The sequence below is a fragment of the Arthrobacter sp. TB 26 genome, from assembly GCF_000427315.1.
Taxonomy (GTDB): Bacteria; Actinomycetota; Actinomycetes; order Actinomycetales; family Micrococcaceae; genus Arthrobacter.
In genome coordinates this window covers 1-57671 of sequence record NZ_AUPJ01000446.1, presented here as the reverse complement: position 1 = coordinate 57671, position 57671 = coordinate 1, and the positions used below count along the sequence as shown (strand labels likewise).

The window sequence follows — 57671 nt, the reverse complement described above, 5'->3', positions numbered from 1 at the left end:
TGGCATCCTGCTCGTCCTGGCCTCCGTCGTGGGCGTCATCTCCCTGGTCGGAGCGGCCGACCAAACCGCTGAGGCCTACACCGCGCGGGAATCGATCGCCGTGGGTGAAAAGCTGACCGTGGACAAACTGAACCGCGTCAAGGTCCGTCTGGGCGACGTCGAGCAGTACTACCTGACTCCCGCGACCGGCGTGCCTGACGGGCTCGTTGCCGTCCAGAGAATCGGCAGGGACCAGCTGGTGCCGCGCGGGAGTTTCGGCGACCCCGATGACCTGGACCGGAAACCGGTCGCCGTCACTGTTGATGAGGCCTTGCCGGCACAGGCAGTGGCCGGCTCCCGGGTGGATGTCTGGGTGGCATTGCCCGATACCCGGAACGGATTCAGTCAGCCGACCCTGCTGTTGCCGGGCGCAGAAATCGCCCAGATCACTCCGGGCAGCACCGCGCTGGGGTCTGCCCGGTCCACGGTCGTGATGGTGCTGGTGACGGACGCGCAGATGCCGAACCTGTTGGGCGCGCAGGCCAACAAGGCGAAGATTTCCGTGGTCTGGAACCCGGGGGGTGCAGGCCAGTGAGCATTCCGGTAGTCACCGTCGGGGACTCGCGCGAGGACCTGGTTGGCCGGCTGGAGCGCCTTCACGGGCCGGTGTCGGTTGTCCGGCGGTGCAACGAACTGGCGGAACTGCTGGCGGCATGCCAGGGCGGCCTGGCCCGTGCCGCGGTCGTGGCCCAGGGCAGCGAGGAGCTGACGGCGTCGCTGGTCGACCGGCTGTCGGCCGTCGGCGTCGCCGTTGTCGCCCTGACCGACAGCCCGGAGGAGAAGGCCCGGCTGCGGGGGATCGGTGTGGCCGCCGAACTCACCGGGGTCGACGCAGCCTCCCTTGCCGGCCGCATCACGGGGGCTGTCGCGCAACTGGCCGGCGCGGACCCGAGGCTCCGGCCGGAGGGCAACTCAGGATTTGCGGACCCCGGCCAGGTTCCCGGTACCTCCGGCGGCACGCCCGCGGAGAGGCCCGATCGGGCCGGTGCGGGGCAGATCATCGCGGTCTGGGGGCCCACCGGTTCGCCGGGCCGGACCATGCTCGCCGCCAACATGGCGGCCGAACTCGCCGCCGAGGGAAAGTCCGTGCTGCTGGTTGACGCCGACAGCTACGGTGCCAGTGTCGCAGCCATGCTTGGCCTGCTGGACGAGGCCGCCGGGCTCGCGCAGGCCTGCCGCCTGGCGGACCAGGGCCTCCTTGACCCGGAGGCGCTGCTCAGAATCGCGGCCCCGGTGGTGACAAGGGCCGGCACTTTCCGTGTGCTGACCGGAATCACCCGGGCGGACCGCTGGACGGAACTCCGTGCTGCAGCACTGTCCCTGGTGCTGGCCAGGGCCCGGCAGGTGGTCGAGGTCATCGTCATTGATACAGGGTTCTGTCTGGAGTCCGACGAAGAACTGAGTTTCGACACGATGGCTCCGCGCCGGAACGCCGCGACGCTGCGGAGCCTTGAACTGGCGGACACGGTGTTCGCTGTGGGGGCGGCTGACTCGATCGGTGTTCCGAGGCTGGTCCGTGGCCTGGCTGAACTTGACGCGGCTGTTCCGCAGGTGACCCCGCGGGTGGTGCTGAACAAGGTCCGTCAGTCCGCCGTGGGACGGTCCCCGGAGCGGCAACTGCGCGACGCATGGGAGCGGTACGGCCCCACAGTACCGCTCTGTGCGTTCCTCCCGGCTGATCCGGTGTCGAGTGATGCGGCACTGCTCTCCGGGTCACTCCTGCTGGAGGCTGCACCTGATTCCCCTCTTCGGAAGGGCATCGCCGCACTGGTATGTGCACCCGTCCAACGAAATAGTCGATCCTCTGTATTTTGTTCCACAGCGAGGCCCCGGGTAAAGGGTTAGGCTCGCTGTGAGGGCCGCAACGAAGCGGCCATGAACTTTTTTTGATGGAGGCGTTTGTCGATGTCGTCTGGGTCCAGCGTGGAGGATCAACCCGTTTCGATCGGTGCCGGAGAAGGCTACCTGAGGGACTACTACGAGCACCTCGCCGAAGAAGACGCCCGGGCGTATCCCGAGGAGTTACTCGCCGCACGGGCAGCGATGCACCGCCACACGGCGGCGAACCGGTTCCCGGGCAGCGCCAGCATCACCATCTCCGACGAAGCCGACCGCAGCGTCGTCTACATCGTCACCGACGACATGCCCTTCCTCGTTGACTCGGTCAACGCGGAACTGGTCCGGCAGAATGCCCCCATCCACCTTGTGATGCACCCGCTGTTCGTCGTGACCCGCAACCGTGAGAGCGGTGAGCTCGTCAAGGTCTCGCGGGTCCCCTCGCACCTGGGCATCTCCAGCGGCGACACCGCGGCCATGCCCAACCTGTCGCACCTGATCGCCCAGGGTGACAACGCCTCCCACATGGAATCGTGGATCGCGGTCGAAATCGACCGTGTCGACGACGCGAAGCGCGCGGCGCTGACCGAGGGAATCGGACGGGTGCTCGCCGATGTGCGGGCCGCCGTCGAGGACTGGCCCAAGATGCGGAACAGGGCTCTCCAGATCGCCGAGGGCCTGGACAAGCTTGCCGATGCCGCGCAGATCGCCGAACTCCGCCAAGCCCAGGAGCTGCTGCGCTGGCTGGATGACGGGAACTTCACGTTCCTCGGGTACCGCGAATACGACCTCAAGAACGAATCCGGCGAGGACGTCCTGGAACCCCGCGAGGAAAGCGGCCTCGGGCTGCTGCGCGGCGGCGCCGACACCCCGCACCAGATCCAGCACCTCACCGAGACCGGCCGGAAGAAGGCACGTGAAAAGCGCGCCCTCGTCATCACCAAGGCCAACTCGCGCTCCACCGTCCACCGCTCCGCCTACCTGGACTACATCGGCGTCAAGAGCTTCGACGCGGCCGGCAACGTCAACGGCGAACGCCGCTTCATCGGGCTCTTCGCCACCACGGCCTACGCCGGATCCGTGCGCGACATCCCGGTGGTCCGCGAAAAGGTAGCAGCGGTGCTCAACGATGCCGGCTTCCCGCCGGACTCGCACTCGGGCAAGGACCTCCTGGGCATCCTCGAAACCTACCCCCGCGACGAGCTCTTCCAGATCGAAATCCCCGATCTGGCCGCCATTGCCACGGGCATCCAGCGGCTTCAGGAACGACGCCGGACCCGGTTGTTCCTCCGCCCGGACATTTACGGCCGCTTTATGTCCGCCCTCGTGTACCTTCCGCGTGACCGGTACACCACCAACGTGCGCCTGCGCATCGAGCAGGAACTCCGTGAAACCTTCGACGCCGTGTCCATCGACTACGAGGCGCGGATGACCGAATCCGCACTGGCGCGGCTCTTCTTCCGGATCAGGCTCCCGAAGAACGCCGATGTCAGCAACGTCAACAGCGACGACCTCGAAAAGCGGCTGGTCCGGGCGGCCCGCTCGTGGAGTGAAGGCATCGCCGAAGTCCTGCGCGCCCGCGCCGACGGAGCCGGCGGCCTCAGGGACGACGGCGCCAAGGAGCTTGCCTCGGTGTGGGCCGAGGCCTTCCCGGCGAGCTACCGCGTTGATTACGAGGTCGAAGATGCCCTGGAGGACATCGCCCGCTTCGAAAAGTACGGCGCCGTGGCCGAGCGCGCCGGGGAAGCCATCAAGGAACAGCCCGGCGTCCATGTCTACCTCCCCGATGGCGCCGGCGCGACGCTTGAAGAGGACGCCCGGGTCAAGCTCTACATGCTCGAGCCCAAGAGCTTGAGCCAGATCCTGCCGTATTTCCACAATTTGGGTCTGGAGGTCCTGGATGAGCGCCCGTTCGAGATCGAAACAGCGGACCACCGCGACTTCTTCCTCTACGACCTGGGCCTGAAGTACCCCGCCGGGGTGGACCCCCTTAAAACGGGGCAGCTGCTCGCCGACTCCTTCGGCGCCGCGGTCTCCGGCGCGGTGGAATCCGACAGCTTCGACCGGCTGGTACTGCGCGAGGGGATGCACTGGCGCCAAGTCGTCGTGCTGCGCGCCTACGCCAAATACATGCGGCAAATGGGCAACACCAACTCCTACGGTTTCCTGGCAGACACCCTCCTGGCCAACCCCGATGTCAACCGAGGGCTCAGTGCCCTGTTCGAAGCCCGCTTCGATCCGGCACTGGGCGAGGACGCGCGCCGCATCAGGCAGGACGAGGTCCTGGCCGGACTGGATGCAGCGATCGAACAGGTCGCAACCCTCGACGCCGACCGGGTGCTGCGGACCTTCAAGAACCTGATCCAGGCGACCCTGCGGACCAACTACTACCAGAACAAGGCGCACCTTAGTTTCAAGCTGGACCCGTCGGCCATTGAGGGCCTGCCGTTCCCGACTCCGATGTTCGAGATCTGGGTCTATTCGCCCCGGGTCGAGGGTGTGCACCTGCGTTTCGGAAAGGTGGCACGCGGCGGGCTCCGCTGGTCGGACCGCCGCGAGGATTTCCGCACCGAGATCCTGGGCCTGGTCAAGGCCCAGACGGTCAAGAACGCCGTGATCGTGCCCACCGGCGCCAAGGGCGGTTTCTACGCCAAGCAGCTCCCGGACCCGGCCTCGGACCGCACTGCGTGGATGGCGGAGGGCATCGAAAGCTACAAGACGTTCATCCGCGGTCTCCTGGACGTGACCGACAACCTCGTGACGACGCCGGAGGGCGAGCAGCTGGTGCCGCCGGCCGCCGTCGTACGGCATGACGACGACGACTCCTACCTCGTGGTCGCCGCCGACAAGGGAACGGCGTCGTTTTCCGACATCGCCAACGGCCTTGCCGCGGAATACGGATTCTGGCTCGGCGACGCTTTCGCCTCCGGCGGCTCCGTCGGCTACGACCACAAAGCCATGGGGATCACGGCCCGGGGTGCGTGGGAATCCGTCAAGCGGCACTTCAGCGAGCTTGACCTGGACACCCAGTCCGAGCCCTTCACCGTTGTCGGTGTCGGCGACATGTCAGGCGACGTGTTCGGCAACGGGATGTTGCTGTCGAAGCACATCCGGTTGCTCGCGGCCTTTGACCACCGGCACATCTTCCTCGACCCCACCCCGGACGAGGCTGTCTCCTTCGCCGAGCGCCAGCGGCTCTTCGAGCTGCCCCGTTCCTCCTGGGACGACTACAACAAAGCACTGATCAGCGAAGGCGGGGGCGTCTTTGCCCGCCAGTCGAAGTCCATCCCGGTCTCGGACCAGGTCAGGTCCGCGCTGGGACTTCCCGACGGGACCACGAAGCTCAGCCCGCCCGAACTGTTGCGCGCGATCCTGCTGGCCCCGGCCGACCTGCTCTACAACGGCGGCATCGGCACCTACGTCAAGGCCAGTACGGAAACCCATTCCGAGGTCGGGGACAAGGCCAACGACTCCATCCGTGTCGACGGCCGGGACCTGCGCGTGAAGGTGGTCGGCGAGGGCGGCAACCTGGGCATGACACAGCGTGGCCGCATCGAAGCGGCCCTCCAGGGCGTCATCCTGAACACCGACGCGATCGACAACTCCGCCGGCGTGGACTGCTCCGACCACGAGGTCAACATCAAGATCTTCGTGGACCGGATGGTGGCCGCGGGGAAACTCGACCCTGCCGAGCGGTCGGAGTTCCTGGCCTCGATGACCGACGAAGTCGGCCGGCTGGTGCTGGAGGACAACATCGACCAGAACATCCTGCTGCTCAACGACCGGATGCGGGTCTCCGAATGGAGCCCCAGCTACGAACGCCTCATGGACTGGCTGGAGAAGTCCGCCGACCTCAAACGCGACCTGGAAGCGCTGCCGACAACGGCGACGCTGCGGGAGAGGCTGGAGCAGGGCCAGGGCCTGACCTCGCCCGAGCTCTCCGTGCTGGCGGCCTACGCCAAAATCGAACTCGCGTCGGCGCTCCGGGACAGCGACTTGTCCGAGGACCCGTGGTTCCGGGCGACCCTGCGGAACTACTTCCCGCAGCAGCTGCGGGACAGGTTCGATGCGGACCTCGACACCCATCCGCTGCGCCGCGAAATCATCGCGACGGTGGTGGCGAACGACATGATCAACATGGGCGGCATCACCTTCGCGTTCCGCGCCATGGAGGAAACCTCGGCCTCCGAGGCCGCTGTCGCCAAAGCGTTCGTGGCGCTCCGTGACGTCTACGAACTGGACATCATGGTCGGGGAACTCAACGAGCTGCCCGCGTCCTTCCCGACCGAGCACTGGAGCACGGTCCACCTGGATATCCGCCGGCTTCTTGACCGGGCCGTCCGGTGGGTCCTGAGCCAGAGCAACGCCTCCCGGCCCATTGCCGAGACCGTTGCCGAGTTCAAGCCGCTGATGGATCCGATGCGGGCACGCCTGCTGGACTACCTGCGCGGCGACGACCGTGCCCGGGTGGCCGAATGGCTTGAGAAGGCGCGCGGCTGGGACCTGCCCGAGGATCTGGCGCACCGTTGGGCCGAACTGTTCGAAAGCTTCGTGCTGCTCGACATCGCCAAGATTGTCCATGCCAGCCCCGAACCCGTCGAGAACATCGCCCATGTGTACTACGCGGTGTTCAACCGCTTCCACGCCGACTCCCTGCTCGAACGCATCACCAAGCTGCCCAGGAAGGACCGCTGGCAGGCCCTGGCCAGGGCGGCCCTCCGAGACGACCTCTACTCGACCGTTTCGGATATGACGACGGCGGTGCTGGAGACAACGCCTCCGGAGATGCCGGCGGAGGAACGGCTTGCGGCCTGGGAAAGCCAGAATGTTGAGCAGCTGGACCGGGCGAAGAGCATGTTTGAAGAGGTGAACGCACTCGAGGCCGATGACATGGCCTCGCTGTCGGTAGCATTGAGGCTCTTGAGGTCAATCGTTCGACGCTAGGCAGCTGCCGCTCCCGGCGTCGCAAATGGAGGTGCTGTGGCAATCTTTACGGACCCTATCAGGGAGCATGCTGATTTCGGGCCGGGGGATGCCGAGTGGCTGCACCTCCTCGTCGGCGACTGGCAGATGGTCGCGGACCTGGCGTTCGCCGACCTGGCGCTGTGGTTTCCGCACCCTGAGTTCGGCTACGTGGCTCTTGCCCACGTCCGCCCCTCCACCACGCATACGGTGTTCCACGCCGACTTCGTGGGGGAGGGGATCAGGTCGGACCTGTTGCCGCTCGTAGACAAGGCGTGGGAGAGCCGGACGATCGAGCGCTCCAATGAGACCAACTGGAGCAGCGACATGGCCCTCCGGGTGGAGGCCGTGCCGATGGTCCGGAACGGCCGGACGCTGGCCATCGTCACGACCCACATGGACCTCTCCAGCTCCCGGATGCCGTCGCGGCTGGAGCTGACCTACCGGCAGTGCGCCTACGACCTGCTGCGGATGGGGACGCTGGGGCTGTGGCCGGACTTCGCCTCGCCCACCGGTTCGCGCCGCGGCGCGCCCCGCGTCGGTGACGGCCTGATCAGGCTCGACGCCGAGGGAATTGTCCAGTACGCGAGTCCCAACGGCGTCTCGGCCTTCCGGCGGCTCGGCGNCGAGTCGCTCGAGGGCCGGAGCCTGGCCGAAGTCACCGCGGGCCTGCTGAAGGACCGCCGCCTGGTGGACGAGACCCTGCCGCTCGTTGTCACGGGACGCATGCCGTGGCGCAGTGAAATCGAGTCCCGCGGGGTCAGCCTGTCCCTGCGTGCCATTCCCCTGCGTGATGAACAGCAACGCTTTGGTGCCCTGGTTCTCTGCCGCGATGTCAGCGAGTTGCGGCGCCGGGAGATGGAACTCGTCACGAAGGACGCCACGATCCGGGAGATCCACCACCGGGTGAAGAACAACCTGCAGACCGTTGCTGCGCTGCTTCGGATGCAGTCGCGGCGCATGGTCAGCGATGAGGCCAAACAGGGACTCGAGCAGGCCATGCGGCGGGTGGCCACGATCGCCCTCGTGCATGAGACGCTGTCGCAGGGCCTGACCCAGAGCGTCGACTTCGATGAGCTCATCGGCCGCCAGTTCCGGCTCTCGGCCGAGGTTGCGTCCCCGTCGCAGCAGGTTAAGACCGCGCGCTCCGGTCTTTTCGGTGAGCTGCCGAGCGACTTCGCCACCCCGCTGGCCCTGGTGATCAACGAGTTGGTGACGAACGCCGTCGAACATGGCCTGGAGGGCCGGACCGGAACCGTCTGGCTGATCGCGGACCGCTCCGAAAGCGAGGACGGCGAGGAGCTGCTCACGGTGACGGTGGCGGATGACGGCGTCGGCATCCCCGCTACCCCCTATGTGGAGGGTCTCGGCCTGCAGATCGTGCGCACCCTGGTGACGAGCGAGTTGGGCGGCAGCATTCAGTGGAAGGCCAGGGAGGGCGGCGGAACGGCTGTCCAGATTGTTTTGAGCCTGGCCAAAGGGTAGTCGGCGGTTAACGGTCAATGGCCGCAGACGGAGGTCTGCGGCCATTGCTGTCCTGCCGGTGAATACGGGTCGCCGGTTTCACCGGCGCCAGGAACCTTGGGTCAGGAACCTTGTGTCAGGAACCTTGTGTCAGGAGGCGCGGCGGGCGCGGGCTGCACGGCGCTTCAGGGCGCGGCGCTCGTCTTCGCTCATGCCGCCCCACACGCCGGCGTCCTGTCCGGACTCAAGGGCCCACTGAAGGCAGGTGTCGACGACGGGGCATCGACGGCAAACACTCTTGGCTTCCTCGATCTGCAGGAGGGCAGGACCGGTGTTTCCTACGGGGAAGAAAAGCTCCGGGTCCTTGTCAAGGCACGCTGCGCGGTTACGCCAATCCATGCTGATCAGTCACTCCATTCCTGGGAACTCGTTAAATGCCTTGTGAAATTATTCACTAGAGGCTTCATAAGAAAGGGGCCCTCTGGGGCCCCCTCGGTCATCTGGATTAAGCGTGTCATGTTAACGCTGCGTAAACAAGGGGTACTTGGCTGCAAAATACCGTGGGATCGTGAGCGATGCATCACATTGGCTGGCGGCGCCCTCACATCTAGACGACTATGTCCGGTATTGTGCCAGTGTGTCAAGAGCCTCTGAAAACCCCTCCGAGCCCGACCGCGACAGCGCTAATGCGGGTACCCCAGCGGGCGGGGCCAGCGCCGGCGTTCCTGCCCGGCCGGCAGGAATCCTGGTGATTGCGGTCATCGTGGCACTGGAAGCGACGGCGCTGCTGGTGGCAGCCATCTGGTACGGAAGCCAGCTGCTGACCGGGGCCCCGGTGCTCTCCTTCTGGGGCGCGGTATTCACGCTGGGGCTCCTCCTGGCCTTCTCCACGTGGCTTTTCGCGGTGTCGACCTTCCTGTTCCGCGGATACCGGTGGCCGCGCGCCGGCGCGCTGGTGGCGCAGCTCTTCACACTCACTATCGGCTTTCCCACGATGTCGGGCGGATACCCCGTGGCGGGCCTGGCCATGCTGGTGCCCGCAGTTCTCGCCATCATTTTGCTCTTCGACAAGCGTGTCATCGCGTTCGCGTCACGCGCCGGCGGCGCACCGCCCGCCCTTTAGGCCGTACCAATCCGGAGCGTCATGGACTGCAGCTGCCGTCTGCGGCGGGCTCAAGCGCCAGCTGCACCGCCCGTGCCCGCCCGTCTGAAATCAGCACTGCGCGGCCCGGGGGAGGGTTCTGCTCGAGTTCGAACCTGACCCCGAACAGGTCTCCGTCCATCAGCGTCCTCGGGGCGACCAGGACACCCCGCCCCTGGCCAACCGCAATCTGCGTCAGCGCTACCCGCTGCCGAACAGTCGGGTTGAAGCCGGCAGTCAGGACCACGCGCCAGCCGAGGCTGTTGAGCAGGAGCAGCCGGCTGTTCGTTTCGGGCGACTGCAGATCGAGGTCGTCCACCAGGAGAATCGCCTTGGGATCCAGTGCCCCGGCGAGGGCGGCGTCATGGATACCTGACCAGTAGCGATCCGGATCTGACGCCACCGGGGGCCGGAGACAGCACGCCGCCGGATTGAGGACAGGCAGGGCCGACAGCAGCGAGCTCTTCCCTGAAGCATGGCCACCGAGGACGGCAAGGACGGCGCCGGGAGGCAAATGGAGGCCGGCCGGGAGGAGTTCGTCGCCTCCGACTCCGAGCAACAGATGGTCGGGCGGAGGAGGAGGTTTCAAAGCTTCCTGGATGCCGGCGCGGAATATCGGGGTGCCGCTGCCCGCATCGCCCGGGCCGGCACAGGAGCGGACGTCGGCGACCGTCACCCGCTGGGGAAGGCGCTCGATGCGGAACGGCCGGGTCCGCGTAACCCGGGTGCCCGCAGCCCGGACGGCCGGTAGGACAGGCTCGAAGAGCTGTCCCACATGACCGGACGGCGAAGGCGCGATGGAGATCGGCCCAAAAGCGACAACCCGGCCGGCATCCGCCTTGATTGCAGGCAGCCGGGGCCAGGCGAGCCGCCCCTCCTCCGTCGAGCCGGCGGGCAGGAAGATCCGGTTCGGAATGGCCGCGAAGAACCGTGACGTCACGAGCTCGCGTTCACCCGCCACAAGGACCGTGATCCCGGCCCGTGCGCCGTCGCGAACGATGTCCAGGACCAGATCTTCGGCCCAGGCCAGCGGGCCGGATCTGAACGCCGACACCCAGGACCCCCAGCCGCACAGTGCGAGAACGAGGGAAGACCGGGCAACCGGGTGATCGGCGCTCAGCCGTCGGGCCATTTCTTCCGCAATGCGTTCCAGCACCCGCACGGCCCGGCGAAGTTCTTGCAGCCCCACAACAGCCCCGACCCTGGGGGCGCTGACTGCTGCGCCGAGTGATCCGGCAGCGTCAAGGAGGTACACGTGCGATTCGTCATCGCAGGTGAGGAGCTGATCCACGATGAGCCCCAGGACGGCATCGGCACCTCCATTGAGCCCCGGGATCAGTCCCAGGTGGCCGTCTGTGCCCGGATGCCAGCCGAACTCGGCGACGCGTTGCTCCCCGGGAAGGTCCAGCAGCCCCAGCCTGATCCGGGTGCGGCTGCCGTCCGCGGGAAACGGCACGTTCCCGGGGAGTGGGTCCGCGACGGGGCGGCAGGGTTTCCCACTGCCGGTTGCCACCCACGCCACGGCCACTGCTTCCGTCAGTTGAGTCACCGCCACCCGCGACAGTGGCGCGGTGGGGCCGTCCTCCCTGCGGGTGGACGGACCAGCCGGCGCGCGGTTGACGAACTCCATCGCCTCCATCACCGTTGGGCTGCCAGTCATCTCTTCCATCGGCGGCGTGATCGTGGCGGTCTGGAACTCCTCCGGCGCTTCGTTCCCCCGGACCAGGTAGGCACGGCCCGGACTCGTGATCGGGATCGCTGCCGCCAGCCGGGAATTGATGATGTCGATGGATTCCAGCTCGGACTGGACCCTCAAGGCGATGCAGCTGGTCACGTTCGCACGGATGTCCGCGGAAACGGCACCCTGGGGCCGCTGGGTTGCCATGATGAGGTGTATCCCCAGGGAGCGGCCGATGGCAGCAATCCGCATGAGCTCGGCAAGCGCTCCGGGCGCCTCATCGACCAGCATCCTGAATTCGTCGATGAAGATCACCAGATGGGGCAGCGGCGGCCCGGTCGGATCCAGTGCCTCGTACGCCGGGAGATCGGCGGCCCCGTAAGCGGCGAGGAGCTCTTCCCGGCGGCGTACTTCAGCTCTCAGGGACACCAGGGCGCGCGCCACCTCATCAGGGTCGAGATCCGTGAGGAGCCCTACGCAGTGGATGAGGCCGGCCAGCGGGCGCAGGCCTGAGCCGCCCTTGAAATCAATGAACAGCAGATTGACGCGGACGGGTGGATGGGCCGCCGCCAAGCCCGCCGCCAGGGTCCGCAGCAACTCCGATTTGCCGGAGCCGGTGGTGCCCGCCACCAGGAAGTGGGGACCGTCCGTCTGGAGATCCAGCCCCAGTGGGCCGGAACGCCCGGTGCCGAGCACGACGGGTAGACCATGCGCGATGGCGGACACGGCCCAGCGCGCGGATATTTCCGCCGCCGAGACCGGCAGCAGTGCGCCAAGGGAGCAGGCGTCGGGGAGACCCTCCGGGGGAGTTGACTCAGGAGCTCGTGCCCCCAGCCGGCGGCAGTTGCGGTCGAAGACGCCGGCTGGAACAAGATCGGGAACGAACTCCAGCGAGGAGACGGCCGATGAAAGCCGGGCGGTGCGCTCATTGAGCACGAGGGCAGTACCGACTGTCGGAGCCACCGCCGGATTGCCGGCGCAGTCGAGCACCTGCCAGCCGCGACCGAGCGCTGCGGCGCATAGTCCGGCGGTTCCACGAGCCGTGACGATGAGCAGCACGCCGCGTTCATGGCCCGGCCCTGGGCCTGCTGCAAGGGTCTCCAGCGTGGAACCCTCCTGGGCGGAGAGAATAACGGCCGGCAGGAAGCGCGCGGCAAGCAGCTGCGGGGTTGGTCCGTGGATGAGGATCCGGGTCCGCCGGGCCGCGGGGTAGCCGGCGAGCTGCAGCACGATGGATCTGACCATTCCCGCCACAGCCGGTTGAGGGCCACGAAGAGTCGTCACTGTTGTTGCGGGGTCAAGGGTTACAGGCATGAGTCCAAGCAGCGGCGGACGAAAACCGGAATCTGGCGGCTCCAACCTGATATTCGCCCTTTGTTGTGCCTGTCCCAGCCGCAACCAGACGGGGCCCGTTGTGGTGGCAGATACCTTCGGCGCGCTCGGTTCCGCGAAAGAACCTGCAAGGGAAAGTTCGCCGGCGGATGGCGCGGCCCGTCGTCGTCGGTTCTTGTCTTCACGCGCTGCCGCAGCGACTGCCGCCCTCAGTTCCCGGCGCTGTCTTCGGCCCGAAACGACGGGCACCAGAACGGAGACCGCGGACACGGCGGTGAAGGCCAGGAAGATCCACATGCCCGTCAGGATGGCCAGGCCGACACCGATGGCGAGGGGCAGAACCGCAGCCAGCAGGAGGGCCGCCTTGTTGTTGTGCGCAGTGGGATTGCCGACCGCCAACGGTGCCGAGACGTCGGACCCGGCGGCAGCCGGGATGTCTGGGGCACCGCCGAAAAAGAGGGACATCGACGAGCCGCCGCAGTGGATCACGGAGTCTGTGGAGACGGCCGCCGCCCCTACTTTCTTTCCGTCGACACGGATCCCGTTGGCACTCCCGAGATCGCGGAGAGTGACGGCGGAATCAGTGACGTCAAGCTGCGCATGTTCCCGGGACAGCTCGGCATCCGGGATGACAATCTCCGTGCCGCTGCGTCCGATCCGGGACCGCCCGCGCTGGAACGGAAAGATCAAGCCGGCACCCGGCCCGCTATGCACGGCAAGTACGAGTGGTGCTACGTCCAGGACGGAGGACGGCGCAACGCCGACCGCCGGCACGGCGCCATCCACCAGAACGGCACCGTGAACGAGGGGGCGCTCGCCGACTCTTAGCGCAGCCGCCGGGACCCGGCCCACTGTCAGCTCCCCGGTCCCGTAACGCGCGGAGATTGCCGCCTGGAGTTCAATGCCGGGGCACCCGGCGGGCACTTCGATGGCCAGCTCAAGGGGACCGGAGGTGAGCGCGGACCCCGGGGCCGGAACCAGGGTGCAGTGCAGCATCATCAGGGAAGAATCCTTTCCCGCGGCGTCGTTTGAATCCCACGTTAGGGACGTTCGCGACGGCGGGGCGCGGGGGATTCGGGCTATGTGGAAAGCGGTGCCGCCATCGGATAAATATCCGATGACACGGCCGAACGGGGGCCCTGGCGCCAGCCTCGATTCGCCGGTTCACACCCCGCCTCGGGTAGGCTAGAGCAGCAGACAATGCACAACGTTGGGCTGCCCACATTCGAACCAGGAGATTTTGTGACCGCTGACCTCGTCATCGTAGGGTCAGGCTTCTTTGGCCTGACAATCGCAGAACAGGCCGCCACAGAGCTGGGCTTGAAGGTCGTCGTCATCGACCGCCGCCACCACATCGGCGGCAATGCTTACAGCGAAAAGGAAGAGCAGACCGGGATCGAGGTGCACCGTTACGGCGCCCATCTCTTCCACACCTCGAATGAGCGGGTCTGGGAGTACGTGAACCGTTTTACGACGTTCACCAACTACGTTCACAAGGTGTACGGCGTCCACAAGGGCGAGGTCTACTCCCTGCCGATCAACCTGGCGACCATCAACCAGTTCTTCCGCGCCAACCTGACCCCGGGCCAGGCCCAGGAACTGATCAAGGAACAGGCCGGGGAACTTGCCGGGACCGATCCGCAGAACCTGAACGACAAGGGCATCCAGCTCATCGGCCGTCCGCTGTACGAGGCCTTCATCAAGCACTACACCGGCAAGCAGTGGCAGACGGATCCCAAGGACCTGCCCGCAGGCATCATTTCCCGCCTCCCGGTGCGCTACAACTACGACAACCGCTACTTCAACGACAAGTACGAGGGCCTCCCGACCAACGGCTACACCGCGTGGATCGAGAAGATGGCGGAGCACCCGAACATAGAGGTCCGGCTTAACACGGACTTCTTCGACGAGTCGCACGAGTACAGCAAGAACAAGGTTGTCGGCAACATCCCGGTCATCTACACGGGCCCCGTGGACCGCTACTTCGACTTCGCCGAGGGCGACCTCTCCTGGCGCACCATCGACTTCGAGGAAGAAGTGCTCGACGTCGGAGATTTCCAGGGAACGTCGGTGGTCAACTACAACGACGCCGATGTGCCCTACACCCGCATCATCGAGCCGCGCCATTTCCACCCGGAGCGCGACTACCAGACGGAAAAAACCGTCATCATGCGCGAGTTCTCCCGTGCCGCGGAGAAGGGCGATGAGCCCTACTACCCGATCAACACCTCCGCAGACCGGGACCGCCTGCTCAAGTACCGCGATCTGGCGGCGGCCGAGAAGGACGTCCTGTTCGGCGGACGCCTCGGCACGTACAAGTACCTGGACATGCACATGGCGATCGGCTCCGCACTGACCATGTTTGACAACAAGATCCGCCCGCATTTTGAGGGCGGCGCCAAGATTGAGAGCGGGGGAGTGGACGCGTGATGACCTCTGAAGAGTCATCCTCATGGAGCGCTCTTCAGAGGGTGATCCTCCCGTCCGCCGACCAGACGGACACCATCCCGCTGTACGTCGACGCGGGTCCCGCCAGCGGCATCCGGCTGCGGGAGAACGACGAACTGGCGCGCTCCCCGAAGCTGCCCGAAGACAAACTGCAAATGTTCAGCTCGGGAAGCCGCCAGGCGCACTTCGAGGACTTGCTCTCGCGGACGTCCATGCGTGTGCGGTCCGGCGAGCAGATCTCCTTTGGCACCTACTTCAACGCGTTCCCCGCCAGCTACTGGCGACGCTGGACCTCGGTCCGGGACGTCAGGCTCGTCGTCCGGACCACCGGCACCGGTTCAGTGACCGTCTACAAGTCCAACGCCCGGGGTTCCGTGCAGCGGGTCGACGGAAGACACGTTGATGGGGAAACGACGTCGGAATTCGAGCTGTCCCTCAAGCCGTTTGGCGACGGCGGCTGGTACTGGTTCGATCTTGCGGCCAGCTCCACGGAACTGGTACTTCAGAGCGGGCAATGGGAGACCAACGAAGCCGCGCGTGATAGCGGCCAGGTGACCCTGGAAATCACGACGATGAACAAGCCCGACTTCTGCCTGAACAACGCTCGGATCCTCGCGGATAACCTGGACGCCCTCACCAACGTCAAGGAAATCCTGATCGTGGACCAGGGCACGCAAAAGGTCCAAGACCAAGAGGGTTTCGCCGAGGTTGAAGCGTTGCTCGGGGGCAAGTTGCGGGTTATCAATCAGGCAAACTTGGGCGGTTCCGGCGGGTTTGCCCGCGGAATGTACGAGGCAGTGGAAAACGGCAGCGATTACGTCCTGCTGCTCGACGACGATATCGTCGTTGAACCCGAGAGTATTGTTCGGCTGCTCACGTTCGCCGACCGGTGCCGCAAGCCGACGATCGTCGGCGGACACATGTTCGACCTGTACAACCGAAGTGTCCTGCACACCTTCGGTGAAGTGGTCGATCCGTTCCGAATCGTGCCGGCACAGCCTCATGCCGACATGGAGCTTCGCCACGACTTCGGCGTCGCCAACCTCCGGCAGACCGCCTGGCTGCACCGCCGGGTTGACGTCGACTACAACGGCTGGTGGATGTGCCTGATCCCAACGCGCGTGATCAAGGAAATCGGGCTCTCGCTGCCGCTGTTCATCAAATGGGACGACGCCGAATACGGTCTCCGCGCCAGGGAAGCCGGGTACTCCACAGTGTCCCTTCCCGGAGCTGCCGTCTGGCACGTCTCGTGGATGGACAAGGACGACATGGTCGGCTGGCAAGCCTATTTCCACGAACGCAACCGGCTGGTCACGACCTTGATCCACAGCCCGTATCCCAAGGGCGGCCGCGTCCTGCGGGAGTCGGCCCAGGCCGATGTGAAGCATCTTGTGTCCATGCAGTACTTCACCGAACACGGACGCCTTGAGGCGCTGAAAGATATCTTCAAGGGGCCCTCCGAGCTACACCAGGTCCTGGCCTCGAAGCTTCCGGAAATCAATGCGCTGAAATCCGAGTACACGGACGCCCAGCTCAAGGAAAACGTGGACGACTTCCCGGCACCCAAGTTGGGTCGCGGCCCCATGGGAGGTGCCCTCATCGGCATGCCGCGCAAAAAGGACCTGGTTTCCTGGGGCATCAAGACCGTGTCGCGCCAGTTGGTCAAGAATCCTGCGCCGGAGAGCGCGGAACGTCCTCAGGGATTCCTGGCCCACCGCGACAACCGCTGGTTCAGGCTTGCCCACTACGACAGCGTCGTGGTGTCCAATGCTGAGGGCACGGGTGCATCCTGGTACAGGCGTGACCCCAAGAAGCTCAAGTCAATGCTGGCCGAAGCAACACGTCTGCACCTTCGGCTTTACCGCGAGTGGGACAACTTGGCCGAGCAGTACCGCGCAGCCCTTCCCGACATCACGTCCATCGCGGCCTGGAAAAGGACCTTCGACGCCGACTCAAAGGACGGCAGCTAAATGGCCAACCCGGTAGACACGCTTGTAAAACCCGGAAGCGGCCGCGGACTGCTCGACGTCTACGGTGACCGCTTCCTGCTGAAACTGCTCGTACGCAAGGAAATCAAAATCCGCTACCGCGGGTCAGTGCTGGGACTGATGTGGTCCTACGTGAAACCGCTGATGCAGTTTCTGATCTACTTCATCGCGCTGGGCATCTTCCTGAATCTTGAGCACGGCACCCCTAACTACGCGATTTACCTCTTTTCCGGGATCGTGCTGGTCAACTTTTTCACGGAATCCTTGTCCAACGCCACCCGGTCCATCGTTGACAACCGCGACCTCATCCGAAAAATCTACTTGCCGCGCGAGCTATTTCCGGTGGCAACGGTATGGGTTTCGGCCGCCCACTTCCTGCCGCAATTGCTGGTGCTGATCGCTGCCTGCCTGTTCGTGGGGTGGACTCCGTCTGTCCTGCAAATTGCCGCCGCAGTTCTAATCTTCGTGATGGTGGCAGTGCTGGCTACCGGCCTTGGCCTGATGTTCGGCGCGGTCAACGTCTACTTCCGCGACTCCGAGAACATCGTGGACATGATCGTTATGGTTGTCACCTGGGCCTCCCCGGTGCTCTACGTCTGGACCATGGTCGAACGTGTTATGGGGCAGTGGTTCTGGGTCTACATGCTGAACCCGATGACAGTCGCCGTCGAAGTTTTCCATTGGACCTTTTGGGAACCGACGCTGAAGGCGAATCAGCTGGTGAGCGATACGATGCCACCGGACTTGCTGACTTTCTGGCTTCCTGTCTCGCTGCTCATCTCTGTCGCCATCCTCTTCATCGGCCAGTTGATGTTCCGCCGGCTTTCCGTCCACTTCGCACAGGAGCTCTGAGATGTCTTTGCACGGCCATGTAGCCATTAGCTGTATTGGCGTCCGCAAGCAGTTCGTGCTGCGGCATACCCGTTCCCTTAAGGAGGCCTTGGTCTGGCTTGTGCGCGGCCGTAAGGGCGATCTCTCCAAGAAGTTCCTGGCGCTGAATCATGTGTCGCTTGAAGTCAAGCAAGGCGAAACGGTGGCACTGCTGGGCCTAAATGGTTCCGGGAAGTCGACTCTGCTGAAGCTGATCTCCGGGGTTCTGCAGCCCGACGGCGGCACGGTGCGGACGAGGGGTCGAGTCGCCGGGCTCATCGAGGTTGGTGCGGGCTTCCACCACGATCTGAGTGGGCGCGACAACGTCTATCTCAACGGGGCCATCCTCGGGATGTCGGAAAAACAAATTGATGAAATGTTTGATTCCATCGTGGAATTCTCCGAGATCGGTGAATTCATTGACACCGAAGTGAAGTTCTACTCATCGGGCATGTATCTGCGATTGGCTTTTTCGATCGCCGTGCACACTGATCCTGAGGTCTTTCTGATCGATGAGATCCTGGCGGTGGGTGACGAGCCCTTCCAGCGCAAGTGCATCGCGAAAATCAAGGAGCTGGCGGAGAAGGGCAAGACTCTCTTTGTGGTCAGCCACGACCTGGACCTCGTTGCGACGGTCTGTGAGCGCGGTGTCCTGCTTGAACACGGTGAAGTGGTCATGGACGGCAATGTTCACGACGTCGTCGGAGAACTTCGACGCCGATCAGCGTCCGTGTAATTTCCCTAGCGCCGCACAACGTACTGCCACAGGCACGACATTTGTTTAGTCTTCACTTTGACGAAAGGTGCTGCACACGCGATCCAGGCGTTTCCCTGCGCACGGGCACAGGGACGGGTTGAGCCTCTACAATCCCTCAGCAGGGCAACCGATGAGTCGATAACCGGATGATCGTGGACCGCGTCCGCTCCCTGGCGAGTCGACTGCGGGGAACACTCCGGACCCGTGAGTCCGGGTTCACGGCGCAGCCCTGATATGACTTGAGGTGCAGTTCCCCTGAAGGTTGTGAACAGCATGGCGTTATGTAAAGGGCGGCGAGGGCATCCGGTACCGATTTGGATTACCACACTCGTCTCGACGCTGGGAGGCCCTCGTGTCCTACGTTACCTAGTGCACAAATCCTCAACGAAGAGACGAAGAAGCCGGCGCCCCTTCTGGCTGCGCGGCGCCGCGTCCTTAGCCGGCCACGGGTTCGCCATCTACGCTTCAGAAACCGGGCCCCCATCCTCCGCGTCCACAACGTCCGGGGAATCTACAGCCAAGACGGTGGTGCTGCTCCGGCAAGGAGCCGATGCAATCAGCGGGAACCTGTGGTGGGTTGTGATTCAACGAGCACCGGGGCGTCGGATCGGCCGGCCGCAGTACGAACAGCGCCTCCTCGGGAGTGGCCTCGCCGGAGTACCGCTGGGCCACCGACCAGCAAACGGTAGAGCAAATAGCAGCCGGCCGCCAGGACGGCCATGTAGGCCACGGTAAGGCCCTGCCAAGTGAGTGGCGGCTGCCAGATCGGATCAAACATCTCAGTCCAGTTAGTGCGTACGATGATGCCGACCGTGTAGCGCCGGAATCCGAAGAGCATCAGGTAAACGTGGGCCAGTCCCATCAGAACCAGTGACCAGCGCACGGCAGACTTTTTCCAGGGCGTGATCCTGAACGGCATGAAGCGGGCCGCCACTCCCGCGGCCAGTAAGAGAACAACCACAAGTGCCATTAGATAGCGGCCTTGCCATATCCACCCGAGGCTCTGAATCGTGGACGCCTGCAGCGCCGCTGGAAGAACGATGACCAGAGGAACCAGGATGGCAAGGCCCCAACGGCCCCTGACGGGGCGGGAGGTCATTCCGACCAGGAGCAAAAGCCCGAAGGCCATCACCCACGTCATCTGCACCGCGGCGGGGGCAGGGGTGTCGAGCCAGCCAAGAACGCCGACGTATTCGATTACATAATTGAAGGTCCGGTCCAGCATCGTGGCGAAAGCCTGGTCTGGCGCGATCTCAGTTGGGCTGGCCAACAGGCTGTCGAAACTCTTTGCGGTCATGAGCCAAAAAAGGGCAAACGCGCAGGAAAGCGCGGTGGCGCCGGCGGCAAGCCACACAAATTTGTCCTTCATGATCAGGACAAACCGACGGATCCCGAAAGCTGCCGTCGCCGCACCGACGGCAAGAAATAGCCAGAGTAGGGAAAGCGGACGGGTGTTGGCAAGAAGCGAGGCCGCGATTGCCAGAGCCACGATATTCCAGCGGACGCTCCTCAGCCGTTCCGCATTCTCCAGGACAACGCAGAGATGCATAAATACAGCGGCCGCTGTGGTGATCTCCAGGGCGTTGGGGTTTATGCCCCCGCTGAGGAACAGAACGCCGGGGGTGACGGTCACTGCGACGGCTATGAGGGGAAGTCGGGGACGGCGCAGCGCCGAGGCGGCTGCAAAGACCGAGGCCAGGACAGCGGCGTTGAGGAGACCGCTGATGATGCGCATCGTGTAGATGGCCGCCTCGCCTCCCATGACGCGGGAGGGCAGGCCTACGAGGACGTAATACACGGGGTTGTAATTGCCGGCGCTGGTTTCACCGGTACCCAAGCTGCGGTCCAAGCTAACCTTGGGGGCGCAGGCGGGGGTCACGTCGGGCTTAAAGGCGCTGCACTGCTGCGCTCGAATTTCGGCGATATAACGGGGCACCTGTACCTGGAGCTGGGCACCCTGGACTCCTGTTGATTCCCCGCTGAACTGGCCCCGAGCAACGGCGGCCGCTTTGATGGTATGCGCCGGTTCGTCGGGCAGGGACATGATTGGAGATGCCAGGCACCAGATCGTCGTCAGCAGACCAATTATTACGAACGCGGCAACAAAGACCGGCAGCTGGCCGAGGCGGGGATTGCGTTCACGGCGGGGGGGAGTCATAAGGGAAGGCACAGGTATCATGGTAGCTTCAGGTTACTAGGTGACTGCCGTCGAATGGCCTCAAGCTTGCCCGCGGCGACGCCCGGAACGGTAAACTGACTGCGACGGGACGGACAGAGTTTCCCCGCTTGCCCATGACTTCCATGACTAGAAGCGAAGAGAGACCCGCAAACGCTATGGCACTCCGCCCCGAAAAGATGACCTCCCAAACGCCGGCGCGCCAACGGATCATGGAGTTCCTGCATCGCAGCCCGTTTCTGAAGTTCCTGATCGTCGGGGTGTTGTCCTTTGCGCTTGATCTGGGGCTTCTGGTGGCCCTGCATGAAGGCCTCAATGTTGACCTGGTGATCGCTACGCCCATCGCTTTTCTCACCAGCCTCGTCTTCAATTTTGCCCTTCAGCGATCGTTTACTTTCCGGGCCATGAACAGCCGGACGGTAAGTGCTGCAAAGTATATAGCTTTGGTCATCGTGAATGTAGTGGTCACGGATCTCATCGTCACCGGTTTCGACAATCTGGACTGGGCATACGGAATCGGCAAGGTTGTGGCCACCGTATTAACGACGGGGTGGAACTTCCTCCTCTATCGTCACTGGATCTTCCGGCACGAACCTGCCCGGGACGGCGAACCTTCCCCTGATACTGAACCAGCGCCCTAGCCAGTTCATCTGCGCCCGACCTTTCGTGCCGTTCCCTGAAGCGGATGAATCGGCTGGTGCCCAACGGCGCCGGCCGGCCCGGGGAGCACTGGTTGTGTCTGGTTCTTAGGGCCCCTGCGGGCCGATCACGGCTTCGCATTTCCCCATTAGGGGGTGCGGCGATCCACGCCCTTCCCGCCCTGCTCGCAGATCGTCCCGCCCGAAGCGGCGACTAGTGCGACCCCACCTGCGAGCGCCCAATAGCCGTGAGCAATCCTGCCTGCGTCCTGCGCCCCGCACTCACTCGCCGAAGTGAAGAGACGTATCCACATTGGATTCTTCTTGAGTGGACACGTCACTTGGATGGCGCTGCCAAGGGCTATGAGTCGCGGCGGCGGCTCCGTGCCCGGGGCAGCTGGACCAGTACGGCCCCCGGAAACAGGAACCGGAAAAGCCCGGAGGCCGCGGTCACCATGACGGCAAGGTACATCAGTGTGAGCAGGAACCAGCTCAGAGGTGGCTGCCATTGCACGCCGTTGATCATGGCATGCCAGTTCCCGCCGCCGAACGTTCCCACAACATAGCGTCGGAGGACAAAGGCGAAGGCAAGAAGATGGCAAAATACGGCGGACCAGAGGAAAACACGGGCAACACTTTGCGCGCCGGCCGATTGGGGGAAATGCAGCCTGCGGGCGGTCATTCCAACCGCGATTAGCAAGACGACGACAAGAGGCAGGTTGTACCTTCCCTGCCAAACAAATCCCATGGACTTCCAGATGGACGCCTGAAGGATCGCTGGAACGAAGATAAGCATCGCCAAGGCGGCCCAGGCGCCAAGCGTGGTTTTGAAGGGTCGGATCAGCATCGGCAGAAGGACTGCAACGCCGAAGACCATGCTCCACAACATGACCACGGCCGTCGGAACGGGCGTGTCCAGCCAGCCCATGACGCCGACGTACTGCTGGAGGAACTCGGGGGCTTTCTCGACCATGGTCAGGAACGCGCGAGAGATCGAAACGCCCGGTTGGGGGTTGGCTATACCCTCCGGGGCCACACCGGAGTTGGCTGGGGCGTGAAGCATCAAGTAGATCCAGTAGATCCCCAGTAAGACCCCTGGCACGGTGAGGGCCGCTCCGGTGAGAACAAGCCGGTTTCGGAAGGCGGCCTTGATCTCGGCGCCCCGGAACAGGAGAACTCCCGAAATCAGGGCGCACAGCAGCCAGACCAGCGACACTTGCCGGGTATTGGCGAGGACCACGGTCGACGCAATGACAGTGACGACTGCGGGCAAAACGTGCCTCACCCGGTGGGCGTTATCGAGCGTTACGACGAAGCCGCAGAACGCCGCCATGGTGGCCGCAACCTCCAGAGAATTCGGGTTGATGCCCGCGGCGAGGAAGAGAACCATGGGAGTCACCGCGAGGCTGGCCATGAGCACGGGGACCCGGGGTTGCCGCAGTTGTGCAAGGGCCGTGAAGCCGGCCGCGTAGAAAGCGGCGGAAAGCAGAGCGCTAAGGATTCGCATGGCGAACAACGCGGGCTGTCCGGTGAGCAACAAACTGGGCAGCCCGACAATCCAGTAATACATCGGATTATAGGATCCCGCTGAAGTGACGCCAATGGCTTCATCGTTGGCGTCTGAGGGGATCGCGGGGGCGCAGTTTGCTGCGGTGTCCTGCCGGAACTTGAAGCAGTCCTGGGCGTGAAGATTGGCGATGTAGGCGGGCACCCGCACGTGAACGCCGTGTCCGAAGGACGTCCCTTCTTCAATGGTGATCTGGCCGCGGACCACAGCGGCGGCCTTGATTGTGTGTGCGGGCTCGTCGGGAAACGCCATAAGCGGAGTTGCGAGCGACCAGAGTGAAACTGCTGAAAATATCAGCAGGAATAACTTGCCGAACAACGTCCACGGCGAAGAGGCCGTGGCTTTTTTCGCGGGCACAGGAGTTTCTCCCTTGGGTGCGGGAGTCTTGTCCTGGTTGTGTATTTGAACCGTCGCCATTACCTCTACCCTTTGTCCGTCGTGATGGCCCGGACCTGCTTCAGGGCCGCGGCGGTCGTCTGTTCGCTAGGCGGCAATGAGCTGGAGTAGACGATGGCATCCCTCTGACCTTGCCTGCTCAGAACAGACTCGCCCCAAGAACGGACAAGGCTGGCCGTGGCCTCATTGCGGTACCGGGTGCAGAAGTACTGGTTCTCGAGTACGGCCAGGGCATACCCCTTACTGCCGTCGAGCCGTTGCTCCACGACGCGTGGGACGGATTCCACGGTTTCGCCCGCGGCAATCGCCGCCAACGTGGATTCATTTCCGAAATCTTGGTAGACGTCGCCGAACTTAAGGCGGGCCACGGAAAATCGTGAACCGATGATCGCTGTATCAAGGACCGCTATTGCTCCTGTAGTTTCCTCGACCTTCTGGGCTACATCGCTGACTTTTTCCCCGATGGCTCTGACCGTGCCGCTGGGCCATTCACTGCCGCTGGAGTCGGGCCACAAACCGGGGGCCTCGGCGGCCAGATATTTATTCACAGCGTGGGTCACGTCCGACGGTGACTTCTCAAGGACGGGGACCACGTCAATGGAAGGAAGAGAGACGCCCGGGTTGGCCGCCTCAATCTGCGGATCGTCCCACTTAGTGATCTTTCCCCGCAGGATGCCTGAGAGGAGAGGCGCATCAAGCTGCAGGTTTTGGATCTCGTCGAGATTGAATGCAACGCCGACGGGGACAACGGCGACAGGCACGGAAATCAGTCCGTCGCGGCCGCAGACCGACTGCCCGTTGGATGCCGTGCCGGACTCCAACGCCGCGTCGCCGGCCGCGAAGTAGGAGAGCCCGTTGGTCAGGGCGGTCTTGCCGACCTCCGCACCGTCAGGGGAATAAGCGATTGACACGCCCGCGTGATCCTTCTTCCAGTTCTTCGCCCAGGCGGCGACCGCGCCCTGCTGCGACACCGTACCGATGCCGATCAAGGCGCCTTCAACAGTTCCGGCTGGAGTTTGCGCTGCACACGCGGACAGGAAGGTGGCCAGTACGCTCACCGCGGATAGAGCCCGGAGACGCGAAGCTCGTGAAGGTCGGGAACGGGAGCTACGGGAATTTCGCACGGTTATAGCCTACTTGGCTGAATGCCGCTCGCCTGACTCCACACGCGCTCCGCCTCGGGTTTGGGTGGTCCGGACGGGCACCCGGCCTGGCTGCCGCATGGGAACGGCCGGCTGTCGCGTAGAATATGCAAGGCCGGAACTCGCAAGGCGAATGGCATACCGATGCCTTGATCGGATGAAGGTGGAGCTGCTGGCCGCTCCCGGAAGGTTCGAATGTCCTGGTGGTCTGTGGTTCCGGAATTCATCATGGCAGTCGTTATTTTGTTTGGCCCCGGCCTGTTGATCGGAGTTTCGGCAGGTCTTCGGCGATTCGCTTTGGTGGCCCTGGCGCCCGGTTTTTCCGTCACTGTCATAGCCGGGACGGCCGTTCTGGCTGATTTCGTCGGAATCCCGTGGTCACTGGGGCCCGTAGTGCTGGGCACGTTTGTCTGTGTGGTGGGCGTCTTCTTGACCTGCCGCGGATGGCGCGGAATTCGGCCGCTGGGTTTCCGGCGGCGTGCCGCAGAGGTGCGTCTGCGGCCGGTCGGGTGGAGGGGCACACTCCTGGTGACCGCGGCCGTCGTTCTGGCGGCTGTGACTGTCGGTTCACGGCTGATCGGAGCCTTCGGCGAGCCGGAGGCGTTCTCGCAGACGTTTGACAATGTCTTCCATCTCAACGCCATCCGCTACATTCTGGAGACCGGCTCCGGCTCGGCGCTGACCGTTGGCGCCATGACTGGCGGGGGGTTCTACCCAACGGCCTGGCACGATCTGGTGTCCCTCGCGGTTCAACTGACGGACGTTCCAATCCCAGTTGCCGTCAACTTGGTGAACGTCTGCATCGGTGCGCTCGTTTGGCCGCTGTCGTGCATCTTTCTCGCACGTGTCGTCGTGGGACCGACACTGGCCGCCACGTGGGTTGCAGCGGTGCTTTCGGCGGCGTTCGGCGCATTCCCGCTCCTGATGGTCGATTTTGGCGTGCTGTATCCGAATTTCCTCGGTATCAGCATCCTGCCAGCTGCGTTGGCGTTAGGTCTGCAGGCCATGGGCCTCGGTACCGCGCAGGGGGAGGGTCGCGCACTTTCCCTGATCTCACTCGTGCTGACGCTTCCCGGCCTCGCGCTGGCCCACCCGAGTTCCATCATGGCTCTTCTCGTGTTTCTGGCCCCGGCAGCATTGTGCCGGTGGTGGCTGTCCTTACGTGAGACCGTCCGCCGCCGCGGCGTCTGCCTCGGTTCCGTGGGTATCCATGCCCTGGTCCTCTCGGGCTCCGCGTTCGCCGCCGTCGTGCTTTGGATGACGGTCCGACCGCCCAAGGAGGCCGCGTTCTGGCCTGCAGTCGAGAGCCCCTACCGTGCCGTTTTCGAAGTGATCACGAGTTCGGCCATTGACCGTCCGGTCTCGTGGGCGGTTATGATCCTGGCTCTGGCGGGGCTGGTGCACCTCGTCCGCAAACCGGGCATGTGGTGGCTGCTGGGAGTCTACGGTGTGGCGGGGCTGCTTTTCGTTGTGGCGGCGTCGTTCCGGTCCGGACGGATCCGGGACTTCGTCACCGGCATCTGGTATAACGATCCGCCACGGCTTGCCGCGCTGCTCCCTGTGGCGATCCTGCCGGTGGCCGTTGTAGGTGCCGTGGAACTCTGGAAGTGGGGAAAGAGGCGCGCCTTGCGGACTGCTCGGCAGTGGCCGTCCGGCCGGCGCCGTCTTGTCCTTCAGGCCGGGGGAGCCGGACTCCTAGCGTTGCTTCTGGTCACCACCCAGCAAGGCAATGTCGACGCCGCGCAAACCGCTGCCGCCCGAATGTACCGTGTGGAAGCGTCGTCGCCCCTCGTCAGTTCCGATGAGCTGGCGCTGCTGGGGCGACTGGATAGTCACGTGCCGCCCGGGGCTGTCATCGTTGGGAACCCGTGGAACGGCAGCTCGCTGGCCTACGCCCTGGCCGATCGGAAGGCCCTCCAGCTCCACATCCTCGGTGCAATCCCGCCCGGCACCCAGCTGCTCTACGACCGGCTGAGGGATGCGACGACCGATCCCGCTGTGTGCGAGGCCGTCAGGGAGCTAAACGTTGGCTACGTTCTTGATTTTGGCCACCATGAGGTCAACTTCGGGGATGAACGCCGGGACGTCTTTACCGGTCTGGACGATCTGGTCGGCAGTGGCGCAGCCGAGCTGATCGATTCCCAAGGAACCGCCCGGCTGTTACGGATCACGGCCTGCGGCTAGAGGTCGGCTTCAGATATTGCGGATTCATCACTGACCGGTGAGGCTGGGCTCCGCCGGATCCTGGAGGCCGAATACAGCAGTGCGACACCTTGAACGGCGCAAACAACAAACTCCCCGATGGCCAAGCCAAGCGCGCCGCCTGCTCCCTGCATGAACGTGCTGAGGACAAGCATCGCTGGCAGGCCGACCGCCGCGCCGGCCACGGTGCTCCAGAACACGGCCCTGATGCGTCCTGCCGGCACCAACCAGTGCGACCCCGTGGAGGTGTTGATGGAGACGAAGAGGAATGCCACGCCAAACCAGAAGCAGGTTGCAACGTCGGCGGCCAGCGGCTGGCCGAAGAGCAATTTCGTGACCCAGGGTCCCAGGAGGGCGAATCCGGCAAGACCCGCGAGTCCCAGCACCGTGTGGCTAAGCAGGGAAAACTTCCGACGTATGAGGTGATCGCCGTCGATTTCCGCCACCCACCCCTGAAGGCTGCTGCCCAAGGCGCCAACGGCCATGAGACCGATGCGGAAGAGCTTCTCAGCGGACACGAATACCGCAAGGCCTGATGGCAAAGCGGAGGCCGCTACGACGAGAATCGGGGTGGCTGAGTATGCGGCAGCGGCCATTGTGGTTCCGGACGCGGCTCGTAGAGCCCAGATTTCCTTGATGACGGGAAGGGCATGAAGGTCGGCATAATCTTGGCGCTTGCTGTACCGGCGGGTGAAGAAGAACGTCCCGAGCAGTCCGCCGGCCAGGATTGCGGCCGGATACAGGATGATCAGTCCCGTGGCCAAAAGAACGGGGACGCAGACGATGGTGGCAATGATCCTGGGCAGGACATCGTAGCGGGCGATCTTGCCGGCCTCGCCCGTGGCAATGCAATACCACGCTGGCGACAAACCCGCGGCCGCTTGTGCCCCGGCCATCAGGAAAGTCTCCCAAAAGTGCCCGGCGCCGCCGTAGAGCGCAGCGATGCCTGCCAGGACCGGGAGGCAGACGGCAAATGCCATGAGTCGTGTGAGCAAACTGATGGCATAGAGACGACGGCGGAGCCCGGGGTCGCTGGTCCCTGCGACGCGTGCCGGCCCCGACAACGTCCAGCCCAAGGCTACGAGAATCGCAGCCAGGGAACCGACGGCCTGTCCGACGGCAAGGGAATTCCATGTGCCCTCGCCGCCGACGCGGGCGATGTAAGGCAGAAGCAGGAAAGGCGCGAGCGAAGACAGGAGTGGCAGGCCGGCGAATGCGCCGATCCGTTTTGCCATGGCACGGGAGCTGCTCAACGAAGGACGCCCCGTCCCGGGCGCCTAGGGTGAGTCACCTTACTCATTCAGGTAATCGTAGGCATCTTTGCCGAACCGCTGTTCGACAAAGATGTCCGACACTTCGCGTTTGAAGCGCTCCTTCTCGCTCAGGATCGCTGCCCGGTACGAATCCTGTTTGGCGATCTCCCGAGGGAGGTCCGCCATCAGACGCGGGAGGAGGTCTGCGGAGGAGGACACCTCCGCGGGCCCGGGCGTAATCTTGTGTTCCCACGGAATTGGCACATCCGCGTAAAAAGCGCCCGAGCCTCTCCGGCCTACCACGGTGAGCGCGCCCGACAGGGCTGCCTCACGCGGCATCCGGTCCTTCCCCGGGTGGAAGCCCAGATCGAGGTAGATCCCGCACTCCCCGAGCGTTTCCGTCACTTCGGTCCGCGTCATGCCCTGAATGGGGCGCCATTCAATGGACGGGTCGCAGACTTTCATGACCTCGCGGATGATGTCCCCACCCTTGACTGGGTTGAACGTCACGAGACGGTGGTTCCTGGAGCCGTTCTCGTCTTTGGAGAGGAACTCGGCGCTCGGGGTGTAGTCCGAAAGAAGGGAGGGCACGACGTTGAGGTGGGAGAAGAGGAAAGCCCAGGCGTATGAGGACTGCACCGCGTGAACAATGCGGCTCCGCTTGAGGCTGCGCGGATCAACGCGGTTCTTCACTGCGCTCAACCGCGGAACCAGTGTCTCCTTGAGCGAGGACCACGGCCCGGCCGTGGACCTCAGGGCGGTGCGTCCGGCAACGAAGGTGGGTGAATAGTCGATGCTGAGCCACCAGCAGACCGGAGTGGCGTGCTTGTAGGCATGCAAATCCGCCACGTAAACCTCAGGAACGACCACGACGTTGCCCTCGGCGTCCACGGGCGCTGGCGCCTCGGGTGCGTTGTAGATCTCGAACTGCTCCGCACGTGGGGTTGCCGACGTTGCGGGATGCGGGACGAGGTAGGCGTCCTGGCCGAGTTCACGGAGCATGTCCACTAGCTGGTGGAGGGCTTCGGGCCCGCCGGTGCGCAGCCCGCGGGGATAGACGACATAGATCTTGCGTGAATTCTCGAACATCAACAGAACTTTCAGGTAGTGGCGGGTACTGGCCGGAAGCGGCGATGCTCAGCGCAACCGGGCGGCCAGCTGTTCGTCAATCTTTCCCAGCCGGCCGCGCATGGCATCGCGGATGCCACTGACGGTGGCAAGAACGTGTTTGCGACGGTTCGGGCCGTAAACGAGGCGGACGATGTGGCTCTGGAGTTCCATGCCCATGCGACGGATGACCCATTGCGGCTGCTGCCGGAAGTACCTGCGAGCCATGACCAGTGAATTTCTGGTGATGTAGTACACCCGGAATGGCGCATGGTAGTGAACAAATAGTTTCTTCTGCCCCAGCCGTGCGTGCCAGCCCAGTACCCGCAACGGGCGGGCGTCGCCGAGGGAATGTTCCAGGTTGCAGCCCGGGCCAGCAATTGCCCGGAGGCCGGCGTTGCGGACCCTCGCATTAAACTCCGAATCGACGCAGTCGATGAAGAGGGACTCGTCGAGGTATCCAACACGATCGAATACCGCGGAGCGGATCAGGGTCCCCGACTGCATGGGGTCAAATACCTCGGCTTCCGGACCTGCGTTCAGGACCGGCAGAGGCACGCCGTTGTGCAACTGCGCGCAGACCATCGCAACGGTTTCAGGATCCCTGGAACTCTTTTCGGCACCCAGCGCCTGCCGGATGTAATCCCCGTTGAATCGTGAATCCTGGTCCATCGTGACCACCCACTCGGGAGCCCAGCGTGTGCGCGCGGCCTGAATGCCAGTGTTGAGGGCTGCCGCGATTCCCGAGTTCGCCCCAAGGGAGATAACCACCGCACCCAGCGCTTCCATCTCGCCCAATAAGGTAGAAACTTCGGCGGTTGACCCGTCGTTGACCACGACAACTTGAGATACGTACCGCAGAAGCCAACGAACATTCTCGACGGCGGCCGCTGCCGGGTTGAAGACTGAAACTACGGCTGCCACGTTCCCGAATTGGCTGGGGGTCATAAGGACGTCAGTCATAGGGGTGGGGTGCACTTCCGTGGCCGTAGGGGATTGTTCATACGGCTTCCCGCCTGGATCGGCGCTCACAGTGCGGCCGCGTTCCGTGCGCGGTGCCAGGCGACAGCGATGTTCTTCGCGAAGCTGATCCGGGCTTTCAGGATTTTGGGCAGACCCCGCATGCCAGCGGGCGTGAGATTCTTGCCATGAAGGCGGTGCAGGATGGTGTTTGCTTCCAGGTAAGTAATGGATCGGTTCATGTTTCCCACAAGGGCGATCCACTGATCGTGAGATTCGGTCATATGCGGCGGAAACGGCAGGATTTGCCCAAGAAGTTCCCTGCGGAAGGCCATCGCACACCCCCAATGCAGCCGGTAGCCCACGAGAATTCCGATGATGTTCCGTACCCTGTGCCGGGAATCTTTGGCGCGAAGGCGGATCTCGTGGAACCGCCCGACGGGGCCTTCAATATGCTCGCAGTTACTGACGACCATCTGGTGTCCCTCAAGCGCACCAATCATAAGTTCAACGCGGCCGGGGATCCAGATATCGTCCTGATCCGAGAGGAAGACGTATTCGCCGCGGGCTTCAGCCAGGGCGCGTTCGAAGGTGCGGACGTAACCGGCGTTGGTCGACGCTTCGATCAGACGAATGCGGGGGTCTTCGACCGCCCTGACGATCTTGGCGGTGGTATCGGTCGACGCATCGTTGACGACGACGAGCTCATCGTGAACGCCCAACTCCGCAAGGATGGAATCAATCTGCTCTTCGATATGAAGGGCGCCATTGTAGGCAGCCATGCAAACAGAGATGCGGGGCACGACGGTGGAAGGGTCATCCATGCGGAGGGAAGTCGCTTTCTTTTTGCCTTGGGGAGGCGTCGGGCGGGCTCTGACCAAACACCCACCAGTCTAGCAAGTTGCCGCTGCGGCCCGGATTGGCCACGTCTGCCCATATAATCAGAGGGCCTCGCGGAGCGATAGATGAATCCGCGCGCATATCTGTGAAGCGGCCAATCTAGACACCAATGGCTGAACCCACCGGAAGGAACCAAAGGTCCATGACCGTTGATGTGATGTTGCCTTACTATGGCGATGTAGACCAGATGAAACTGGCGGCCCAGAGCGTCATGAGCCAGCAGTATCAGGACTGGCGGCTCGTGGTCATCGACGATGGCTACCCCGATCCCGAACCTGCGCGTTGGTTCGCTTCCATCGAGGATCCCCGGGTAACCTACCAGCGCAACGAAGAGAACCTCGGCGCCAACGGAAACTACCGCAAAGCACTCGGCCTTGTCGAGGCACCATACGTCGTGATCATGGGTGCCGACGACGTTATGCTTCCCAATTACCTTGAAGTCGTTGTCAGCGCCTTCGCGGAGTACCCCGGAGCGGACGTTGTACAGCCGGGTGTGCAAGTTATTGATGAGAAAGGCATTGCCTGTACTCCTCTCGTGGATGCAGTTAAGAAGGTCTATGCGCCCAAGACGAGCAAACGAATCGAGCTCAAAGGCGAAGCGATGGCCACCAGTCTGGTGCGGGCGGACTGGGCCTATTTCCCCTCGCTGGCATGGCGCTCCGAAACCATCACCCGCATCGGCTTCACCGAAGGACTCGACGTCGTCCAGGACCTGGCTCTTCTGCTGGACATCGCCGCGGAGCACGGCTCCATGGTTGTCGACCCGGTTCTGGCTTTCCTTTACCGCCGCCATTCCGCCTCCGATTCGTCCGTCCGGGCCCTCGACGGTCGCCGCTTTGACGAGGAGCGTCGTTTCTTCGCGCAGCAGGCTGAGCGTTTCGCCGGCCTTGGCTGGAACCGGGCTGCCCGGGCCGCCCGATTCCACACCACGTCGCGACTCAATGCGGCGTCGATGGTTTTGAAATCTGTGGCCAAGGGCCGCGTAGACTCCCTGCCGCGTCTGGTGAAGCACATCGTGAGCTAGAGACAGTTCCCTGACCGCCCAAGACGACGGTGGGTGGCACGCTATTNGTGCCACCCACCGTCGTTTATTTGGCCTACTTGTCAGCGACGGGTCTCCCGTTCGCCACCGGGTGCTGGGCGGCATCCCGGGATTCCGGCGGCCGGAGAGCCCGAAGATCCTGGAGGTCGGAGCGCAGGATGGCAACTTCTTCCGCGAGGATGCGCACCTCATCTTCTGCCTGGGACTGCTCGTGGGACAAGTGGAGGCAGACTCCCACAAGCAAAATCAGGGTCATGATGAACAGGAGATTCGCCGGGATCTGGATTCCCACAAGGCTGCTGGCTTGGTCGAGAAGTTGGGGAAAGATCGACAGTATGAGCGTTCCGATGCCAACGATGATCCACAGAACCGCATATTTTTCCCGCAGCTTCTGCCTACGCAGCATCTCAAACACGTAGATGAGGATCGCCACGACGACGATGAGGCCCATTATGAGTGCCATTTGAAATCCTAGTTGGTCGAAGGGGTTGACCGCTTGCGGGTCAACGCGAAGAGCAGGGCAAGGCCTGAGCGGCCCAGATACAGGGCCGCCTTGATCGGGTCGTGGCTGGGCTGTCCGCCCTGGCGTTCGCGCATGGAGACCGGTACCTGTCGGACTTTGCATCCTGATCTGACCGCCACGACGAGGGAGTCGATGGTGTCACCGAGATATTCAGCTGGGTAGTGGTCCACATACTGCCGGATGGCTTTTTCATTTGCGGCGCGAAAGCCGGAGGTGACGTCCGTCAGGCGAGTACCGGCAATGCGGGACAGGCTCCAAGCCAACACGCCCATCGCCCACTTTCTGGGGCCACGCACTTCATACGTCCCTTTGTCCGCAAAGCGGGCGCCGATGGCGATGTCGGCGTCGCGCAGCCCATCGAGGACGGACTTGATGTCCCGGGGATCGTGCTGGCCGTCTGCGTCGACTTGGATGACCTGGGTGTAGCCATGTGATTTGGCATACTTGAAACCGGTCCGCATGGCACCGCCGACACCCATGTTGAAGGGGAGCCGAAGCACGCGGGCGCCAGCTTCTCCTGCCAGTGCTGCGGTATTGTCGCGGGACCCGTCGTCGATGACCAGGACATCGCACTCAGGCCCATACTCGAACACCTCCCGCACGGTGGTGCCGATGACCTCGGCCTCGTTCCAGGCAGGCATGATAACCAGGGTTTCGTGCTTTCTTGCCGAGCTGATGTCAGATGGCTGAGTCATGACCTTGTCCGATTGTCTAGGTGGTCCCGGAGTCTCTCCGCGGCGGCCGCAGGCACGAAACCGGCCGCACGCAGTTTATCAAGGACCAGCGTGCTGTTAGTGGGACGCGGTGCGGCGGACTTCCCCCTAAAGTAGTCGCTGGTGCTCACACCTGTAACGCCGTCCCGTGAGCCAGTGACAAGTTCATAGACGTCCCTTGCAATGTCGGCCCAGGACTGGGGATCGCCGTCGTTGCTGAGGTTGTAGGTGCCGTACGGAGCGCCGCTTTGGAGCAGGTGGCGGATTCCGGCGGCAATATCAGCGGTGAAGCTGAGCCGGCCGGTCTGGTCGTTGACGACGGACGGCTCGATGCCGCGGTCGGCCAGCGAGGCCATAGTCCGGACAAAGTTGTTGCCCTCGCCGATGACCCAGCTGGTGCGCACGATGTAGTGGCGGGGCACGACGCTGACGATGGCGTCGCCGGCGGCTTTGGTCTGGCCGTAGACCCCCAGCGGCGACACCGGTTCGTCCTCGGTGTGGACCTCACGGGTGCCGTCGAAGACGTAGTCCGACGATACGTGCACGAGGATCAGGTCGTGGTCGACGGCGGCCCGGGCCAGGCGGGTGACGGCGGTGACGTTGACGGCCCAGGCGGTCCTGCGGCCCTCCGGGGTTTCGGCGGCGTCGACGGCGGTGTAGGCGGCAGCGTTGATGATCGTGGAGTAGTTTTTCCAGTTCCGGGCGGTGAATGCTTCCTCACTGCTGAGATCGAACTCCGCCCGGCCCGCGAACTCGACGGAAGTGTCGCCGTCGTACAGTTCCCGCAGCGCCTTGCCGAGCTGGCCGTCGGCGCCGACGACGAGAGTCTTCTTAGGCGGCATCGGGGTAACGTCCGCGAGCCGCGGGTGGGCCTTGTCCTTGTCGGAGAGTTCGGCCTGGCCCAGGGGGATGGGCCAGGCGATCGCGGCGGTCTCGTCGGCGAGGTTCAGGAACGTGTACTGGCCCTGGGCGTCGGCGGACCAGTGGTCGTTGACCAGGTACGTGTAGGCGGTGTTGTCCTCGAGGGTCTGGAAGGCATTTCCGACACCGCGGGGGATGAAGATGGCCTGGCTGGCATCGAGTTCGGCCGTGAAGACGGCACCGAACGTCGGCCCTTCGCGCAGGTCAACCCACGCACCGAAGATCCGGCCGGTGGCGACCGAAATGAACTTGTCCCACGGCTCGGCATGGATGCCGCGGGTGGTGCCGGCCTTTTCATTGAAGGAGATGTTGTTCTGCACCGGGCGGAAGTCCGGCAGGCCGAGGGCCACCATCTTTTCCCGCTGCCAGTTCTCCTTGAACCAGCCCCGGTTGTCGCCGTGGACCGGAAGGTCGTAGAGGACGACGCCGGGAATCGGGGTTTCGTGCGCGGTGAGCTTTTTCGAGAACGCGATCGGCATCGTCTACTGGCCCTGTTCCGTGTACTTGGCTTCCGTCGCGGCCTTCTGCGGGCGCCACCAGTCCTCGTTGTTCCGGTACCAGCGAATCGTGTCCTCGATGCCGGCGTCGAAGTTGGAGAACCGGGGCTCCCAGCCGAGTTCGTCGCGGAGCTTGGTGGAATCAATGGCGTAGCGCAGGTCGTGGCCGGGGCGGTCCACGACGTGGTCGTAGGCGTCCGGTGCCTGGCCCATGTGCTTGAGGATCAGCTCGACGACGTCCTTGTTGCTCTGCTCGCCGTCGGCACCGATCAGGTAGGTCTCGCCGATCCGGCCCCTGGCGATGATCGCCAGGACGGCAGAAGAGTGGTCGTTCGCGTGGATCCAGTCCCGGACGTTCTCACCTTTGCCGTAGAGCTTGGGGCGGATCCCGTCGATGACGTTGGTGATCTGGCGCGGGATGAACTTTTCCACGTGCTGGTACGGGCCGTAGTTGTTCGAGCAGTTGCTGATGGTCGCCTGCAGCCCGAAGGACCGCACCCAGGCGCGGACCAGCAGGTCCGAGCCTGCTTTGGTCGAGGAATACGGGCTGGAGGGGTTGTACGGGGTGTTCTCGGTGAACCGCTCCGGATCGTCGAGCTCAAGATCGCCGTAGACCTCGTCCGTGGAGATGTGGTGGAAGCGCTTGTTGTGTTTCCGGGCCGCCTCGATCAGCGTGTAGGTGCCGATGATGTTCGTGTCCAGGAACGGGCGCGGGTCGTGCAGGGAGTTGTCGTTGTGGGATTCGGCCGCGTAGTGGACCACGACGTCGGAGTCGGCCACCAGCCCGTCGACCAGGGCGGCGTCGCAGATGTCGCCCTGGACGAACGCGAACCGGTCCTCCGGAAGACCGTTCAACGACTCCAGGTTGCCGGCGTAAGTGAGCTTATCCAGGACGGTCACGTGGTCGTCGGTGTTCTCAAGTACATAGTGGACAAAGTTGGAACCGATGAAGCCGGCGCCGCCGGTTACGAGAAGTCGCTGCATAGTCCTCTACGTTACCGGATTTGCCGCTGCACTTAGTGAACGGGATGATAGGGGGATGCGCGGAATAATCCTTGCCGGCGGTACCGGCTCCCGACTCCACCCCATCACCCTGGGCGTGAGTAAGCAGCTCGTCCCGGTCTACGACAAGCCGATGATCTACTACCCGCTGTCCACCCTGATCCTTGCCGGGATCAGGGACATCCTGATCATTACCACCCCGCAGGACGCCGAGCAGTTCCAGAGACTGCTGGGAGACGGCTCCCAGTTTGGCGTCAGCCTCAGCTACGTGCAGCAGCCATCGCCGGACGGCCTGGCGCAGGCGTTTATCCTGGGTGCCGAGCACATCGGCGATGAGCCGGTGGCACTGGTCCTGGGCGACAACATTTTCTACGGCCCCGGCATGGGAACCCAGCTGCGGCGCTTCGAGAATATCGACGGCGGCGCCGTATTCGGGTACTGGGTTGCTGACCCCAAGGCTTACGGCGTGGTGGAATTCGACGAATCGGGCAAAGCCATTTCGTTGGAAGAAAAGCCTGAAAAGCCCAAGAGCCACTACGCCGTTCCGGGGCTGTACTTCTACGACAACGAGGTCGTGGATGTCGCAAAGAACCTTAAGCCTTCCCCCCGGGGTGAGCTTGAAATCACCGACGTTAATCGCGCGTACCTGGAACGTGGCAAGCTTCAGGTGGAGATCCTGCCCCGCGGGACTGCATGGCTGGATACCGGTACATTCAACGACCTGAACGATGCTTCCAATTTCGTTCGCACCACCGAGAACCGTCAGGGACTCAAGATAGGTGCTCCGGAGGAAATCGCCTGGCGGCTGGGCTTCCTGAGCGACGACGACCTGCGGGTGCGCGCAGAGGGCCTCGTCAAGAGCGGGTACGGCGCGTACCTGCTGAGCCTGCTGGAATTCGGGCGCTAGTTCAGAACTGGCGGACTGGCTTCGGCTACTTGAAGGGACTGGGACCGGTTTTGCATCGGGCCCAGTCCCTCTAGTTTTTGCCGCCATTCGCCGCAGGCAGGCGTCCGGATGTCTCACATCCCGGCGGTTCCTGAAAGAGCCGCACCCGTTGCCGCGACCGGGGCGTGTGCCCCCTCAGACTTCGGGCCTCCTGCCGCTCCAACCCGCCCAGGGAAAGTGTGTGGCGCGATCCTGCCCGGCGTTGGAAAGAGATGGCTGTAGATGAGGACTGCGCCGACGCACAGGGTCACAAGATACAGAGCGGACAGCCACTGCCAGGTGAGTGGCGGCTGCCACATCGGTTCTGCCATCTCCGTCCAGTTCGTGTGCAACGGGACCAGGCCGACAGTGAACCGCCTCAAGGCGTATATGAACATGTAGAGATGGGCCCCGATCGCTGCTCCAATGATCCAACGCGCAAGGGACTTGGCCATCGCCGACCGGTGGAACGACTTGGTGCGCATTGCCACCCCGCAGATGCCTATAAGGAGAACGACCAGCGCCAGCAAGTAACGTCCCTGCCAGATGTAGCCCAGTTCCTGGACGATTTGCGACTGCAGAACTGGGGGAAGGATAACGATTGCGGCGAGCACCATGAGGATGGTCCACCGGCCACGAATGGGACCGCAGCAAAGACCGCCCAGCAGGACTGCCGCCATGGCGAAGTGCCAGAAGATCTGCACGCCCTGTGGGGCGGGCGTGTCGAGCCAGCCTGCGATTCCGATGTAGCCATTGACGTAGTCGAAAGTGCGGTCGAGCATCTGCGCAAAAGCCTGATCCGGCGTGATTGTGCTGGGCGTGCCCCCAAGGCTTTTGAAACTGTCGGCAAGTACAAGCCAGGCAAGTCCGGCCACGCAGCCGAGACCTGTCAGCAGTGTCATCGCGAGGCCCAATTTGTCCCGTATGACGGCGACAAGTGGACGCCAGCCGAAAATGATAAGGGCCGCGATGAACGCCGCTGCCAGCCATATCAATGCCAGGGCCCGGGTATTTGCCAGCACAGCGCCGGAGATTCCGACGGCAATCATCTGCCCACGTACCGGGGCAAGAGACTTGTTGTTTTCAAACACCACGCAAAGGCTGAGGAAGAACGCGGATGTTGTCACGATCTCCAGGGAATTGGGATTGATGGAACCGCTCAAGAGGAGAACCATGGGGGTGAGGGCAACCGCTGACGCGACGACGGGCCATTCACTTCCCCGCAACCGAATGGCGGCCATGAACGCCATGGTCATGAACACGGCTGACACCAGCCCGCTCACGATCCGCATGGCGTAAAGCGCGGGTGCCCCGGCCAGAAGCCTGGAAGGGAGGCCGACGAGCAGGTAGTAGAACGGGTTGTAGTTTCCCGCCGTGGTTGCCGCCTGGGCAGGCGCCCTGTTGGCGGGGTCGATCTGAGGTGCGCAAGCCGCAGTGAGGTCAGGTTTGAAGGCGGTGCACGTCTGCGGTCCCAACTCCGCGAAGTACGCGGGGACCCACACAACCGCCGGGTCGCCTTGAGCGCCGGCGGTTTGGGCCTGGAATTGGCCTCTTGCTACGGCCGCGGCCTTGATGGCGTGCGCCGGCTCGTCCGGCACGGACATCAGGGGTGATGCAAGCGCCCACAGCGTTGTCAACGTACCCAGGATGAGGAAGATCGAGACAGGCAGGAGTGTCGGCCGGGCGCGGAATGCCGTCCACCCCCGGCCGCGGGAGAATATGCGCATAGTCAAAAACTTATCACCACAGGGCCTCCTCCCTTGCGCCCGGTCGGGTGGGCGTGAGGGCGCCGAGTCTGGAATCAGCGGGCCCCGTCGGCCGGCGGGCTGTCAACGGCCCGGGGTCACGTCAATATCTAGAAATTTACTGCCAAGACGCGGCCCAGGTAGCCCTCTGTTGGTTTCATCCCGGTCCCGGCGTAACTCCACAGAGAGCCGTCGGGGCGCCTGGCGACGAGATCTGGATAGCCGTCAGCGTTAAGGTTCGCGGCCCCAAGGACCGCGTCGTAAACAGCCCACCCCGCGGCAATGCGCCGGGAGCCCCCCGGATACCCGCTTCCATTACCGGCATAGAGCCAAAGTGTCCCGTCCGGCATGCGCGCGAGGAGGTCGTTTTTGCCATCGGCGTTTATGTCGCCGGGTCCTATGAGCCGGTCAAATACTTCCCAACCGAATTCGCCGACCCTGATTGCTCCCTGGTAGCCGCTGTTATTTGCGTCGACGCGTCCGGTGCCAGCATAAAGCCACAACGATCCGTCGCCCTGTCGGGCGAGAATGTCATTCTTGCCGTCACCATTAAAGTCGCCGACTCCCGTCAGCGCTGTAAAGATGTTCCAGCCGAAGTTGCCGATCTTCACAGCGGCCGCATAGCCCCTGCTCGTGGAGTCGACCCTCCCTGTACCCGGATACAGCCACAGGGTTCCGTCCTTGCCGCGGGCCACGAGATCGGCCTTGCCGTCACCGTTGAAGTCTCCGACGCCGACCAGCGCGTTGAAGATCTCCCAGCCAAAATCGCCGATTTGTCGGCCGGCGCCGTAAGCTCCGGCGCCGGTGCCGGGGTAGAACCAGAGCGTGCCGTTCGGCTTGCGCGCCAAGAGGTCGGCTTTGCCGTCTCCGTTGAAGTCCTTGGTCCCCACTAGAGTGTCGAAGACCTCCCAGCCAAAATCGCCGATCTTCTTTTCGGGCATATAGCCTAGGTCCTTCATGGCGGTTCCAGCGTAAAAGAATACGGTACCCGCCGCATCGCTGGCCACGAAGTCAGCCATGCTGTCGCCGTTGGCATCTCCGGTGCCTGAGATGCTGTCATAGATGCCCCAGCCCGTACCGATCTGACGGCCTCGGGCCAGAACGGCGTTTCCTGTGTTGGCGTAATACCACAGAGTGCCGTCGGGCCGGCGGCCGGCGAGGTCGTTCGTGCCGTTGCCGTCGAAGTCCTTGATGGGGATCAACTCGTCGAAGATTTGCCAGCCGAAGTCAATTTTGCGGGATGCTCCGGGCTTTCCGGTCCCAGTGCCGGAATAGAGGTAAAGATCGCCGTTGGGAATCCGGGTCACTAAGTCGGCTTTGCGGTCGCCGTTAAAGTCTCCGACTCCGATGATGCTGTCAAACGCCTCCCAGCCGAAATCTCCCACCTTGACTCCGCCGCGGTACCCTGTTGCAACGGCTGACACCGTCCCGGTCCCCGCATAGAACCACAGGGATCCTTCGATCTTTCGGGCCAGCAGGTCGTTCTTGCCATCGCCGTTGAAGTCGCCCACGCCGGTAACCTGGTCAAAGACGTCCCAACCGAAGTCGCCGATCTTCCGGCCGGCGCCGAATTTGCCCGTTCCGTCGCCAGGGTAGAACCACAAAGTGCCATCTGTGCCGCGCTGGATCAGGTCCGGCCTACCATCCCCGTCGAAATCACCAGGCGATACGAGCTTGCGGGTCTGATCAGTGGGCACAGGTGGCGGCGTGCCAGTGGCGAACCGCTGAAGTGAGGCATAGTCACCATTCCAGACATTTGAGTCCCCGGCGAACGGGCCAGTGCTGCTGTACTGCCAGATGCTGTAAGTTTCCCAGCTCGCTGACGGAACCGGCCCCGCGTTGTTCGTGAAGGAGCCCGGGTAGGCGGCGACCCACAGCGGATAGTCCCCGAAGCCCGCCGGGTTTCCAAGGCACTGGTTCCACCAGGAGGTATTCGTGTAAATGACCGGCAGTCTGCCGGTCAGCGAGAACATAGTGCTGCCGAAGTCGCGCACCCAGGACGCCAGCTGGCCGGGTGACATGTCGTAGCACGTGTTACCGAAGTAGAAACCGCTGATGGTCCTGCCAGCGTAGGGATTGAACTCAAAGTCCAGAACTGGCGGAAGCGTGGATCCGTCAGCGCTCCAGCCACCGCCGTTCTGGACGAAGTAGCGGGCCTGATCGGCGCCGGAGGACCAGTTCGGAATAGCGAAGTGGTACGCCCCCCGGATCATGCCAGCGCTTCGGGAGCCCTGGTACTGGGAACCGAAAGTTTCGCTGGTGTAGTAGTTGCCTTCGCTGGCTTTGACGTACGCAAAGCGGGCGCCCATGTTCCACTGTTGCCGCCAGTCCACGCTGGGCTGATGGCCGCTGACGTCCAGGCCCTGGACGCCGAACGTGGGGGTCCACGTGCCTTCAGTGTTGAGGGCTTCAGTTTTAAGGGATTTGCTGCCTGCTGAGGGCGCAGCGACGCGCGCAGAGCTCTGTCCCATCTCTGCGCCGCCGGGGCCGATGGCCGCGGCCATCGCTGCCTTACCGGCGGCCGACGACGGGTCCGTTGTTCCTGATGTCGCTGCTGGAGCCGCTGGCGTGGTCGCCGGTGCCAGAGCCGTAGCGGCGGGTGTCGTAGTTGGTGACGGTGCAACCGCCGCAGGCGCGGTGGTGGCGGACGGTGAAGGTGACGAGGTGCTGGGAGTAGTCGCCGAGGCACTCGGTGAAGGCTCGACGGCACCCGCCGGAGCAGCCAGACCTGTGCCAGCCATGAGGGATGCGGCCAGTAGTGCGGCTCCGACCCGGTGGCCAAGGTGATAGTTGGGGGGAAGTTGGGTCCGCTTCATTTGCCGCTCCGGAACAACGACACGATGGAGGCCGTGTCATGGTGGTCTCGCGCCCGGGGCTGAGCAATGCAAAGCTGTCCGGGATGTGAGAATGTCTGACTTGTCGCGCCCACCCTAACATCGCAGATTAGGGTGAACCAGAGTTTCTGATGTTACTAGTGTGAAAATTGTTATGAATGCCGACGCCGGTTTTCCACACCCGGTGCTGCAGGGCCTTGTCCTGCGGCCCGGGCACCCCTAGCTTTAACCCAATTGCAGTGCCCCGGGGACAGGGCAAGCAGTCATATTGGGGGCCATTGTGGAGGCTGTGCGCATTGTCGAGGACGAAGTCCGCGAGCTAATTCGCAGGCGCGGCCTCGACCCCCTCAGACAGGCCGGTGAAGTCCGGCGCCTCGTCGAGGCGGCTGTCATGGATTACGACGAGCGCGCTTTGCTGGCGCCCCTCCCGCCGATCGGCCCGCTGGAAACCGCACGGAGGTTCGTCTTCGACGCCGTCGCCGGGTTCGGTGCACTCCAACCCCTCCTCGACGACCCCGCCATCGAGGAAATCTGGCTTAACGCGCCCGACGAGATCTATGTCGCACGCAACGGCGAATCGGAGCTGACCTCGGTCTCGCTCACGGAGCAGCAGGTCCGGGACCTCGTCGAACGGATGCTCAAGAGTTCCGGGCGCCGGCTCGACATGTCCTCGCCTTTCGTGGATGCCGCCTTGCCGGATGGTTCCCGGCTGCACGTCGTGATTCCGGACGTGACGCGGCGCCACTGGGCCATCAACATCCGCAAGTTCGTGGTGAAGGCCAGCCGCCTGGAACACCTCGTGGAACTTGGAACGCTGACGCCCCAGGCCGCCCGGTTCCTCGGCGCGGCTGTGGCCAGCGGGCTGAACATCCTGGTCTCCGGCGCAACCCAGGCCGGCAAAACCACCATGCTCAACTGCCTGGCGGCGAGCATCGGAACCCGCGAACGCGTCATCACTGTCGAGGAGATCTTCGAGCTGCAGTTTCCCCTGCGGGACGTCGTGGGGCTGCAGTGCCGGCAACCAAATCTGGAGGGCGAAGGCGAAATCCCCATGCGCAGGCTGGTCAAGGAGGCGCTGCGCATGCGCCCCGACCGCTTGGTGGTGGGCGAGGTCCGGGAAGCCGAGAGCCTGGACATGCTCATCGCTTTGAACTCCGGAATGCCCGGCATGTGCACCGTCCACGCCAACTCCGCGCACGATGCCGTCACCAAGATCTGCACGCTCCCGTTGCTTGCAGGCGAGAACATCTCAAGCGCCTTCGTGGTGCCGACAGTCGCATCCTGTATCGACCTCGTGGTCCACTGTGCCCGCCACGGCAGCGGACGCCGCGAAGTGACAGAGATCCTGTCGTTGGGCCGGCGCGTGGAAAACGGAATCATCGAATCCTCCATGGTCTTCGCCCTCGCTGACGGCGAGCTGCAGCCCAGGGCCAACTCGATGCCGGCAGTGGAGAAGTTTGCCCGGGCCGGGTACGACGTCGCGGCCCTGCTGGAGCCGCGCTGATGGCGGCGCTGCTCGGCATGCTCGCCGGCGCCGGACTTCTGCTGATCTGGTGGTCCGCCTGGGAACAGCCCAAGGCGGCCAGCCGCAGGGCGCGAAGCAGCCGGCTGGAGGATCGGCTGCGGTCCGCAGGAATTGAGAAGGTCAGCGGCCCCGGCCTGCTGGCGACCTGCTTCGGCGTCGGAGCGGTCACGATGCTCGTTTTCTTCGCGGTGACCAGGTCATGGCCGATCGCTGGCTGCTTTGGCCTGTTTGGCGGCTGGCTGCCCATGGCCGTCGTCAAGTGGCGCGCACGGAAGCGGAGCGCTGTCCTGCGCCAGTTATGGCCCGACGTCGTCGACCATCTCCGGTCGGCGATCCGCGCCGGACTGTCGCTCCCGGAAGCCCTCATCCAGTTGGGTGACAAGGGTCCCGAAGAGCTCCGCCAGGTGTTCCGGGACTTCGGCTCGGACTACCGCTCAGGAGGGCAGTTCGATCCCTCCCTGACCCGGCTGAAAGACCGGCTGGCTGATCCCGTGGCCGACCGGATCGTCGAAGCACTCCGGCTGACCAGGGAGGTGGGCGGCTCGGACCTGGGCCGGCTGCTGGGCACTCTGGCGGAGTTCCTGCGGGAGAGCGCCCGCACCAGGAGCGAGCTGGAGGCCCGGCAGTCCTGGACCGTCAACGCCGCAAGACTTGCGGTGGCCGCCCCCTGGCTGGTCCTGGTCCTGCTGGCAAGCCGGCCCGAGGCGGTGTCTGCCTACAACACCCCCCTCGGGGCCGCCGTTCTGCTTGGGGGACTGGCGGTCTCGCTGGTCTCCTACGCCATCATGCTGCGCATCGGGGCGCTCCCGGCAGATGAGCGGGTCCTTCGATGACCGGGCTGACGGCGGCTGCCGTTGTCTGCGGAGTCGTCCTTGGCAGCGGAGTTTGGTTGTTGCTGATCAGACTGCCGTTCATGCGGCCGACCACGTTCGTCGAACGCATCCGCCCGCAGCTGAAGTCCCACAACCTGGAATCCCGGCTCCTGCGCACCGTGCCCGGCAACATCACTCCGTTTGGGCCCCTGGAACGAATCCTGCGTCCGGTCATCGGTGACGCCGTCACGTGGCTGGGGAGGCTGAATCCCGGGTCCTTGGCCTTGAATCGCCGCCTGGCCAGGGCCGGGAGCGCCAAGTCGCCGGCCGACTTCCGGGCCGAACAGCTCCTCTGGGGCGCGGGCGGCTTCGTTGCTGCGGTCGGAGCAGTCGTGCTCTTCGGTGCGGCGGGACGGTTCAGCGCCCTGCTCGCCGTCGTGCTGGTGCTTGGCAGTGCTGCCGGCGGATTCCTGTTGCGGGACTATCTGCTGGGCGCCCGGATCAGGAAGCGCGAAGCGCGCATGATGGCGGAGTTCCCCAGCATCGCCGAACTCATGGCGCTCGCCGTCAGCGCGGGAGAAAGTGCCACAGGCGCGCTGGACCGGGTGTGCCGCAGCGCCAGGGGAGAGCTGTCCAAGGACTTCACCCGCGTCCTGGCGGAGACCCGGGCGGGGAAACCACTCGTTGAAGCCCTCCAGGAGTTTTCCGCACGGACCGAGCTTGGCCCGTTGCTCCGCTTCGTGGACGGGCTGATCGTGGCTGTCGAACGCGGGACCCCACTCGCTGAGGTGCTGAGGGCGCAGGCCCAGGACGTCCGGGACACGGCAAAACGCGAGCTGATGGAGTCGGCGGGCAAGAAGGAGATCGGAATGATGGTGCCGGTCGTTTTTGGCGTCCTGCCGCTGACGGTCGTGTTCGCCGTCTTTCCTGGCCTGGCCGCCCTCAGCATGGGTCTGTAACCGCAGCATAGGAAACAGTAAAGAAGCACCAGGACAACAACCGAACCGCCGACCAAAGGGGAGACCGTGAAACAGATCCTAAACCGCATGGCGCTGTTGCTCTGCACCATCAGCCTGATGCCCGGGCTCGCCAGACACCGCAGGGCGCACAAGGGCACAGGACGGCTGTCTGAGCGGGGCGGCGATCACGGTGACCACCGCGAGCGGGGCGACGTGCCCGGCTGGGTGATGATCACCCTGATGTCGGCCGTCCTGGTCGCCGCCCTGCTCGCGCTCGCCGGCCCGGCCCTGGAAGGACTGTTCAACCAGGCCATGGACAAGGTCGGGCAGTAACCCGTGCGCCTGCCCGGCACCGGCCGGGGCAGAACTGGCGAACGGGGTTCGGCCGTGGTGGACTTCGTCCTGGTGGGCGGCCTGCTCACCCTGTTTTTCCTCGCCATCGTCCAGCTCACCCTTGTCCTCCACGTCCGGAACACGCTGATCGACGCCGCAGCCTCGGGCGCCAGATACGGCACCCTCGCGGACCGTGGCTCCGCGGACGCCCGGGAGAGGACCGCCCAGCTGATCGGGGTCGCGCTGAACCAGGACTTTGCCACCGATGTGACCACAAGCGAAGCCACCTACCAGGGCATCCGGACCCTGGAAGTAACAGTCCGCGCGCCGTTGCCCGTGATCGGGCTGATCGGTCCCCGCGCGGTGCTGGAGGTGAAGGGGCATGCGGCCATCCAGCCCTGACGCACCCTCCAGCCCCAACGAAGCAGAACGGGGAAGCGCCGTCGTCGAATTCACCTTCTTGTCGCTGCTGCTCATGGTGCCGCTGGTCTACTTCATCATCACGATGGGCCAGCTCCAGGGCGGCTCCTTCGCGGTCGTCGGGGCCGCGGACCAGGCCGCCAAGGTTTTCATCGCCCAGCCCGACGCCGCGGCCGGCCGGGCCGCCGCAGAGCAGGCCGTGCTTCTGGCGCTCGCCGACCACGGGCACTCCGCAGCGGATGCCCGGGTCGAGACCACGTGTGCCCCCGCGGACTGCATGGCAGCGGGCTCGGCCGTGACGGTCACCGTCCATCTCACGGTGCCGCTGCCGTTCGTCCCGTTCAGCGAGGTGCTGGACCTGAACGCGGGGCAGCTCAGCGCCTCCGCCACACAACTGGTGGGCCGTTTCCGATGAGCCGTGACGGGACGCAGCAACAATCCAGCGGCCAGCCCCGCGACGCCGGGCAACTGATGGTCCTGATCATCGGCTACGTGGTGCTCGCACTGCTGCTCACCACCGTGGTCCTCGCCGCCTCCAGCGTCTATATCGAGCACAAGAAGCTCCTGTCGATGGCCGACGGAGCCTCGGTGGCCGCCGCGGACAGCTTCACGCTGGGACAGCTCGAAACGGGTGGCGGCAGCCCCACCGCAGTCCTGACCGGTGCCCGCGTGCGCAGCGCCGCCGTCGAGTTCTTGGACCGCAGCAGCGCCTTCGCCCGGTTCAGCGGACTCGCCGTCGGCCCGGGAACGGGAAGCCCGGACGGCTCGACCGCCGTCGTGGTGCTCAGCGCCGCTGTCCACCCGCCCGTGGTTAACTTCCTGGTCCCGGACGGCATCCGGATCGAAGCCAGCTCGACGGCGCGTTCCCGGCTCACGCGCTAGGCCCGCTGTCACGTCCCGCAGCGAACCCCCGCGGCCCAGTCCGGGCCGCCCGCACGGATAGCGTAGGCTTAAAAAACCATGGCAAACATTGATTTTCCCGCAGAAATCCGCGCCCTCCGCGCCACCTACGCCTCGATCGAGAACGTTTCGAATGTCGACGCGCTGAAGGAGGACATCGCCGAACTCAGCGAACGGGCCGGCGAACCCAATCTGTGGGACGATCCCGCGGCCGCCCAGGTGATCACGTCGAGGCTCTCGCACCGCCAGTCCGAACTGGCACGCCTCGATTCGCTCGTCTCCCGGATCGACGACCTCGAGGTCCTCGTTGAGCTGGGCCAGGACGAGGACGACGCCGCCTCCATGGGCGAAGCCGCCACGGAACTGGAATCGATCCGCAAGGCGCTGAAGGATCTCGAAGTCGTGACGCTGCTGTCCGGCGAGTTCGACGAGCGCGAAGCGGTCGTCACGATCCGCGCCGGCGCCGGGGGAGTGGACGCCGCGGACTTCGCGGAAATGCTGCTCCGGATGTACCTGCGCTGGGCCGAACGCCACGGCTACCCGACCACCATCATGGACACTTCCTACGCCGAAGAGGCCGGACTCAAGTCCGCCACCTTCGAGGTCAAGGCCCCCTACGCCTACGGCACGCTCAGCGTCGAGGCCGGCACCCACCGCCTGGTCCGGATCAGCCCCTTCGACAACCAGGGCCGCCGCCAGACGTCGTTCGCCGCCGTTGAAGTCATCCCGCTGATCGAGCAGACTGACTCCATCGACATCCCGGACAACGAGATCCGCGTCGACGTCTTCCGTTCCTCCGGCCCCGGCGGCCAGTCGGTCAACACCACCGACTCCGCCGTGCGCCTGACGCACATCCCCACCGGCACCGTCGTCTCGATGCAGAACGAGAAGTCCCAGCTGCAGAACCGCGCCGCGGCCCTCCGCGTGCTGCAGTCCCGGCTCCTGCTGCTCAAGAAGGAGCAGGAGGACGCGGAGAAGAAGGCGTTCGCCGGCGACGTGAAGGCCTCCTGGGGCGACCAGATGCGCTCCTACGTCCTGAACCCGTACCAGATGGTCAAGGACCTCCGCACCGAGCACGAGGTCGGCAACACCTCGGCCGTGTTCGACGGCGAGATCGACGACTTCATCGACGCCGGCATCCGCTGGCGGACCGACAACCGCAACGCGGACAAGTAGCCGCAAGCAACCATCACCTTTTGCCTCTCGCGTCACACCTGTCCCTCCCGTCTAATCCTGCGACACGCCCCCGCACTCGGGCCGATCCGCCGGGGCCCGTGCGTATAGTCGAGAAGCCGGAGCTCTACTTCCCCCACTAGAAAGCCCGCGCACCGGCAGCAGAACTGGGCCGTACCCGTCCACGTCCTGCAGGGTACTTAGGGCCATGATCCGTTTCGAAAATGTCACCAAGGTCTATGACCAGAAGGCGCGCCCCGCGCTGGATTCGATCAACCTTGAGATCGACCGCGGCGAATTCGCCTTCCTCGTCGGGGCCTCCGGCTCCGGCAAATCGACCTTCCTGCGCCTTGTCCTCAAAGAGGACCGCGCCTCCTCCGGCGCTGTCTACGTGGCCGGCCAGAACGTCGCAAACATCTCCAGCTGGCGCGTCCCCCGGCTCCGCCGCGGGATCGGCGTCGTGTTCCAGGACTTCCGCCTGCTGCCGCAGAAGACGGTCTTCGCCAACGTCGCCTTCGCGATGCAGGTCATCGGCAAGAGCCGCAGCGTCATCCGCGACACCGTTCCCGAGGTCCTCAAGACCGTCGGCCTCGAAGGCAAGGAAAACCGCCTTCCGCACGAGCTCTCCGGCGGCGAGCAGCAGCGCGTGGCGATCGCCCGCGCCGTCGTCAACCGCCCGGGAATCCTGCTGGCCGATGAGCCCACCGGCAACCTGGACCCGACGACCTCGATGGGGATCATGGGCGTGCTGGACAAAATCAACCAGAACGGCACCACCGTGGTGATGGCCACCCACGACGACGACATCGTCAACGAGATGCGCAAACGCGTTGTCGAACTCCGTAACGGCGTCATCATCCGTGACGAGGCCAAGGCCCTCTACACCTCGATGATTCCGGTCGTCGGACAGTCGCGCCGCCTGCGGGATGCCAGCGGACGCGAGGAATCCCCATCCGCCGTAACCACCCGCAGCGAAGCCCGCGCCGAAGCGCGTGCCGCAGGGGAGGGGCAGCTGTGAGGCTCCAATTCGTCCTCGCCGAGATCGGCAGCGGCCTGCGCCGCAACCTGTCCATGGTGGTCTCCGTCATCCTGGTGACCTTCGTGTCCCTGACCTTCGTCGGCGCCGCCGGCATGCTGCAGCTGCAGATCAACCAGATGAAGGGCTACTGGTACGACAAGGTCCAGGTCGCCATCTTCCTCTGCAGTGACGGTTCGACGGCGGCCGGCTGCGCCAGCGGCCCGGCCACCCCGGAGCAGCAGGACAATTTGGCCAGGCTCCTGGAATCGCCGGCGGTGGCCCAGTACGTCAACGACTTCCAGTTCGAGTCCAAGGACGACGCGTACAAGCACTTCAAGGAACAGTTCTCCAATTCCCCGATTGTCGACTCGGTGACTCCGGACCAGCTCCCGGCGTCCTTCCGGATCAACATGAAGGACCCGGAGAAATACCAGATCATCAGCGAGACCTTCTCCTCGCAGGCCGGCGTTGAAACCGTGATCGACCAGCGCCAGCTTCTGGAGCGGCTCTTCTCCGTCATGAACGCCGCGTCCCTCGTGGCGGTGAGCGTCGCCGGCGTGATGATTGTCTGTGCCATCCTGCTGATCGCCACCACCATCCGGCTGTCGGCCTTCAGCCGGCGCCGGGAGACGGGGATCATGCGCCTGGTCGGGGCATCAAAGATGGTGATCCAGCTGCCGTTCATCCTCGAGGGCGTGATTGCCGCCGTGATTGGCGCGGCGCTGGCCTCGGGAACGCTGTGGGCTGTGGCGCACTTCTTCCTCGGCGGCTACCTGTCCAAACAGTATCCGGACACCGCCTTCATCTCCGCAGGTCAGACGCTGATCCTGGCGCCGGCCCTGATCGGGCTCGGCGTTCTGCTGGCAGGCGTATCATCACTCCTGACCCTTCGTCGATACTTGAGGGTCTAGCGTGCGTTACGAAAAGGGAAACCCATGACACCGATGCACCGAACCGCCCTCCGGCCGGGTTCCACCCGGCTCGCCGTGGGCGGCCGCCGCACCCGCATCGTCAGCGCCGCCCTGGCGCTCGTCCTGGCGGCGAGCATGGGCGCCTCGACGCCGGTGGCCTTCGCCGACACCCTCGAAGACCAGCAGGCCGCCCTTCGTGAGGAAGCGGCGCGGGTCCAGCATTCACTCGAGTTCGTGGACTCCCGGATCGCCCAGGCTGCCTCGGACCTCGTCCTGTACCAGGGCCAGCTCCCCGGTGCGCAGCAGGCCCTGCTTGAAGCCCAGGGCCGCGTGGCCAGCGCCGTCAAGGAAGCCGAGGCCCTCGCCGCCCGCGTGGACCTGGCGCAGCAGAACAAAGCCAAGATCACCCAGCAGCTCGAGACGGACAAGCAGAAGATTGCCGACACGAAAAAGCTGATCGGGCAGATCGCCACCCAGGCCTACAAGTCCGGGGGAGTCCCCTCCAACCTTTCACTGTTCTTCGGCCCCAACAACGGCGGCAGCCTCACGGACACGATCGACCTGGCCGACCAGGCCATGCGCAGCCAGAATTCCGCCATGGACAAGCTCACCCAGCAGAACGCCACCAACGTCAACTCCCAGGCCCGGCTCGAAGCGGTGGAAGCCGAAATCAAGGACCTCAAGGCCAAGGCCGACGCGGCGCTGGCCCGCGAACAGGCCGCCCGCGACGAGGCGGAGGCCAAAAAGGCCCAGGTGGACAAGCTCATCGCCGACACCACCAGGCTCGACGCCGAACTCCAGGCCGCCAAGCCGGGAATCCAGACCCAGCTCGCCCAGGTCAAGGCCCAGCAGGACGCCGTCGCCGCGGACATCGCCGAGCGCGACCGCAAGCTGCGCGAGGCCTACGAAGCCGAACAGCGCCGGATCGCCGAGGCAGCGAGGGCGGCCGCCCTCGCCCAGGGCCAGGCCAAGCCGCCGTATGTCCCCGCCCCGCCCGGATCGCCGTCGGCCTTTGGCCTGCAGCATCCCCTGAACGGCGTCCCGATCACCTCGGGCTTCGGCTGGCGTGCGACCCCGCCGGGCACCATCGACTTCTACGGCCAGGGCGGCTACATGCACACCGGCATCGACTTCGGCGCCGCGTGCGGCACGCCGGTCTTTGCCGCGGCGGCCGGCACCGTGTTCTCGGCCGGCTGGGCTAACGACGGCGGCGGCAACAACGTGAAGATCTCCCACGGTGTCGTCCAGGGCAACTCGCTGACCACGATTTACTACCACAACACCAGTGTCGTGGTCTCGCCGGGCCAGCAGGTCAGCCGCGGCCAGCTGATTGCCTACTCCGGCACCACCGGTAACTCCACCGGCTGCCACTCGCACTTCGAGACCTGGCTCAACGGCCGCGCCGTCGACCCGATGAACCTGCTCTGATCCGCCCGGAGCGGAAGCCTCACGGCCGGACTGCGGCTCTGCCGTAAACTGGAAGAAGCCTGCGCCGCTCCGGCACAAGGCCCACCCCTCGATTCAAGGAGTTCTACCGTGCCGAAAGAAAGTGGCCGTAAGGTAGTGGCCACCAACCGCAAGGCCCGGCACGACTACCACATCCTCGACACCTACGAGGCCGGGATCGCGCTCATGGGAACGGAAGTGAAGTCCCTCCGCGAGGGCCACGCCTCCATGGTCGACGGTTTCTGCACCTTCTACAACGACGAGCTGTGGATGGAGGGCATCCACATCCCCGAGTACCACCAGGGGAGCTGGACGAACCACGCCGCGCGCCGCCGTCGGAAGCTGCTGCTGCACCGCGACGAACTCACCAAGATCTCGCACAAGATCCGCGAGTCCGGTTTCACGATCGTCCCCCTCCAGCTGTACTTCCTGGACGGCCGGGCGAAGGTGGAGATCGGCGTCGCCCGCGGCAAGAAGGAATACGACAAGCGCCAGACACTGCGCGAGCAGCAGGACAAACGCGAGGCCCTGCGCGTTATGCGCGAGCGGAACCGGCGCTAGGGAGAGCCGCACTGAAACCCGCGGGAATGAATCTGCCCGGACGTGCGTTATGCTTGGTAGTCCGGGAAGGAACGGCGCAGAATCCGCTAAAGCATCAGCTGCAGCGGTTCGGCAAGAGTCCTGAACGGTTTGATAAAAAAATACGGGGATGATCGGTTTCGACGATGTTAGTCGCGACAGGTGAAGCGGGCCGAGGATGCAGAATTATCTCGTAAACGCTGTCTGCAAACCAATAAGTGCCGAATCAAAACGCACTGACTTCGCTCTCGCTGCCTAAGCAGTAAGACAGTCCGTCAGCCCGAGGTTGCTATTGCCCCGGATCCTGGCGTCATTTAGATAGCCACTGCTGTTTACCCCCGTCATCGGGGTGAACGGGACTCTTAGATGACTGGGCCCGGATCAGCCAGCTGTTTGTAGCATGGCTGGGGCCGAGAAAGTCCAACGCAAACTGCGCCCGGAGAAGCCCTGACAACACGACATCGGACGGGGGTTCAATTCCCCCCATCTCCACCATCGGGGCACCGGAGACGGTGCTCCACCCCGTAAAGTTCCACACAAAAGGCCGGAAGCTACAGCTTCCGGCCTTTTGCTTTGCCCGTTTGTTGGTAGAAGCGGCGGCCCGGCTGGGGGCCGTGCTCAACGCTTCTTAATGTGGGCGACCGGGTCCGCGTGCGTCTCGGCGACGTTCTTGGACTTCTTCTCGGCCCGTTTTTCCTTGATGGTTTTCACCGGTTTCTTGGCCATGCTCCGGTGCGGCGTCTTGTCAGGCATGTGGGCGCTCCCTAACGGCAGGGGGCCGGGATGGCCCCTGTGATATTAAGTTACGCCTCGGGCACCGCAACGTCCACGATGCCAACGAATCGGCTGCCCACACCCTCATACTCGCTGCGGACCAGGCCGGCACCGACGCCGGGGATCTCGACCGAAGAATGGTGCGCGCAGCACACGTAGGTGAACTCCGGCCACCATTTCTTCGGCCGGGCCGCCTCGGAAAACCCGCAGACCGCACACGTCAGCTGGACCCACACCGGGCGTTTGCCGGTCCGGTTGGCCTTGGACTGGACCAGCCACTGCGGCGGGTTGTCCAGGAGTTCGCCGAGCTCAGCGTCGCTCAACCGGGACGGGATGCCGTGACGGTGTGCCATTTCCAGGGGAATGTCGAGGACCTGGGCTGCTTCACGTCGTGTAACCATCCTTCAACGATACGGGATGTGAAGGCTCCCTTACCGCCGCCGGAGGTCCGGCGTTAGGCCCGTCACAGGCCGGTGAGGGCCAGGCCGAGCGCCGCTGCGGCCAGGCCCGTGACCAGGTTGGCGGCAATATTGACGGCGGCTGCGCGGTAGCGCGTCTCGCTCACGAGGCGCACCGTGGCGGTGGTCCAGGAACTGAACGTGGTGAGGCCGCCGGCGAGCCCGGCCGAGAGGCCGGACTGCCACTCGGGTCCCAGCCCCAGTTGCCCGGTAATCCCCAGGGCGGCGCCGATGATGAAGGAGCCGGCCACATTGACGGCGAGGGTCGCCCAGGGCCAGTGGGGATGGGGCCCCGGGTGGTGCGCAAACCAGGAGTCGACGGCGAAGCGCAGCAAGGCGCCCGCGACGCCAAAGACTCCCACGAGCACGGCGGCGGTCATGACGCCCCGCCGGTCAGGTCGGCCAGGGCCTTGCCGGTCTTCCACCCCGCGGCCGCGGCGGCGAGTCCCAGGACGAGCGAGAGCCCCAGATAGGCCAGCCAGCTGGCATGGAAGCCGGCCCGGAACTGCTGGTCGATGGCGAACACCACCGCCGAAAACGTCGTGAAGGAACCCAGCAGCCCGGGACCGAGCCCGGCCCGCAGCCAGAAGGCGGTCTTCGGCCGTGCGATCCAGACCGTGGTGAGGGCCGCGAGGACAAAACTCCCGACGACGTTGATCACCAGGGTGGTCCAGGGAATGGTGCCCGGTGCCTCCGGGAAAGCCAGTCCGGCCCCGTAGCGCAGTTCCGTTCCGATCAGGCCGCCGACGGCAACGGCAGCCCACGCGCGCCAGCCCGGCAGCCCGGGACGCGCCGCGGCAACAGCCTGTGATGACGTCTTCGCCGCGCGCTTCATGCCGCGGTTCCGGTCAGCACGGCCAGCACTCAGGACCGCTTGAGGCTGCAGCCGGGATGGACAGTGTCGCTGTGGACCCAGAGGGCGGAGGCGACTTCCTCGGCGAGGTCGACTTCCTGCCGGGTGGCGCCGGAGCCGATCCTGACCACCAGGGCGCCGCCGAAAGGCTTGCGGCCCAGAACCTCGACGTCGGCATCCAGATCGATGTCCTCCGCGGAAAGGTAGCGCAGGAGCTCGGGGTTTTCGTCGCTGATCCGGGTGATCCGGCCTGTGTGCCCGTCGTCGAGTTCGCTCATCCGGTGGGCCGGCGGCATCAGCACGGAGCCGTCCGCGGCAGGGATCGGATCGCCGTGCGGGTCCCGCACCGGGTTCCCAAGCTTGGCGGCCATCCGCTCGATGAAGGTGTCTGAGACCGCGTGTTCCAGGAGTTCCGCTTCGTCGTGGACCTCGTCCCAGCGGTAGCCGAGCTCCCGGACCAGGAACGTTTCAATGAGCCGGTGACGCCGGACCATCGACAACGCCAGCCGGACACCCTCGGCCGTGAGCGTGATGGCGCTGTAGGGCTGGTGGTCCACCAGTCCCTGGTCCTTGAGCTTGCGGACCATTTCGGAGACCGAGGAGTTGGCGACGCCGAGGCGCTGGGCCAGCTGCGTGGAGGTGATGGGCTTGTCCTGCCACTCCGTGAAGGAGTAGATGACCTTGACGTAGTCCTCGATCGAGGAGGAGGGCAGACTGGTCTTCACAGCCCCCAGCCTACCGTCAGGCGGCGCCGGAGAACGTCAGCCACAGCAGGACGAGGTTGAGCGCCACGACCAGGATCACGCTGATGACCGCGGCAATCCGCAGTGCCATCCCGTCGGCGAAGCGGCCCATCAGGGCCTTGTTGCTGGTCAGGACAACCAGGGGGACAAGCACGAAGGGGATGCCGAAGCTCAGGACAACCTGGCTCAGCACAAGGCCCCAGGTGGGATCGAAGCCGATGCTCAACAGCACAACGGCCGGGATCAGGGTGACCACGCGGCGCGTCATCAGCGGGATCCGGATTTTAAGCAGCCCCTGCATGATGGATCCGCCGGCATAGCAGCCCACGGACGTCGAAGCCAGGCCGGAGGCGAGCAGGCCGACGGCGAAGATGACACCGATGACCGGACCCAGATTGGTGGTGATCGCGGCATGGGCGCCTTCGATGGTGTCGGTGCCCTCCTCTCCGCCCAGGGTCGATGCGGCCAGCAGCAGCATCCCGATGTTCACGATGCCGGCGATGGCCAGGGCCGCCACGACGTCCCAGCGGGTTGCCTTGACGAGGCGGGCGAGGGCCTGCGGCGGGACATGGAGGTGCGGGTTCGGACGGTGCCGGTCCCGGGACAGGGCCGAGTGGACGTAGATGGCGTGTGGCATCACGGTGGCGCCGAGCATGCTGGCGGCCAGCAGCACGGTGTCCGGACCCTGGAAGCCCGGTATCAGTCCGGCGGCGACGCCCGCAGGGTCGGGCGGACTGATAAAGAGGCCGGCCAGGAAGCCGATCGTGATGATGCCCAGCAGGAACATGATGATGAACTCGAAGGGCCGCTGCTTGTTCCGGGCCTGCACGGCGAGCAGGGCCATGGAGACGCCGCCGACGATCACTGCGCCGAGGGGAAGGGGCAGCCCGAAAAGCAGGTAGAGCGCGATCGCGCCGCCCACCACCTCGGCAAGGTCGGTGGCCGCGGCCACGATCTCGGCCTGGACCCAGAACGCACGGCGCCAGAACGGCTTGAGCCGCTCGCCGAGAATCTCCGGCAGGCTCTTCCCTGTGACGATCCCGAGCTTGGCGGACTGGTATTGCACCAGCACGGCCATGATGTTGGCGGCCACCAGGACCCAGACCAGGAGGTAGCCGTACTGGGCGCCGGCCGTGAGGTTTGCCGCAACGTTGCCGGGGTCCACGTAGGCGATCGCGGCAACGAAGGCCGGGCCCAGCAGGCCGATGATGGCGCGGTGGCCCGGTTTCGGCCGGCTGGGCGCTGCCGGCGCCGAAGATTCGGGTCCTGTTACTTCCAGCACGGTGGGCTCCCCTGATCGGTGCGTCGACGGCGGCACGGCCGGCATCGGCGGTTCGCGCCGGCACCGGAGTTTGCAAGTGCCTACAAATAATTATTAGGCATACCGAAACCATAAGCCAGCGCGCGTGTCCTGGGCAACGTCGGTAGTCATGGAACGCCGTCTGTCGGGGTTCAGGCCCGGACGGCCCGCCAGCTCTGGGTCACATAGGGGAGCGGGATGACGTCTTCCAGGCGGTGGCCCAGATGCTCGTGCAGGTACCAGTCGAGGTTGCCCAGCACCTTGGCGCGGGTCGCCTCGCTGGCCGCCAGGTAATAGCTGCGGGACTTCGTCAGCTCCATGATGTCTGCGGTGCGCACCGGGTCTTCCCAGCGCGTGAGGTGGCTCTCCAGCCCCGTGAATTCCGGGCCCAGCGGCGGTATGAAGTGCGGTTTGTGCACATCGCCGGCATGCATGATGCGCGAGAGCCGGTGCACCCAGGGAGCGGACGTGTCCAGTTGGTTCCAGATCAGCCCCAGGACCCCGCGCGGGCGGAGGATCCTGGCGATCTCCGTGCTGGCCGGCAGCGGATCGCACCAGTGCCAGGCCTGGGCGACGGTCACAACGTCGAAGGCTTCGTCGGGAAGCCCTGTGTGCTCGGCGGTGCCCTCGACGGCGGTGACGCCCGGAAGCGCCCGGCGCAGCTGCACGAGCATGTCGGCGGAAGGGTCCACCGCCACCGTGTGCAGGCCGCGCCCGACCAGCAGGGCTGTGAACTTCCCGGTTCCGGCGCCGAGGTCCGCGGCGTCCCGGGCACCGGCCGGGATCAGCCAGTCGGCCGAATCACCGGGGTACCCGGGGCGGACGCGGTCGTAGTGTTCCCCACCGTCCTGGAAGCTCTGGCCCAGCTCCTGGCGCCGCCCCTGATCCAGCTTGGGGCCGCCTCCTGACGTGGGTCCGCCGTGCAGCTTTGGTCCGCCGCTTGCCACGTGCGATCTCCTTCGGCAGGTCCGGATGGGTACCTTTCGAATTTACCGCACGCGGGAGGGCCGAGTTGTCACAGTGCTGGTGGTTCCGGGCTAGTCCCGGGTGCAGGGGGCCGCGCCGGCAGTGCCGGGCGTGTTGGGGGCCCAGTGCGGGTAGCTGCGGGTGTCGTTGGACGGCACCCAGCGGCCGGCGTCCACGACGTAGTCCCAGCCGAGGCCGTTCCGGCGCAGCTCCTGGATTGCTGTCAGCAGCCGCTCGGCGTCCTCCAGCCGGGAGCCCAGGCCGAAGCTTGCCCGCAGCGAACCCGACGGCAGGCCGAGCCGCCGGAGCAGGGGGTGCGCGCAGAAGCGGCCGTCGCGCAGCCCGATGCCGTGTTCTGCCGACAGGTAGGCCGCCACCAGGCCCGCGTCGTAGCCTTCCACCGAGAAGTTGACGACGCCGATTGTGCCGGTGCCCGGCACGTCTCCGGACCCGGCGTCGAAGGAAGCACTGTCCGGGAAGATCTGGTGGACTTTCACGCCGTCGATCCGGGCAAGGCCCTCGACAAGGAAGGACCGGATGGCGTTTTCGTGCGCGTGCCACTGCTCCACATCCAGATCGGCGATCACCTGGGTGGCCCGGGCCAGGGTGGCGGCGCCGAGGACGTTGGGGGAGCCGCCTTCATGCCGGGCGGGACCGGTGGTCCAGCTGACAGCGTCGATCCGGGCGTCCTGCACGGCTCCGCCGCCGGCCAGATGCGGGGTACCGGCGTCGAGCCAGTCGGGACGGCCGACCAGCACCCCGGCGCCGAACGGCGCGTAAAGCTTGTGCCCGGAGAAGGCGAGGTAGTCGACGCCGTCCGCGGCAATGTCGATCCGCCGGTGCGGCGCCAGCTGGGCGGCGTCGACGACGATCCGGGCGCCGTAGTCGTGGGCGAGGGCGGCGAGGGCCCGGATCGGAAGGATCTCGCCGGTGACGTTGGAGGCGCCGGTCACGGCGAGAAGGCTGACGCCGCCGTGGGCGAGTTCCCCGCGGAGCAGTTCCAGGGTGGCGGCGAGGGTGGGCGCGGCGATGACGCTGCGGTGGGGCACACGCTGCCACGGCAGCAGGTTGGCGTGGTGCTCGATGTCGAGGTAGAGCACCTCGCCGGTGTGCACGCCGTCGACGATGGGCAGGCACCCTGCCAGCAGGTTCAACGAATCGGTGGTGTTCCGGGTGAAGATCACCGAATCGTCCGGCCTGCCGCCGACGAAGTCGCGGACAGTGGTGCGGGCGTTCTCGTAGACCGACGTGCTGATCTGCGAGGCGTAGCCGGCGCCGCGGTGGACGCTGGCGTAGAACGGGAGGATCTCGTTGAGGTAGGCCGAGACGACGGACAGCGCCGGGGCCGAGGCGCCGTAATCCAGATTGGCGTAGCGAACGTGTCCGCCGTGGATGAGGGGAGCCTGGATCTCCGCGCCGGTCACCGCGGCCAGCGGCCGGCTG

At 64.7% G+C, this 57671-nt stretch carries 48 protein-coding genes and 1 other RNA gene (1 of these 49 running past the window's edge); 26 read left to right on the top strand and 23 right to left on the bottom strand.

Annotated features, from left to right (window positions below; translation table 11 throughout):
• The 4 genes in view from K789_RS0117170 to K789_RS0117155 are tightly spaced (at most 60 nt apart) and all read left to right on the top strand, a layout consistent with a single transcriptional unit that may run on beyond the window.
• A protein-coding gene (locus tag K789_RS0117170) for a hypothetical protein (protein ID WP_024367835.1) crosses the window boundary here: on the top strand, positions 1-574 show its 3' portion. The gene continues 71 nt to the left of window position 1, outside the view; the window shows 574 of its 645 coding nt (coding positions 72-645); the start codon falls outside the window, past its left edge; it ends in the stop codon at positions 572-574.
• Positions 571-1884, top strand: a complete 1314-nt coding sequence (locus tag K789_RS0117165; protein WP_024367834.1) for an AAA family ATPase — start codon at positions 571-573, stop codon at positions 1882-1884. Before K789_RS0117170 ends, K789_RS0117165 begins: the two co-directional genes overlap by 4 nt.
• Before the next feature lie 60 nt (positions 1885-1944).
• Positions 1945-6819, top strand: coding sequence for an NAD-glutamate dehydrogenase (locus K789_RS0117160; RefSeq protein ID WP_024367833.1), 4875 nt, complete (start codon positions 1945-1947; stop codon positions 6817-6819).
• A gap of 36 nt (positions 6820-6855) precedes the next feature.
• Positions 6856-8322 carry a sensor histidine kinase gene (locus K789_RS0117155; protein WP_024367832.1) on the top strand — a complete coding sequence of 489 codons (1467 nt, stop codon included), beginning with the start codon at positions 6856-6858 and terminating at the stop codon, positions 8320-8322.
• Positions 8323-8451: 129 nt separating this feature from the next.
• Here K789_RS0117155 and K789_RS0117150 read toward each other — a convergent pair whose 3' ends face one another.
• A complete protein-coding gene (locus K789_RS0117150) occupies positions 8452-8700 on the bottom strand; it encodes a WhiB family transcriptional regulator (protein ID WP_003804966.1) in 249 nt (82 codons plus the stop codon).
• A 238-nt stretch (positions 8701-8938) separates the two neighbouring features.
• On the opposite strand from K789_RS0117150, the gene K789_RS0117145 reads away from it, so the two are divergent.
• Positions 8939-9424 (top strand): hypothetical protein, encoded by a 486-nt coding sequence (locus tag K789_RS0117145; protein WP_024367831.1) that lies wholly within the window; start codon positions 8939-8941, stop codon positions 9422-9424.
• 19 nt (positions 9425-9443) lie between these two features.
• Here the strand turns inward: K789_RS0117145 and K789_RS0117140 are convergent, their stop codons facing one another.
• Positions 9444-13451 (bottom strand): FtsK/SpoIIIE domain-containing protein, encoded by a 4008-nt coding sequence (locus K789_RS0117140; protein ID WP_024367830.1) that lies wholly within the window; start codon positions 13449-13451, stop codon positions 9444-9446.
• A gap of 243 nt (positions 13452-13694) precedes the next feature.
• Between K789_RS0117140 and glf the strand changes: the two genes are divergently transcribed.
• From glf to K789_RS0117120, 4 genes are read left to right on the top strand one after another with little or no spacing between them, the layout of a single operon-like run.
• Positions 13695-14882 (top strand): UDP-galactopyranose mutase, encoded by a 1188-nt coding sequence (gene glf, locus K789_RS0117135; protein WP_024367829.1) that lies wholly within the window; start codon positions 13695-13697, stop codon positions 14880-14882.
• Positions 14882-16870 (top strand): glycosyltransferase, encoded by a 1989-nt coding sequence (locus K789_RS0117130; RefSeq protein WP_029705199.1) that lies wholly within the window; start codon positions 14882-14884, stop codon positions 16868-16870. The genes glf and K789_RS0117130 overlap by 1 nt, the downstream gene beginning before the upstream one ends.
• Positions 16871-17740: an ABC transporter permease gene (locus K789_RS0117125; protein ID WP_024367827.1), complete on the top strand. Its 870-nt coding sequence runs from the start codon at positions 16871-16873 to the stop codon at positions 17738-17740. It abuts the gene before it with no gap.
• Position 17741: 1 nt separating this feature from the next.
• Positions 17742-18494 carry an ABC transporter ATP-binding protein gene (locus tag K789_RS0117120; RefSeq protein WP_024367826.1) on the top strand — a complete coding sequence of 251 codons (753 nt, stop codon included), beginning with the start codon at positions 17742-17744 and terminating at the stop codon, positions 18492-18494.
• Between the two features lie 577 nt (positions 18495-19071).
• Here K789_RS0117120 and K789_RS0117115 read toward each other — a convergent pair.
• A complete protein-coding gene (locus K789_RS0117115; protein ID WP_024367825.1) occupies positions 19072-20673 on the bottom strand; it encodes a DUF2142 domain-containing protein in 1602 nt (533 codons plus the stop codon).
• A gap of 176 nt (positions 20674-20849) precedes the next feature.
• On the opposite strand from K789_RS0117115, the gene K789_RS0117110 reads away from it, so the two are divergent.
• The gene (locus K789_RS0117110) at positions 20850-21332 is read left to right on the top strand and encodes a GtrA family protein (RefSeq protein WP_024367824.1); all 483 of its coding nucleotides are present in this window, start codon (positions 20850-20852) and stop codon (positions 21330-21332) included.
• A gap of 358 nt (positions 21333-21690) precedes the next feature.
• On the opposite strand, the gene K789_RS0117100 is transcribed toward K789_RS0117110, so the two are convergent.
• Positions 21691-23313 (bottom strand): DUF2142 domain-containing protein, encoded by a 1623-nt coding sequence (locus K789_RS0117100; RefSeq protein ID WP_084507648.1) that lies wholly within the window; start codon positions 23311-23313, stop codon positions 21691-21693.
• A gap of 5 nt (positions 23314-23318) precedes the next feature.
• Positions 23319-24350, bottom strand: coding sequence for a substrate-binding domain-containing protein (locus tag K789_RS0117095; protein WP_157835692.1), 1032 nt, complete (start codon positions 24348-24350; stop codon positions 23319-23321).
• A 279-nt stretch (positions 24351-24629) separates the two neighbouring features.
• Between K789_RS0117095 and K789_RS0117090 the strand changes: the two genes are divergently transcribed.
• Positions 24630-26618: a DUF6541 family protein gene (locus K789_RS0117090; RefSeq protein WP_024367821.1), complete on the top strand. Its 1989-nt coding sequence runs from the start codon at positions 24630-24632 to the stop codon at positions 26616-26618.
• Here K789_RS0117090 and K789_RS0117085 read toward each other — a convergent pair.
• The 4 genes from K789_RS0117085 to K789_RS0117070 all read right to left on the bottom strand — a co-directional run bounded on the left by K789_RS0117085 (position 26615) and on the right by K789_RS0117070 (position 30780).
• The gene (locus K789_RS0117085; protein WP_051181128.1) at positions 26615-27871 is read right to left on the bottom strand and encodes a lipopolysaccharide biosynthesis protein; all 1257 of its coding nucleotides are present in this window, start codon (positions 27869-27871) and stop codon (positions 26615-26617) included. The two genes, K789_RS0117090 and K789_RS0117085, sit on opposite strands and share 4 nt — an antisense overlap.
• Before the next feature lie 57 nt (positions 27872-27928).
• Positions 27929-28978, bottom strand: a complete 1050-nt coding sequence (locus K789_RS0117080; protein WP_024367819.1) for a hypothetical protein — start codon at positions 28976-28978, stop codon at positions 27929-27931.
• A 48-nt stretch (positions 28979-29026) separates the two neighbouring features.
• Entirely contained in the window at positions 29027-29920 is an 894-nt protein-coding gene (locus K789_RS0117075) for a glycosyltransferase (RefSeq protein WP_157835691.1), read from the bottom strand.
• 104 nt (positions 29921-30024) lie between these two features.
• Complete coding sequence (locus K789_RS0117070) at positions 30025-30780, bottom strand: glycosyltransferase (RefSeq protein ID WP_024367817.1); 756 nt, start codon at positions 30778-30780, stop codon at positions 30025-30027.
• A 218-nt stretch (positions 30781-30998) separates the two neighbouring features.
• On the opposite strand from K789_RS0117070, the gene K789_RS0117065 reads away from it, so the two are divergent.
• On the top strand, positions 30999-31880 hold the full coding sequence (locus K789_RS0117065) for a glycosyltransferase family 2 protein (protein WP_024367816.1): 882 nt from the start codon (positions 30999-31001) through the stop codon (positions 31878-31880).
• A 73-nt stretch (positions 31881-31953) separates the two neighbouring features.
• On the opposite strand, the gene K789_RS0117060 is transcribed toward K789_RS0117065, so the two are convergent.
• From K789_RS0117060 to rfbB, 4 genes are read right to left on the bottom strand one after another with little or no spacing between them, the layout of a single operon-like run.
• Positions 31954-32361 (bottom strand): DUF2304 domain-containing protein, encoded by a 408-nt coding sequence (locus K789_RS0117060; RefSeq protein ID WP_024367815.1) that lies wholly within the window; start codon positions 32359-32361, stop codon positions 31954-31956.
• An 8-nt stretch (positions 32362-32369) separates the two neighbouring features.
• A complete protein-coding gene (locus tag K789_RS0117055) occupies positions 32370-33062 on the bottom strand; it encodes a glycosyltransferase family 2 protein (RefSeq protein WP_029705193.1) in 693 nt (230 codons plus the stop codon).
• 50 nt (positions 33063-33112) lie between these two features.
• Positions 33113-34534, bottom strand: a complete 1422-nt coding sequence (locus tag K789_RS0117050; protein ID WP_024367813.1) for a sugar nucleotide-binding protein — start codon at positions 34532-34534, stop codon at positions 33113-33115.
• A gap of 3 nt (positions 34535-34537) precedes the next feature.
• Positions 34538-35536: a dTDP-glucose 4,6-dehydratase gene (rfbB, locus tag K789_RS0117045; protein WP_024367812.1), complete on the bottom strand. Its 999-nt coding sequence runs from the start codon at positions 35534-35536 to the stop codon at positions 34538-34540.
• A 55-nt stretch (positions 35537-35591) separates the two neighbouring features.
• Here rfbB and rfbA point away from each other — a divergent pair, with 55 nt between their 5' ends.
• On the top strand, positions 35592-36461 hold the full coding sequence (rfbA, locus tag K789_RS0117040) for a glucose-1-phosphate thymidylyltransferase RfbA (protein WP_024367811.1): 870 nt from the start codon (positions 35592-35594) through the stop codon (positions 36459-36461).
• A gap of 113 nt (positions 36462-36574) precedes the next feature.
• On the opposite strand, the gene K789_RS0117035 is transcribed toward rfbA, so the two are convergent.
• Positions 36575-38206 carry a DUF2142 domain-containing protein gene (locus K789_RS0117035; protein WP_024367810.1) on the bottom strand — a complete coding sequence of 544 codons (1632 nt, stop codon included), beginning with the start codon at positions 38204-38206 and terminating at the stop codon, positions 36575-36577.
• Between the two features lie 128 nt (positions 38207-38334).
• Positions 38335-40728, bottom strand: a complete 2394-nt coding sequence (locus tag K789_RS24710; RefSeq protein WP_024367809.1) for a GH25 family lysozyme — start codon at positions 40726-40728, stop codon at positions 38335-38337.
• 610 nt (positions 40729-41338) lie between these two features.
• Here K789_RS24710 and K789_RS0117020 point away from each other — a divergent pair.
• The 13 genes from K789_RS0117020 to ssrA all read left to right on the top strand — a co-directional run bounded on the left by K789_RS0117020 (position 41339) and on the right by ssrA (position 51629).
• Positions 41339-42562: a CpaF family protein gene (locus K789_RS0117020; protein ID WP_024367808.1), complete on the top strand. Its 1224-nt coding sequence runs from the start codon at positions 41339-41341 to the stop codon at positions 42560-42562.
• On the top strand, positions 42562-43416 hold the full coding sequence (locus K789_RS0117015; RefSeq protein WP_024367807.1) for a type II secretion system F family protein: 855 nt from the start codon (positions 42562-42564) through the stop codon (positions 43414-43416). Before K789_RS0117020 ends, K789_RS0117015 begins: the two co-directional genes overlap by 1 nt.
• Positions 43413-44354 (top strand): type II secretion system F family protein, encoded by a 942-nt coding sequence (locus K789_RS0117010; RefSeq protein WP_024367806.1) that lies wholly within the window; start codon positions 43413-43415, stop codon positions 44352-44354. Before K789_RS0117015 ends, K789_RS0117010 begins: the two co-directional genes overlap by 4 nt.
• 117 nt (positions 44355-44471) lie before the next feature.
• Entirely contained in the window at positions 44472-44687 is a 216-nt protein-coding gene (locus K789_RS0117005) for a hypothetical protein (RefSeq protein ID WP_416352808.1), read from the top strand.
• A 57-nt stretch (positions 44688-44744) separates the two neighbouring features.
• Complete coding sequence (locus K789_RS0117000) at positions 44745-45089, top strand: TadE family protein (protein ID WP_192815779.1); 345 nt, start codon at positions 44745-44747, stop codon at positions 45087-45089.
• Positions 45070-45522 carry a hypothetical protein gene (locus K789_RS0116995; RefSeq protein ID WP_024367803.1) on the top strand — a complete coding sequence of 151 codons (453 nt, stop codon included), beginning with the start codon at positions 45070-45072 and terminating at the stop codon, positions 45520-45522. Before K789_RS0117000 ends, K789_RS0116995 begins: the two co-directional genes overlap by 20 nt.
• Positions 45519-45989, top strand: a complete 471-nt coding sequence (locus K789_RS0116990; RefSeq protein ID WP_237739629.1) for a pilus assembly protein TadG-related protein — start codon at positions 45519-45521, stop codon at positions 45987-45989. The genes K789_RS0116995 and K789_RS0116990 overlap by 4 nt, the downstream gene beginning before the upstream one ends.
• Positions 45990-46067: 78 nt before the next feature.
• Positions 46068-47183, top strand: a complete 1116-nt coding sequence (prfB, locus tag K789_RS0116985; RefSeq protein ID WP_024367801.1) for a peptide chain release factor 2 — start codon at positions 46068-46070, stop codon at positions 47181-47183.
• A 205-nt stretch (positions 47184-47388) separates the two neighbouring features.
• Positions 47389-48198, top strand: coding sequence for a cell division ATP-binding protein FtsE (ftsE, locus tag K789_RS0116980; RefSeq protein WP_024367800.1), 810 nt, complete (start codon positions 47389-47391; stop codon positions 48196-48198).
• Entirely contained in the window at positions 48195-49109 is a 915-nt protein-coding gene (ftsX, locus tag K789_RS0116975; protein ID WP_024367799.1) for a permease-like cell division protein FtsX, read from the top strand. Before ftsE ends, ftsX begins: the two co-directional genes overlap by 4 nt.
• Positions 49110-49142: 33 nt before the next feature.
• Positions 49143-50537 (top strand): M23 family metallopeptidase, encoded by a 1395-nt coding sequence (locus K789_RS0116970; RefSeq protein WP_051181130.1) that lies wholly within the window; start codon positions 49143-49145, stop codon positions 50535-50537.
• Between the two features lie 108 nt (positions 50538-50645).
• Positions 50646-51116: an SsrA-binding protein SmpB gene (gene smpB, locus K789_RS0116965; protein ID WP_024367797.1), complete on the top strand. Its 471-nt coding sequence runs from the start codon at positions 50646-50648 to the stop codon at positions 51114-51116.
• Positions 51117-51260: 144 nt separating this feature from the next.
• Positions 51261-51629: a transfer-messenger RNA gene (ssrA, locus tag K789_RS24705) on the top strand.
• Between the two features lie 123 nt (positions 51630-51752).
• Here ssrA and K789_RS26500 read toward each other — a convergent pair.
• The 8 genes from K789_RS26500 to K789_RS0116925 form a co-directional block, all read right to left on the bottom strand.
• Positions 51753-51887, bottom strand: a complete 135-nt coding sequence (locus tag K789_RS26500) for a hypothetical protein (RefSeq protein ID WP_272943978.1) — start codon at positions 51885-51887, stop codon at positions 51753-51755.
• Positions 51888-51937: 50 nt separating this feature from the next.
• Positions 51938-52309: a hypothetical protein gene (locus K789_RS0116955; protein WP_024367796.1), complete on the bottom strand. Its 372-nt coding sequence runs from the start codon at positions 52307-52309 to the stop codon at positions 51938-51940.
• A 62-nt stretch (positions 52310-52371) separates the two neighbouring features.
• Positions 52372-52746 (bottom strand): fluoride efflux transporter FluC, encoded by a 375-nt coding sequence (locus tag K789_RS0116950; protein WP_024367795.1) that lies wholly within the window; start codon positions 52744-52746, stop codon positions 52372-52374.
• Positions 52743-53201, bottom strand: coding sequence for a fluoride efflux transporter FluC (locus K789_RS0116945; protein WP_024367794.1), 459 nt, complete (start codon positions 53199-53201; stop codon positions 52743-52745). Before K789_RS0116945 ends, K789_RS0116950 begins: the two co-directional genes overlap by 4 nt.
• Positions 53202-53230: 29 nt before the next feature.
• Positions 53231-53944, bottom strand: coding sequence for a metal-dependent transcriptional regulator (locus tag K789_RS0116940; RefSeq protein WP_024367793.1), 714 nt, complete (start codon positions 53942-53944; stop codon positions 53231-53233).
• A 16-nt stretch (positions 53945-53960) separates the two neighbouring features.
• Positions 53961-55244: an Nramp family divalent metal transporter gene (locus K789_RS0116935; RefSeq protein ID WP_024367792.1), complete on the bottom strand. Its 1284-nt coding sequence runs from the start codon at positions 55242-55244 to the stop codon at positions 53961-53963.
• Between the two features lie 170 nt (positions 55245-55414).
• Positions 55415-56209 (bottom strand): class I SAM-dependent methyltransferase, encoded by a 795-nt coding sequence (locus K789_RS0116930; protein ID WP_024367791.1) that lies wholly within the window; start codon positions 56207-56209, stop codon positions 55415-55417.
• A gap of 90 nt (positions 56210-56299) precedes the next feature.
• A partial coding sequence (locus K789_RS0116925) for an aminotransferase class V-fold PLP-dependent enzyme (RefSeq protein WP_024367790.1) occupies positions 56300-57671 on the bottom strand: 1372 nt, incomplete at its 5' end.

Coding starts and splice junctions, on each gene's coding strand:
- K789_RS0117160 (WP_024367833.1), top strand. CDS start 1,945: ATGTCGTCTGGGTCCAGCGTGGAGGATCAACCCGTTTCGATCGGTGCC.
- K789_RS0117150 (WP_003804966.1), bottom strand. CDS start 8,700: ATGGATTGGCGTAACCGCGCAGCGTGCCTTGACAAGGACCCGGAGCTT.
- K789_RS0117140 (WP_024367830.1), bottom strand. CDS start 13,451: ATGATGCTGCACTGCACCCTGGTTCCGGCCCCGGGGTCCGCGCTCACC.
- K789_RS0117130 (WP_029705199.1), top strand. CDS start 14,882: ATGACCTCTGAAGAGTCATCCTCATGGAGCGCTCTTCAGAGGGTGATC.
- K789_RS0117125 (WP_024367827.1), top strand. CDS start 16,871: ATGGCCAACCCGGTAGACACGCTTGTAAAACCCGGAAGCGGCCGCGGA.
- K789_RS0117120 (WP_024367826.1), top strand. CDS start 17,742: ATGTCTTTGCACGGCCATGTAGCCATTAGCTGTATTGGCGTCCGCAAG.
- K789_RS0117115 (WP_024367825.1), bottom strand. CDS start 20,673: ATGACTCCCCCCCGCCGTGAACGCAATCCCCGCCTCGGCCAGCTGCCG.
- K789_RS0117110 (WP_024367824.1), top strand. CDS start 20,850: ATGGCACTCCGCCCCGAAAAGATGACCTCCCAAACGCCGGCGCGCCAA.
- K789_RS0117100 (WP_084507648.1), bottom strand. CDS start 23,313: ATGGCGACGGTTCAAATACACAACCAGGACAAGACTCCCGCACCCAAG.
- K789_RS0117090 (WP_024367821.1), top strand. CDS start 24,630: ATGTCCTGGTGGTCTGTGGTTCCGGAATTCATCATGGCAGTCGTTATT.
- K789_RS0117085 (WP_051181128.1), bottom strand. CDS start 27,871: ATGGCAAAACGGATCGGCGCATTCGCCGGCCTGCCACTCCTGTCTTCG.
- K789_RS0117080 (WP_024367819.1), bottom strand. CDS start 28,978: ATGTTCGAGAATTCACGCAAGATCTATGTCGTCTATCCCCGCGGGCTG.
- K789_RS0117070 (WP_024367817.1), bottom strand. CDS start 30,780: ATGGATGACCCTTCCACCGTCGTGCCCCGCATCTCTGTTTGCATGGCT.
- K789_RS0117065 (WP_024367816.1), top strand. CDS start 30,999: ATGACCGTTGATGTGATGTTGCCTTACTATGGCGATGTAGACCAGATG.
- K789_RS0117060 (WP_024367815.1), bottom strand. CDS start 32,361: ATGGCACTCATAATGGGCCTCATCGTCGTCGTGGCGATCCTCATCTAC.
- K789_RS0117055 (WP_029705193.1), bottom strand. CDS start 33,062: ATGCCTGCCTGGAACGAGGCCGAGGTCATCGGCACCACCGTGCGGGAG.
- K789_RS0117050 (WP_024367813.1), bottom strand. CDS start 34,534: ATGCCGATCGCGTTCTCGAAAAAGCTCACCGCGCACGAAACCCCGATT.
- rfbB (WP_024367812.1), bottom strand. CDS start 35,536: ATGCAGCGACTTCTCGTAACCGGCGGCGCCGGCTTCATCGGTTCCAAC.
- rfbA (WP_024367811.1), top strand. CDS start 35,592: ATGCGCGGAATAATCCTTGCCGGCGGTACCGGCTCCCGACTCCACCCC.
- K789_RS0117035 (WP_024367810.1), bottom strand. CDS start 38,206: ATGCGCATATTCTCCCGCGGCCGGGGGTGGACGGCATTCCGCGCCCGG.
- K789_RS24710 (WP_024367809.1), bottom strand. CDS start 40,728: ATGGCCGCGGCCATCGGCCCCGGCGGCGCAGAGATGGGACAGAGCTCT.
- K789_RS0117015 (WP_024367807.1), top strand. CDS start 42,562: ATGGCGGCGCTGCTCGGCATGCTCGCCGGCGCCGGACTTCTGCTGATC.
- K789_RS0117010 (WP_024367806.1), top strand. CDS start 43,413: ATGACCGGGCTGACGGCGGCTGCCGTTGTCTGCGGAGTCGTCCTTGGC.
- K789_RS0117005 (WP_416352808.1), top strand. CDS start 44,472: ATGCCCGGGCTCGCCAGACACCGCAGGGCGCACAAGGGCACAGGACGG.
- K789_RS0116995 (WP_024367803.1), top strand. CDS start 45,070: ATGCGGCCATCCAGCCCTGACGCACCCTCCAGCCCCAACGAAGCAGAA.
- K789_RS0116990 (WP_237739629.1), top strand. CDS start 45,519: ATGAGCCGTGACGGGACGCAGCAACAATCCAGCGGCCAGCCCCGCGAC.
- prfB (WP_024367801.1), top strand. CDS start 46,068: ATGGCAAACATTGATTTTCCCGCAGAAATCCGCGCCCTCCGCGCCACC.
- ftsE (WP_024367800.1), top strand. CDS start 47,389: ATGATCCGTTTCGAAAATGTCACCAAGGTCTATGACCAGAAGGCGCGC.
- K789_RS0116970 (WP_051181130.1), top strand. CDS start 49,143: ATGCACCGAACCGCCCTCCGGCCGGGTTCCACCCGGCTCGCCGTGGGC.
- K789_RS26500 (WP_272943978.1), bottom strand. CDS start 51,887: ATGCCTGACAAGACGCCGCACCGGAGCATGGCCAAGAAACCGGTGAAA.
- K789_RS0116955 (WP_024367796.1), bottom strand. CDS start 52,309: ATGGTTACACGACGTGAAGCAGCCCAGGTCCTCGACATTCCCCTGGAA.
- K789_RS0116950 (WP_024367795.1), bottom strand. CDS start 52,746: ATGACCGCCGCCGTGCTCGTGGGAGTCTTTGGCGTCGCGGGCGCCTTG.
- K789_RS0116945 (WP_024367794.1), bottom strand. CDS start 53,201: ATGAAGCGCGCGGCGAAGACGTCATCACAGGCTGTTGCCGCGGCGCGT.